Source organism: Marinobacter sp. 3-2, assembly GCF_003751355.1.
Lineage (GTDB): Bacteria > Pseudomonadota > Gammaproteobacteria > Pseudomonadales > Oleiphilaceae > Marinobacter > Marinobacter adhaerens.
This window is the reverse complement of sequence record NZ_RJUQ01000019.1, coordinates 115,343-170,385: the sequence shown is the minus strand read 5'-3', so window position 1 is coordinate 170,385 and position 55,043 is coordinate 115,343. Positions and strand designations below refer to the sequence as shown.

63 protein-coding genes (2 of these 63 running past the window's edge) are annotated in these 55,043 nt (G+C 56.5%); 57 read left to right on the top strand and 6 right to left on the bottom strand.

Features of this window, described 5'->3' with window-relative positions; all coding sequences use genetic code 11:
• The 32 genes from rpsL to rplQ form a co-directional block, all read left to right on the top strand.
• Window positions 1–214, top strand: the 3' portion of a protein-coding gene (gene rpsL / locus EDB94_RS19575) for a 30S ribosomal protein S12 (protein WP_008174844.1). 161 nt of this gene lie to the left of the window's left edge; 214 of the gene's 375 nt are visible here — the last part of the coding sequence; its start codon lies beyond the left edge, outside the window; its stop codon occupies window positions 212–214.
• 114 nt (window positions 215–328) lie between these two features.
• Window positions 329–799 carry a 30S ribosomal protein S7 gene (rpsG, locus tag EDB94_RS19570; RefSeq protein ID WP_008174847.1) on the top strand — a complete coding sequence of 157 codons (471 nt, stop codon included), beginning with the start codon at window positions 329–331 and terminating at the stop codon, window positions 797–799.
• A gap of 18 nt (window positions 800–817) precedes the next feature.
• The gene (gene fusA, locus EDB94_RS19565) at window positions 818–2,923 is read left to right on the top strand and encodes an elongation factor G (RefSeq protein ID WP_008174849.1); all 2,106 of its coding nucleotides are present in this window, start codon (window positions 818–820) and stop codon (window positions 2,921–2,923) included.
• Window positions 2,924–2,958: 35 nt separating this feature from the next.
• A complete protein-coding gene (gene tuf, locus EDB94_RS19560) occupies window positions 2,959–4,155 on the top strand; it encodes an elongation factor Tu (RefSeq protein WP_008174851.1) in 1,197 nt (398 codons plus the stop codon).
• Between the two features lie 186 nt (window positions 4,156–4,341).
• Window positions 4,342–4,653, top strand: coding sequence for a 30S ribosomal protein S10 (gene rpsJ / locus EDB94_RS19555; protein WP_004580743.1), 312 nt, complete (start codon window positions 4,342–4,344; stop codon window positions 4,651–4,653).
• A 76-nt stretch (window positions 4,654–4,729) separates the two neighbouring features.
• Window positions 4,730–5,368, top strand: a complete 639-nt coding sequence (rplC, locus tag EDB94_RS19550; protein WP_008174858.1) for a 50S ribosomal protein L3 — start codon at window positions 4,730–4,732, stop codon at window positions 5,366–5,368.
• Window positions 5,369–5,379: 11 nt separating this feature from the next.
• Window positions 5,380–5,985 carry a 50S ribosomal protein L4 gene (gene rplD / locus EDB94_RS19545; protein WP_008174860.1) on the top strand — a complete coding sequence of 202 codons (606 nt, stop codon included), beginning with the start codon at window positions 5,380–5,382 and terminating at the stop codon, window positions 5,983–5,985.
• Window positions 5,982–6,275 carry a 50S ribosomal protein L23 gene (gene rplW, locus EDB94_RS19540; protein ID WP_008174862.1) on the top strand — a complete coding sequence of 98 codons (294 nt, stop codon included), beginning with the start codon at window positions 5,982–5,984 and terminating at the stop codon, window positions 6,273–6,275. The genes rplD and rplW overlap by 4 nt, the downstream gene beginning before the upstream one ends.
• Before the next feature lie 17 nt (window positions 6,276–6,292).
• Window positions 6,293–7,120, top strand: coding sequence for a 50S ribosomal protein L2 (rplB, locus tag EDB94_RS19535; protein ID WP_008174864.1), 828 nt, complete (start codon window positions 6,293–6,295; stop codon window positions 7,118–7,120).
• 23 nt (window positions 7,121–7,143) lie between these two features.
• Window positions 7,144–7,419 carry a 30S ribosomal protein S19 gene (rpsS, locus tag EDB94_RS19530; protein WP_007154011.1) on the top strand — a complete coding sequence of 92 codons (276 nt, stop codon included), beginning with the start codon at window positions 7,144–7,146 and terminating at the stop codon, window positions 7,417–7,419.
• 16 nt (window positions 7,420–7,435) lie between these two features.
• Complete coding sequence (gene rplV / locus EDB94_RS19525; RefSeq protein WP_008174870.1) at window positions 7,436–7,768, top strand: 50S ribosomal protein L22; 333 nt, start codon at window positions 7,436–7,438, stop codon at window positions 7,766–7,768.
• An 11-nt stretch (window positions 7,769–7,779) separates the two neighbouring features.
• Entirely contained in the window at window positions 7,780–8,463 is a 684-nt protein-coding gene (gene rpsC, locus EDB94_RS19520) for a 30S ribosomal protein S3 (RefSeq protein WP_008174872.1), read from the top strand.
• Between the two features lie 12 nt (window positions 8,464–8,475).
• Window positions 8,476–8,889: a 50S ribosomal protein L16 gene (gene rplP, locus EDB94_RS19515; RefSeq protein WP_008174875.1), complete on the top strand. Its 414-nt coding sequence runs from the start codon at window positions 8,476–8,478 to the stop codon at window positions 8,887–8,889.
• On the top strand, window positions 8,889–9,080 hold the full coding sequence (gene rpmC, locus EDB94_RS19510; RefSeq protein ID WP_008174877.1) for a 50S ribosomal protein L29: 192 nt from the start codon (window positions 8,889–8,891) through the stop codon (window positions 9,078–9,080). Before rplP ends, rpmC begins: the two co-directional genes overlap by 1 nt.
• Before the next feature lies 1 nt (window position 9,081).
• Window positions 9,082–9,348 (top strand): 30S ribosomal protein S17, encoded by a 267-nt coding sequence (gene rpsQ / locus EDB94_RS19505; protein ID WP_008174879.1) that lies wholly within the window; start codon window positions 9,082–9,084, stop codon window positions 9,346–9,348.
• An 18-nt stretch (window positions 9,349–9,366) separates the two neighbouring features.
• The gene (gene rplN / locus EDB94_RS19500) at window positions 9,367–9,735 is read left to right on the top strand and encodes a 50S ribosomal protein L14 (protein WP_007154005.1); all 369 of its coding nucleotides are present in this window, start codon (window positions 9,367–9,369) and stop codon (window positions 9,733–9,735) included.
• A 17-nt stretch (window positions 9,736–9,752) separates the two neighbouring features.
• Window positions 9,753–10,073 (top strand): 50S ribosomal protein L24, encoded by a 321-nt coding sequence (gene rplX, locus EDB94_RS19495; protein ID WP_008174881.1) that lies wholly within the window; start codon window positions 9,753–9,755, stop codon window positions 10,071–10,073.
• Window positions 10,074–10,088: 15 nt separating this feature from the next.
• Window positions 10,089–10,628, top strand: a complete 540-nt coding sequence (rplE, locus tag EDB94_RS19490; protein ID WP_008174883.1) for a 50S ribosomal protein L5 — start codon at window positions 10,089–10,091, stop codon at window positions 10,626–10,628.
• 12 nt (window positions 10,629–10,640) lie between these two features.
• On the top strand, window positions 10,641–10,946 hold the full coding sequence (rpsN, locus tag EDB94_RS19485; RefSeq protein WP_008174884.1) for a 30S ribosomal protein S14: 306 nt from the start codon (window positions 10,641–10,643) through the stop codon (window positions 10,944–10,946).
• Window positions 10,947–11,034: 88 nt separating this feature from the next.
• The gene (gene rpsH, locus EDB94_RS19480) at window positions 11,035–11,427 is read left to right on the top strand and encodes a 30S ribosomal protein S8 (RefSeq protein WP_008174886.1); all 393 of its coding nucleotides are present in this window, start codon (window positions 11,035–11,037) and stop codon (window positions 11,425–11,427) included.
• Window positions 11,428–11,436: 9 nt separating this feature from the next.
• Window positions 11,437–11,970 (top strand): 50S ribosomal protein L6, encoded by a 534-nt coding sequence (gene rplF, locus EDB94_RS19475; protein ID WP_008174888.1) that lies wholly within the window; start codon window positions 11,437–11,439, stop codon window positions 11,968–11,970.
• 9 nt (window positions 11,971–11,979) lie between these two features.
• Window positions 11,980–12,327, top strand: a complete 348-nt coding sequence (gene rplR, locus EDB94_RS19470; protein ID WP_041644927.1) for a 50S ribosomal protein L18 — start codon at window positions 11,980–11,982, stop codon at window positions 12,325–12,327.
• 12 nt (window positions 12,328–12,339) lie between these two features.
• Window positions 12,340–12,840, top strand: coding sequence for a 30S ribosomal protein S5 (gene rpsE / locus EDB94_RS19465; protein ID WP_008174892.1), 501 nt, complete (start codon window positions 12,340–12,342; stop codon window positions 12,838–12,840).
• A 4-nt stretch (window positions 12,841–12,844) separates the two neighbouring features.
• Window positions 12,845–13,033 carry a 50S ribosomal protein L30 gene (gene rpmD / locus EDB94_RS19460; RefSeq protein ID WP_012139786.1) on the top strand — a complete coding sequence of 63 codons (189 nt, stop codon included), beginning with the start codon at window positions 12,845–12,847 and terminating at the stop codon, window positions 13,031–13,033.
• A gap of 1 nt (window position 13,034) precedes the next feature.
• Window positions 13,035–13,469 (top strand): 50S ribosomal protein L15, encoded by a 435-nt coding sequence (rplO, locus tag EDB94_RS19455; protein WP_014575962.1) that lies wholly within the window; start codon window positions 13,035–13,037, stop codon window positions 13,467–13,469.
• A gap of 17 nt (window positions 13,470–13,486) precedes the next feature.
• Window positions 13,487–14,809, top strand: coding sequence for a preprotein translocase subunit SecY (secY, locus tag EDB94_RS19450; protein ID WP_008174899.1), 1,323 nt, complete (start codon window positions 13,487–13,489; stop codon window positions 14,807–14,809).
• Window positions 14,810–14,839: 30 nt separating this feature from the next.
• Window positions 14,840–14,953: a 50S ribosomal protein L36 gene (gene rpmJ / locus EDB94_RS19445; protein WP_008174902.1), complete on the top strand. Its 114-nt coding sequence runs from the start codon at window positions 14,840–14,842 to the stop codon at window positions 14,951–14,953.
• A gap of 140 nt (window positions 14,954–15,093) precedes the next feature.
• Window positions 15,094–15,450 carry a 30S ribosomal protein S13 gene (gene rpsM, locus EDB94_RS19440; RefSeq protein WP_014575963.1) on the top strand — a complete coding sequence of 119 codons (357 nt, stop codon included), beginning with the start codon at window positions 15,094–15,096 and terminating at the stop codon, window positions 15,448–15,450.
• A 13-nt stretch (window positions 15,451–15,463) separates the two neighbouring features.
• Window positions 15,464–15,853, top strand: coding sequence for a 30S ribosomal protein S11 (gene rpsK, locus EDB94_RS19435; RefSeq protein ID WP_007153992.1), 390 nt, complete (start codon window positions 15,464–15,466; stop codon window positions 15,851–15,853).
• A gap of 18 nt (window positions 15,854–15,871) precedes the next feature.
• A complete protein-coding gene (gene rpsD, locus EDB94_RS19430; protein WP_053114301.1) occupies window positions 15,872–16,492 on the top strand; it encodes a 30S ribosomal protein S4 in 621 nt (206 codons plus the stop codon).
• Window positions 16,493–16,527: 35 nt separating this feature from the next.
• Window positions 16,528–17,532: a DNA-directed RNA polymerase subunit alpha gene (locus tag EDB94_RS19425; protein ID WP_008174911.1), complete on the top strand. Its 1,005-nt coding sequence runs from the start codon at window positions 16,528–16,530 to the stop codon at window positions 17,530–17,532.
• Window positions 17,533–17,565: 33 nt separating this feature from the next.
• A complete protein-coding gene (rplQ, locus tag EDB94_RS19420) occupies window positions 17,566–17,964 on the top strand; it encodes a 50S ribosomal protein L17 (RefSeq protein ID WP_008174913.1) in 399 nt (132 codons plus the stop codon).
• 222 nt (window positions 17,965–18,186) lie between these two features.
• On the opposite strand, the gene uvrA is transcribed toward rplQ, so the two are convergent.
• Window positions 18,187–21,009 carry an excinuclease ABC subunit UvrA gene (gene uvrA / locus EDB94_RS19415; protein ID WP_108019288.1) on the bottom strand — a complete coding sequence of 941 codons (2,823 nt, stop codon included), beginning with the start codon at window positions 21,007–21,009 and terminating at the stop codon, window positions 18,187–18,189.
• 185 nt (window positions 21,010–21,194) lie between these two features.
• On the opposite strand from uvrA, the gene EDB94_RS19410 reads away from it, so the two are divergent.
• From EDB94_RS19410 to EDB94_RS19320, 19 genes are all read left to right on the top strand, one after another.
• Entirely contained in the window at window positions 21,195–22,565 is a 1,371-nt protein-coding gene (locus EDB94_RS19410) for an MFS transporter (RefSeq protein WP_108019287.1), read from the top strand.
• Between the two features lie 57 nt (window positions 22,566–22,622).
• Complete coding sequence (gene ssb, locus EDB94_RS19405) at window positions 22,623–23,147, top strand: single-stranded DNA-binding protein (RefSeq protein WP_008174919.1); 525 nt, start codon at window positions 22,623–22,625, stop codon at window positions 23,145–23,147.
• Between the two features lie 234 nt (window positions 23,148–23,381).
• Window positions 23,382–24,302, top strand: coding sequence for a biogenesis protein MshI (locus tag EDB94_RS19400; protein WP_260312632.1), 921 nt, complete (start codon window positions 23,382–23,384; stop codon window positions 24,300–24,302).
• Complete coding sequence (locus tag EDB94_RS19395) at window positions 24,299–24,904, top strand: PilN domain-containing protein (RefSeq protein ID WP_041644930.1); 606 nt, start codon at window positions 24,299–24,301, stop codon at window positions 24,902–24,904. The genes EDB94_RS19400 and EDB94_RS19395 overlap by 4 nt, the downstream gene beginning before the upstream one ends.
• Entirely contained in the window at window positions 24,904–25,593 is a 690-nt protein-coding gene (gspM, locus tag EDB94_RS19390; RefSeq protein WP_108019286.1) for a type II secretion system protein GspM, read from the top strand. Before EDB94_RS19395 ends, gspM begins: the two co-directional genes overlap by 1 nt.
• Window position 25,594: 1 nt before the next feature.
• Window positions 25,595–25,942, top strand: a complete 348-nt coding sequence (locus EDB94_RS19385; protein ID WP_108019285.1) for a hypothetical protein — start codon at window positions 25,595–25,597, stop codon at window positions 25,940–25,942.
• Between the two features lie 17 nt (window positions 25,943–25,959).
• Window positions 25,960–27,672: a pilus (MSHA type) biogenesis protein MshL gene (gene mshL, locus EDB94_RS19380; protein WP_108019297.1), complete on the top strand. Its 1,713-nt coding sequence runs from the start codon at window positions 25,960–25,962 to the stop codon at window positions 27,670–27,672.
• A 1-nt stretch (window position 27,673) separates the two neighbouring features.
• Window positions 27,674–28,513 (top strand): ExeA family protein, encoded by an 840-nt coding sequence (locus tag EDB94_RS19375; protein ID WP_062786621.1) that lies wholly within the window; start codon window positions 27,674–27,676, stop codon window positions 28,511–28,513.
• Window positions 28,510–29,652, top strand: a complete 1,143-nt coding sequence (locus tag EDB94_RS19370) for a bacterial transcriptional activator domain-containing protein (protein WP_108019284.1) — start codon at window positions 28,510–28,512, stop codon at window positions 29,650–29,652. Before EDB94_RS19375 ends, EDB94_RS19370 begins: the two co-directional genes overlap by 4 nt.
• Complete coding sequence (locus EDB94_RS19365) at window positions 29,652–31,421, top strand: GspE/PulE family protein (RefSeq protein WP_108019283.1); 1,770 nt, start codon at window positions 29,652–29,654, stop codon at window positions 31,419–31,421. Before EDB94_RS19370 ends, EDB94_RS19365 begins: the two co-directional genes overlap by 1 nt.
• Window positions 31,421–32,650, top strand: coding sequence for a type II secretion system F family protein (locus EDB94_RS19360; protein ID WP_108019282.1), 1,230 nt, complete (start codon window positions 31,421–31,423; stop codon window positions 32,648–32,650). The genes EDB94_RS19365 and EDB94_RS19360 overlap by 1 nt, the downstream gene beginning before the upstream one ends.
• Window positions 32,651–33,232, top strand: a complete 582-nt coding sequence (locus EDB94_RS19355; RefSeq protein ID WP_108019281.1) for a hypothetical protein — start codon at window positions 32,651–32,653, stop codon at window positions 33,230–33,232.
• A 36-nt stretch (window positions 33,233–33,268) separates the two neighbouring features.
• Entirely contained in the window at window positions 33,269–33,787 is a 519-nt protein-coding gene (locus EDB94_RS19350; RefSeq protein WP_014575980.1) for a type II secretion system protein, read from the top strand.
• A gap of 55 nt (window positions 33,788–33,842) precedes the next feature.
• Window positions 33,843–34,304, top strand: a complete 462-nt coding sequence (locus tag EDB94_RS19345; RefSeq protein WP_108019280.1) for a type II secretion system protein — start codon at window positions 33,843–33,845, stop codon at window positions 34,302–34,304.
• A gap of 115 nt (window positions 34,305–34,419) precedes the next feature.
• Entirely contained in the window at window positions 34,420–34,881 is a 462-nt protein-coding gene (locus EDB94_RS19340; RefSeq protein ID WP_108019279.1) for a type II secretion system protein, read from the top strand.
• Window positions 34,878–35,366 (top strand): prepilin-type N-terminal cleavage/methylation domain-containing protein, encoded by a 489-nt coding sequence (locus EDB94_RS19335; protein ID WP_108019278.1) that lies wholly within the window; start codon window positions 34,878–34,880, stop codon window positions 35,364–35,366. The genes EDB94_RS19340 and EDB94_RS19335 overlap by 4 nt, the downstream gene beginning before the upstream one ends.
• Entirely contained in the window at window positions 35,366–36,151 is a 786-nt protein-coding gene (locus tag EDB94_RS19330) for a type II secretion system protein J (protein ID WP_108019277.1), read from the top strand. Before EDB94_RS19335 ends, EDB94_RS19330 begins: the two co-directional genes overlap by 1 nt.
• The gene (locus EDB94_RS19325) at window positions 36,141–36,554 is read left to right on the top strand and encodes a hypothetical protein (protein ID WP_108019276.1); all 414 of its coding nucleotides are present in this window, start codon (window positions 36,141–36,143) and stop codon (window positions 36,552–36,554) included. The genes EDB94_RS19330 and EDB94_RS19325 overlap by 11 nt, the downstream gene beginning before the upstream one ends.
• A complete protein-coding gene (locus EDB94_RS19320) occupies window positions 36,551–40,975 on the top strand; it encodes a DUF2341 domain-containing protein (RefSeq protein WP_108019275.1) in 4,425 nt (1,474 codons plus the stop codon). Before EDB94_RS19325 ends, EDB94_RS19320 begins: the two co-directional genes overlap by 4 nt.
• 61 nt (window positions 40,976–41,036) lie before the next feature.
• On the opposite strand, the gene ntrC is transcribed toward EDB94_RS19320, so the two are convergent.
• The 4 genes from ntrC to glnA form a co-directional block, all read right to left on the bottom strand.
• A complete protein-coding gene (gene ntrC / locus EDB94_RS19315; protein ID WP_008170898.1) occupies window positions 41,037–42,464 on the bottom strand; it encodes a nitrogen regulation protein NR(I) in 1,428 nt (475 codons plus the stop codon).
• The gene (gene glnL, locus EDB94_RS19310; RefSeq protein ID WP_108019296.1) at window positions 42,461–43,555 is read right to left on the bottom strand and encodes a nitrogen regulation protein NR(II); all 1,095 of its coding nucleotides are present in this window, start codon (window positions 43,553–43,555) and stop codon (window positions 42,461–42,463) included. Before glnL ends, ntrC begins: the two co-directional genes overlap by 4 nt.
• A 254-nt stretch (window positions 43,556–43,809) precedes the next feature.
• On the bottom strand, window positions 43,810–44,334 hold the full coding sequence (locus EDB94_RS19305; protein WP_008170896.1) for a DUF4124 domain-containing protein: 525 nt from the start codon (window positions 44,332–44,334) through the stop codon (window positions 43,810–43,812).
• A gap of 173 nt (window positions 44,335–44,507) precedes the next feature.
• A complete protein-coding gene (glnA, locus tag EDB94_RS19300; RefSeq protein ID WP_108019274.1) occupies window positions 44,508–45,911 on the bottom strand; it encodes a glutamate--ammonia ligase in 1,404 nt (467 codons plus the stop codon).
• Between the two features lie 560 nt (window positions 45,912–46,471).
• On the opposite strand from glnA, the gene typA reads away from it, so the two are divergent.
• The 5 genes from typA (at window position 46,472) to EDB94_RS19275 (ending at window position 52,362) form a co-directional block, all read left to right on the top strand.
• The gene (gene typA / locus EDB94_RS19295; protein WP_062786592.1) at window positions 46,472–48,283 is read left to right on the top strand and encodes a translational GTPase TypA; all 1,812 of its coding nucleotides are present in this window, start codon (window positions 46,472–46,474) and stop codon (window positions 48,281–48,283) included.
• Window positions 48,284–48,395: 112 nt separating this feature from the next.
• Window positions 48,396–49,358, top strand: a complete 963-nt coding sequence (gene pip, locus EDB94_RS19290) for a prolyl aminopeptidase (RefSeq protein ID WP_014575991.1) — start codon at window positions 48,396–48,398, stop codon at window positions 49,356–49,358.
• Window positions 49,359–49,450: 92 nt separating this feature from the next.
• The gene (gene dtd / locus EDB94_RS19285; RefSeq protein WP_108019273.1) at window positions 49,451–49,909 is read left to right on the top strand and encodes a D-aminoacyl-tRNA deacylase; all 459 of its coding nucleotides are present in this window, start codon (window positions 49,451–49,453) and stop codon (window positions 49,907–49,909) included.
• Window positions 49,910–50,397: 488 nt separating this feature from the next.
• A complete protein-coding gene (locus tag EDB94_RS19280; protein WP_014575993.1) occupies window positions 50,398–51,405 on the top strand; it encodes a porin in 1,008 nt (335 codons plus the stop codon).
• Between the two features lie 93 nt (window positions 51,406–51,498).
• Complete coding sequence (locus EDB94_RS19275; protein WP_108019272.1) at window positions 51,499–52,362, top strand: CYTH domain-containing protein; 864 nt, start codon at window positions 51,499–51,501, stop codon at window positions 52,360–52,362.
• A 27-nt stretch (window positions 52,363–52,389) separates the two neighbouring features.
• Here EDB94_RS19275 and EDB94_RS19270 read toward each other — a convergent pair whose 3' ends face one another.
• Entirely contained in the window at window positions 52,390–53,571 is a 1,182-nt protein-coding gene (locus EDB94_RS19270; protein WP_014575995.1) for a potassium channel family protein, read from the bottom strand.
• A gap of 80 nt (window positions 53,572–53,651) precedes the next feature.
• Here EDB94_RS19270 and glnE point away from each other — a divergent pair, with 80 nt between their 5' ends.
• Window positions 53,652–55,043, top strand: partial view of a bifunctional [glutamate--ammonia ligase]-adenylyl-L-tyrosine phosphorylase/[glutamate--ammonia-ligase] adenylyltransferase gene (gene glnE, locus EDB94_RS19265; protein ID WP_108019271.1) — the 5' end (the start) only. Its footprint extends 1,515 nt past the window's final position; 1,392 of the gene's 2,907 nt are visible here — the first part of the coding sequence; it begins with the start codon at window positions 53,652–53,654; its stop codon lies beyond the right edge, outside the window.

Here is a 55,043-nt window from a genome sequence, read left to right as displayed (position 1 = left end):
TGTTCGTCTGACCAACGGCTACGAGGTTTCCTCATACATTGGTGGTGAAGGTCACAACCTTCAGGAGCACAGTGTTGTGCTTATCCGTGGCGGTCGAGTAAAAGACCTTCCGGGTGTGCGCTATCACACTGTTCGCGGAACGCTGGACACCCAGGGTGTACAGAACCGTAAGCAGGGCCGCTCCAAGTACGGTGCAAAACGACCCAAGTCCTGATGTCCCGAGCGGGTGTCTTTTATCGTTGCTTGTCAGAACGGTAAGAGTAAGGCTGAGTAGCATTTGCTATCTCAGGGGTTCCTGAAGACCTTTTAGATATATAAGGGCTTATCGATGCCTAGAAGAAGAGTTGCAGCTAAACGGGAAATTATCCCGGATCCGAAATTCGGCAGTGCACGTCTTGCCAAGTTCATCAACCACGTGATGGAAAGTGGCAAGAAGTCTACCGCAGAGCGCATTGTTTACGGCGCTCTGGACATTGTTGCCGAGAAATCCAAAGAAGAGCCGATCGACATGTTCGAGAAGGCCCTGGAGAACATCCAGCCGATGGTTGAGGTTAAGTCCCGTCGTGTTGGTGGTGCTACTTACCAGGTGCCTGTCGAAGTACGGCCTTCCCGTCAGAACGCGCTGGCAATGCGCTGGCTCGTAGAATATTCACGGAAGCGCGGTGAGAAGTCCATGGCTCAGCGTCTGGCTGGTGAAATCCTGGACGCCGCTGACAGCAAAGGCTCCGCTGTTAAGAAGCGTGAAGATGTTCACCGCATGGCAGAAGCCAACAAGGCGTTCTCTCACTTCCGTTTCTAATCAGCCGAGGTTTATACAGTGGCACGCAAGACTCCTATCAAGCGTTACAGAAACATTGGTATTTGTGCGCACGTTGATGCGGGCAAAACCACGACCACCGAGCGGGTACTGTTCTATACAGGTATTTCCCACAAGATCGGTGAAGTTCATGATGGTGCAGCTACCATGGACTGGATGGAGCAGGAGCAGGAGCGTGGTATTACCATCACCTCTGCTGCGACTACGACATTCTGGCAGGGTATGGACAAGCAGTACCCGGAGCACCGGATCAACATCATCGACACCCCGGGGCACGTTGACTTCACTATCGAAGTAGAGCGCTCCCTGCGCGTACTCGACGGTGCGGTTGTCGTGTTCTGTGGTTCCTCCGGTGTTGAGCCGCAGTCCGAGACTGTATGGCGTCAGGCCAACAAGTACGAAGTTCCCCGCATGGTGTTCGTCAACAAGATGGACCGTGCCGGTGCAAATTTCCTGCGCGTCGTCGAGCAGATCAAAAAGCGTCTCGGTGCGAACTGCGTTCCCATCCAGTTGCCGATCGGTGCTGAAGACAATTTCGCCGGTATCGTTGACCTGATCCGGAACAAGGCCATCTACTGGAACGAAGCTGACTCTGGCGCAACTTACGAGCAGAAAGACGTTCCCGCGGAAATGGAAGACGAAGTCGCCATGTACCGCGAGCAGATGGTTGAAGCTGCTGCAGAAGCCAACGAAGAGTTGATGGAAAAGTACCTCGAAGAGGGTGAGCTCTCCATCGACGATATCAAGAAGGGTCTGCGTATGCGTACCCTGGCGAACGAGATCGTTGTTGCTACCTGTGGTTCTGCGTTCAAGAACAAGGGTGTCCAGGCGGTTCTGGATTCCGTTATTGAGTTCCTGCCGGCGCCGGACGAAGTCAAGGCCATCCGTGGTGAAGTTGACGAAGACGGTACCGAGGAGCTTCGTGAGGCGGATGATGATGCGCCGTTCGCGGCACTGGCGTTCAAGATCGCCACAGACCCGTTTGTGGGCACGCTGACCTTCTTCCGGGTTTACTCCGGTAAGCTTGAGTCCGGTAATGCCGTCTACAACTCGGTCAAAGGCAAGAAAGAGCGCGTCGGTCGTATGGTTCAGATGCACTCCAAGGATCGTCAGGAAATCAAAGAAGTACTGGCGGGCGACATCGCTGCTGCGATCGGCCTGAAGAGCGTGACCACCGGTGACACCCTGTGCGACGAGAATCACAAGATCATTCTCGAGCGCATGGAATTCCCGGAGCCGGTAATCTCCGTTGCTGTTGAGCCGAAGTCCAAGGCGGACCAGGAAAAGATGGGCGTTGCCCTGGGTAAGCTGGCTCAGGAAGATCCGTCGTTCCGCGTTCGTACCGACGAGGAATCCGGTCAGACTATCATCTCTGGCATGGGTGAGCTTCACCTGGACATCATCGTTGACCGTATGCGTCGCGAGTTCAAGGTAGAGGCGAACATCGGCAAGCCGCAGGTGGCCTACCGTGAGCGCATTCGCAAGTCGGTAGACGTCGAAGGCAAATTCGTGCGTCAGTCTGGTGGTCGTGGTCAGTATGGTCACGTCAAGATCAAGCTTGAGCCGTTGCCGCTGGATGATGAAGATGGCGAAAACTTTATCTTCGTGAATGAGATTGTTGGTGGTGTTGTTCCCAAGGAATACATCCCGGCAGTTCAGCAGGGTATTGAAGAGCAGATGCAGAACGGCTGTCTGGCCGGTTATCCGCTGCTGCGTATCAAGGCAACCCTGTACGACGGTTCCTATCACGACGTCGACTCGAACGAGATGGCCTTCAAGGTCGCTGGTTCCATGGCAATGAAGAAGGGTGCCCTCGAGGCGAACCCGGCACTGCTCGAGCCGATCATGCGTGTTGAGGTTGTGACGCCGGAAGATTACATGGGTGATGTTGTAGGCGACCTGAACCGTCGTCGCGGCGTTATCCAGGGCATGGACGAAGGTCCTGCCGGTAAGGTCATCCGTGCAGAGGTTCCGTTGTCGGAAATGTTCGGTTACGCCACCGACCTGCGTTCTGCAACGCAAGGCCGGGCGTCCTATGCGATGGAGTTCTCTGGTTATTCAGAGGCACCTTCGAACATTGCCGAAGCGATCATTAAAAAGGGTTGATCCCCAGGACTTAAGAAACAGGAAGAGGTGTAACCGTGTCTAAATCTAAATTTGAGCGTAATAAGCCGCACTTGAACGTAGGCACCATTGGTCACGTTGACCATGGTAAAACCACTTTGACTGCTGCCCTGACCCGTGTATGTCACGAAGTTTGGGGTACAGGCTCTGCGAGTGCCTTCGACCAGATCGATAACGCACCGGAAGAGAAGGCGCGTGGTATTACCATTGCGACTTCCCACGTTGAGTACGATTCCCCGAATCGCCACTACGCTCACGTAGACTGCCCGGGCCACGCTGACTATGTGAAGAACATGATCACTGGTGCAGCGCAGATGGACGGCGCGATCCTGGTTTGCTCCGCAGCTGACGGCCCCATGCCGCAGACCCGTGAGCACATCCTGCTGTCCCGTCAGGTTGGCGTACCTTTCATCGTTGTGTTCCTGAACAAAGCGGACATGGTAGACGATGAAGAGCTGCTCGAGCTGGTTGAGATGGAAGTTCGTGATCTGCTGAGCCAGTACGACTTCCCGGGTGACGACACTCCGATCATCACCGGTTCTGCGCTGATGGCGCTGGAAGGCAAAGACGACAACGAGATGGGTACTACCGCTGTTAAGAAGCTGGTAGAAGCTCTGGATGACTACATCCCCGAGCCGGAGCGTGCGATCGATCAGCCGTTCCTGATGCCGATCGAGGACGTCTTCTCTATCTCTGGTCGTGGTACTGTTGTGACCGGCCGTGTTGAGCGTGGCGTTATCAAGACTGGTGACGAAGTGGAAATCGTTGGTATCAAGGATACCGTGAAGACCACTTGTACTGGTGTTGAGATGTTCCGCAAACTGCTGGACGAAGGTCGTGCCGGTGAGAACATTGGTGCGCTGCTGCGTGGCACCAAGCGTGACGACGTTGAGCGTGGTCAGGTTCTGGCGGTTCCGGGTTCCATCACTCCGCACACCAAGTTCGAGTGCGAAGTGTACGTACTGTCCAAAGAAGAAGGCGGCCGTCATACTCCGTTCTTCAAGGGCTACCGTCCGCAGTTCTACTTCCGTACCACCGACGTGACCGGTTCTTGCGAACTGCCGGAAGGTGTGGAAATGGTTATGCCGGGTGACAACGTCAAGATGAGTGTTACCCTGATTGCTCCGATCGCCATGGAAGATGGCCTGCGCTTCGCGATTCGTGAAGGCGGCCGTACCGTTGGTGCCGGCGTAGTCTCCAAGATCATCGAGTAATCTTCTCGTTTGATCAGGAAAAAAGGGGCTGATTCTTCAGCCCCTTTTTCTGTTTCAGCCGCAAAGCCAGCCTGACCCGGTCAACCAGTATTGCTGTTGACAGGGTTGGGTATTATGCATACAATGCGGCTCCTTTTTTTGAAGGTCGGCTAACTAGTAGCTGCTACGAGTGGAGTTTGGTGCATCATGCAAAGCCAAAAAATTCGAATCCGGTTGAAGGCGTTTGATTATCGCCTGATCGACCAGTCCACGCAGGAGATCGTCGATACCGCCAAGCGGACCGGCGCTCAGGTGCGTGGCCCTATCCCTCTGCCGACGCGGAAGGAAAAGTACACCGTATTGATCTCTCCGCACGTCAATAAGGACGCGCGCGATCAGTATGAAATTCGTACGCATAAGCGTTTGCTCGACATCGTTGAGCCGACGGAAAAGACAGTAGATGCTCTGATGAAACTGGACCTGGCAGCAGGTGTAGACGTTCAGATCAGCCTCGGCTAATACCGCCCGGTATTAGTCTGTGTAACTGTCATAAGGCCATAGAGGGTGAGAGCCCCGTACACTTAAGAGGTGAAACATGGCAATTGGTGTTGTCGGTCGTAAGGCCGGTATGACCCGTATTTTTACGGAAGATGGGCAGGCACTGCCCGTAACGGTAATTGAGGTTGAGCCCAACCGCATTACCCAACTGAAAACTCTTGAAAGCGATGGCTACCGCGCCGTTCAGGTGACTGTCGGTACTCGTCGTTCCTCTCGTGTTACCAAGAGCGAAGCGGGCCACTTTGCCAAGGCGGGTGTTGAAGCCGGTCGTGGTATGTGGGAATTCCGCCTTGCCGATGGCGAAGGTGAAGACCTGGCCGCCGGTGGCGAGATCACGGCTTCTGTATTCGAAGACGGTCAGGTGGTAGATGCCATCGGCCAGTCCAAGGGTAAGGGCTTCCAGGGCGGTGTTAAGCGCTGGAACTTCTCCATGCAGGATGCCACTCACGGTAACTCTCTGTCTCACCGTGCTCCGGGTTCCATTGGTCAGAACCAGACTCCGGGCAAGGTATTCAAGGGCAAAAAGATGGCGGGCCAGATGGGTAATGCTCAGGTAACTGTGCAGAACCTGAAAATTGTCCGTGTCGACGCCGAGCGCAACCTGCTGCTGGTAAGTGGTGCCGTTCCCGGCGCAACTGGCGGCGATGTTGTCATCAAGCCTGCAGTTAAAGCCTGAGGAGCGGTGCGATGGAATTGACTATTACAGGTAGCGGCAAGGGAATTTCTGTTTCCGACGCTGCATTCGCCAAAGATTTTAACGAGTCGCTGGTTCACCAGGTAGTGACTGCCTACATGGCAGGCGCCCGCCAGGGTACCAAGGCTCAGAAAACGCGTTCCGAAGTAAGCGGTGGCGGTAAGAAGCCATGGCGTCAGAAGGGCACCGGTCGTGCCCGTGCCGGTACTATCCGTAGTCCGATCTGGCGCTCCGGTGGCGTTACCTTTGCAGCCAAGCCTCGCGGCTTTGAGCAGAAGGTAAACCGCAAAATGTACCGCGCAGCGATGCGCTCCATTTTTTCCGAGCTGGTTCGCCAGGAGCGTCTGGTTGTTGTTGACGACATGAACGTTGACAGCCCGAAGACCAAGGCATTCAACGCCAAGCTGAAGGATATCGGTGTGACCAATGCGCTGATTCTGTCCGACAACGTCGAACAGAACCTGCATCTGGCCTCACGCAACATTCCGCACGTTGACGTGCGTGATATTGCTGGTCTGGATCCGGTTAGCCTGGTTGCCTTCGAGAAGGTCGTTGTGACCGTTCCCGCTCTGAAGAAGATCGAGGAGATGCTGGGATGAATCAGGAACGTATTTACAAGGTCCTGCTTGGGCCGCACGTATCGGAAAAAGCGTCTCTGGCAGCAGAGCGTGGTCAGGTAGTGTTTCGTGTAGCACCTGATGCCACCAAGCCCGAGATCAAAAAAGCCGTTGAGCAGCTGTTCAACGTCACCGTAGAAGGTGTTCAGGTTCTGAACCGTAAGGGTAAGCTCAAGCGCACTATCCGCGGGTTCGGCAAGCGTAATGACATTCGTAAGGCTTACGTAAAGCTGGCAGAAGGTCAGGACATCGATTTTCTGGATGTGGAATAAGGTAAAGGGGTCGTAATATGCCGATCGTCAAAACCAAACCAACATCTGCCGGACGCCGTCACGTTGTAAAGCTTTACAACCCGGATCTGCACACTGGGCGCCCCTACGAGCCGTTGGTAGAAAGAAAGAACAAGACGGGTGGTCGTAACAATGTAGGCCGCATCACAACCCGTCACACGGGTGGTGGCCACAAGAAGCACTACCGTGTCATCGATTTCAAGCGGACCAAAGATGGTATCCCGGCGACTATTGAGCGCCTGGAATACGATCCGAACCGCTCTGCGCACATTGCACTGCTGAAGTATGCCGATGGCGAGCGTCGTTACATCATCGCTCCCAAGGGTATGCAGATCGGTGATCCTGTGCGCTCCGGTATCGACGCGCCAATCAAGGTGGGTAGCACGCTGCCGCTCCGGAATATTCCGGTCGGTTCTGTGATCCACTGCGTCGAACTCAAGCCTGGCAAAGGTGCACAGCTGGCTCGCTCTGCGGGCGCATCCGTACAGCTGGTTGCCCGGGAAGGTGCTTATGCCACCATCCGCCTGCGCTCAGGTGAAATGCGTAAGGTGCTTGTTGACTGTCGCGCAACGTTGGGTGAAGTATCCAACAGCGAACACAGCCTCAAGCAGCTTGGTAAAGCGGGTGCATCACGTTGGCGCGGCAAACGGCCAACAGTACGTGGTGTTGCTATGAACCCAGTTGACCACCCGCATGGTGGTGGTGAAGGGCGTACCTCTGGCGGGCGTCACCCGGTTACTCCGTGGGGTGTTCCGACCAAAGGGCATAAGACTCGTAAGAACAAGCGTACTGACAAAATGATAGTACGTCGTCGTTCGGCCAAGTAAACGACTACATAGAGGTAATTGCTGTGCCACGTTCTTTGAAGAAAGGTCCTTTTATAGACCTGCATCTGTTGAAGAAGGTCGAGGCAGCTCTGGAAGCTAACGACAAGCGGCCGATCAAAACCTGGTCCCGCCGGTCGACAGTCTTTCCGGAGATGGTAGGCCTGACCATTGCAGTCCACAACGGCAAGCAGCACGTGCCGGTTTATGTCACCGAAGATATGGTTGGACATAAGCTGGGTGAGTTCGCGGCAACGCGTACTTATCGTGGTCATGCGGCCGACAAGAAAGCTAAACGCTGATTCTGAGGTAATCAAAATGGAAGTAGCAGCCAAGTATAAGGGCGCTAACCTCTCAGCTCAGAAAGCACGTCTTGTCGCTGACCAAGTACGTGGCAAGGCTGTTGAGGATGCCCTGAACATTCTGACTTTCAGCCCGAAGAAGGCGGCGGTCGTGATCAAGAAAGCTCTTGAGTCCGCCATCGCCAACGCTGAGCATAACGAAGGTCTGGACGTTGACGAACTGCGGGTTTCCACCGTGATGGTGGATGAGGGTCCGACGCTCAAGCGAATCAAAGCTCGAGCCAAGGGGCGCGCTGACCGTATTTTCAAGCGCACCTGCCATATCACCGTCAAGGTCGCCGACAAGTAGGAGATGCTCAGATGGGTCATAAAGTAAATCCAACCGGCATTCGCCTGGGTGTGATCAAAGAGCACAACTCAGTCTGGTATGCCGACAAAAAGGAATACTCCAAGAACCTGCTTAATGATATTCAGGTTCGCGAGTTCCTCGACAAGCGTCTGGTTAAGGCGTCTGTCAGCAAGATTGTGATCGAGCGCCCTGCTCAGAACGCCCGTATCACGATCCATACTGCCCGTCCCGGTATTGTTATCGGTAAGAAGGGTGAAGATGTTGATCGTCTGCGTCGCGAAGTCAGCGACATGATGGGTGTGCCTGTGCACATCAACATCGAAGAAGTCCGCAAGCCGGACCTCGATGCCCGCCTGGTAGCGCAAAACGTTGCCGGCCAGCTGGAGCGTCGTGTGATGTTCCGTCGCGCTATGAAGCGTGCGGTCCAGAACGCCATGCGCCAGGGTGCCAAGGGTATCAAGATCCAGGTTGGCGGTCGTCTCGGGGGTGCTGAAATCGCGCGTTCCGAGTGGTATCGCGAAGGTCGTGTTCCGCTGCACACACTGCGTGCAGATATTGATTACGCAACCTACGAAGCGCATACCACTTACGGCGTAATCGGCGTCAAGGTATGGATCTTCAAAGGTGAGATTCTTGGTGGTATGGAGCAGGTCCGTGCTGACAAGAAAGCCTCTGGGAAGAAAGGTTCTAAGTAAAGGGGCACTCTTATGCTGCAACCAAAACGCACCAAATTCCGCAAGGTAATGAAAGGCCGTAACACCGGTCTTGCTCACCGCGCCAACAAGGTGAGCTTCGGTGAATACGGATTGAAGGCTACGAGCCGTGGGCGTATAACTGCGCGCCAGATTGAGGCAGCGCGTCGTACCATGACTCGTCGCATCAAGCGGGGCGGTAAGATCTGGATTCGGGTATTCCCGGACAAGCCGATCACCGGTAAGCCGCTTGAAGTTCGAATGGGTAAAGGTAAGGGTTCTGTCGAGTATTGGGTGGCTGAAATCCAGCCTGGCCGCATGCTCTACGAGATGGAAGGTGTTTCCGAGGAAATCGCTCGTGACGCATTCACTCTCGCGGCGGCCAAACTGCCGGTACAGACCACCTTTGTAACGAGGACGGTGATGTGATGAAAGCAACAGAGCTGCGTGAAAAGTCAGTCGAGGAGCTGAACAAAGAGCTGATCGACCTCCTGAAGGAGCAGTTCAACCTGCGCATGCGTAAGGCGACAGGTCAGCTGAATCAGTCTCACCTTCTCGGCAAGGTGAAGCGCGACATCGCTCGCGTGAAAACAGTATTGAACGAAAAGGCAGGACAGTGACATGACCGAAGCTACCCAAACTGCCAGAACTCTGAGCGGCAAGGTCGTGAGCAACAAGATGGAGAAGTCCATCGTGGTGCTGGTCGAGCGTCAGGTGAAACACCCGCTGTACGGTAAGTACATGAAGCGTTCAACCAAGATCCACGCTCACGATGAGAGCAATCAGTGCAACATCGGTGACACTGTGACCATTCAGGAAACCCGTCCGGTCTCCAAGACCAAGAGCTGGGCCCTGGTGGAAGTCACTGAACGTGCATCCAAGGTGTAATTCGCCCGGAGAACAACCATGATTCAGACTCAAACAATGCTTGAAGTCGCGGATAACAGCGGTGCGCGTCAGGTGATGTGCATCAAGGTCCTGGGCGGTTCACATCGGCGTTATGCCAGCGTAGGGGATATCATCAAGGTGACCGTCAAGGAAGCCATCCCCCGCGGTAAAGTGAAGAAAGGCCAGGTCCTGAAAGCTGTCGTGGTACGCACCCGCAAGGGTGTTCGCCGTCCCGACGGTTCGCTGATCCGTTTCGACGGAAACGCGGCGGTACTTCTGAACAATCAGGACGCACCGATTGGTACCCGTATCTTCGGACCGGTTACCCGTGAACTGCGTAATGAAAAGTTCATGAAGATTATCTCACTGGCACCCGAAGTACTTTAAAGGACCAGAGGCCGGTTATGAAAAAGATCAAACGAGATGACGAAGTAATCGTCACCACGGGGAAAGATAAAGGCAAACGTGGTAAAGTCCTGAAGGTTCAGGACGATGGCCGCATGGTGGTTTCTGGGATCAATATGATCAAGAAGCACACCAAGCCGAACCCGATGCTGGGCTCCCCAGGTGGCATCGTCGAAAAAGAAGCACCTATCCAGGCTTCCAACGTGGCTATTTTTAATCCGCAGACCGGCAAAGCCGATCGTGTAGGCTTCCAGATCAAGGAAGACGGCGCGAAAGTGCGGATCTTCAAGTCCACGAATGAAGCTGTCGATAACCAGTAAGCGGTGGTGGTTACGATGCTTAACATGAAAGAGCAGTACAGTAAGGAAGTGGTACCCGCCCTGCAGAAAGAGTTCAGCTACAAGAACATCATGCAGGTGCCGCGTATCGAAAAGATCACCCTTAACATGGGTGTCGGCGAAGCGGTTGGTGACAAGAAGCTGATTGAGAATGCTGTGGCGGATCTCGAGCGCCTGGCAGGTCAGAAAGCGGTTGTTACCAAGGCTCGTAAATCCGTCGCGGGTTTCAAAATCCGTGAAGGTTGGCCTATCGGTTGTAAAGTTACCCTGCGCGGCGAGCGTATGTGGGACTTCTTTGATCGTCTGGTTCACATTGCGGTTCCCCGCATTCGTGACTTCCGCGGTCTGAATCCCAAATCGTTCGACGGTCGCGGTAACTACAGCATGGGTGTGCGTGAGCAGATCATTTTCCCCGAGATCGAGTACGACAAAGTCGACAAGATCCGTGGTCTGGATATCACCATTACCACCACTGCCGGTACCGACGATGAAGGTCGCGAACTGTTGAAAGCCTTTGGCTTTCCGTTCAAGAAATAAGGAACGAGTGTAATGGCTAAGGTTTCCATGAAAAACCGTGAGCTCAAGCGCGAAAAGACCGTTGCGAAGTTTGCAGCGAAGCGTGCCGAGCTCAAGGCGATTATCAAGAACCCGAATACCAGCGATGATGACCGTTGGGACGCACAGATGAAGCTTCAGCAGCTTCCTCGCGATGCTTCTCCTTCGCGTCTTCGTAATCGTTGCCAGGTGACTGGTCGTCCCCACGGCGTTCTGCGCAAGTTTGAGCTGTCACGGATCAAACTCCGTGAATACGGCATGCGCGGTGACGTTCCGGGCCTGACCAAGGCAAGCTGGTAAGATAGGCACCCTGACCTCGGTCGGGTGCCTGTTGGTAAGCGGTGCGGCAAGCCGCTGCACAACTAAAAAGATCAGGAGCCTCATACCAATGAGTATGCAAGACACGCTTGCGGATATGTTTACCCGTATCCGTAATGCACAGATGGCATCGAAAGCAGACGTTACGATGCCGTCTTCAAAAATGAAGATCTCCGTAGCCCAGGTCCTCAAGGACGAAGGTTACGTCGACGATTTCTCCGTTTCAGCCGACGCGAAGCCCGAGCTGACGATTACTCTGAAATACTTCGGTGGCAAGCCGGTTATTGAAGAGATCAAGCGGGTCAGCCGTCCGAGTCTGCGCCAGTACAACGGCGCTGGGGAACTGCCGAAAGTATCCGGTGGTCTGGGAGTCGCGATTGTCTCAACGTCCAAGGGCGTTATGACAGACCGCGCCGCACGAGCTGCTGGCGTGGGTGGCGAAGTCATCTGCACCGTATTCTAGGAGATACACATGTCCAGGGTTGCCAATAATCCTGTCGTGCTGCCTTCCGGTGTTGAGGTTAAGCTGAACGGACAGGAAATTAGTGTGAAGGGCTCCAAGGGAGCGCTTCAAATCACCATTCACCAGGCGGTTGAAGTAAAGCAGGAAGAAAATGTTCTGCGCTTTGCGGCCCGCGATGGTGCTACCAAGTCCCGCGCTCTTGCTGGTACTACTCGTGCACTGGTCAACAACATGGTGACCGGTGTTTCCACAGGCTGGGAACGTAAACTCCAGCTGACGGGCGTAGGTTACCGTGCCCAGGCGCAAGGTAAGAAGCTCAATCTGACTCTGGGTTTCTCACACCCGGTCGAGTATGAGCTGCCCGAGGGGATTACCGCAGAAACTCCGTCCAATACGGAAGTTGTGATTCGCGGTATCGACAAGCAACAGGTTGGCCAGGTCGCTGCGGAAGTCCGCGCGTTCCGTCCGCCCGAGCCTTATAAGGGCAAGGGTGTTCGTTATGCGGATGAGCAGGTCAGACGCAAAGAAGCCAAGAAGAAATAAGGCGGGACTATGAGCGCGAATACTGAAAGATTGCGTCGCGCACGCAAAGTGCGCATGAAGATCCGTGAACTGGGTACCAATCGTCTGTGCGTTCACCGCACACCGCGTCACATGTACGCCCAGGTCACAACTGCAGACGGCAGCAAGGTGCTGGCTTCTGCCTCCACGTTGGATAAGGAACTGCGCCAGGGTGCAACCGGTAACGTGGACGCTGCCAAAAAGGTCGGTCAGCTGATCGCTGAGCGTGCCAAGGCAGCAGGTGTAGAGCAGGTTGCTTTTGACCGCTCCGGTTACCGTTATCACGGCCGTATTCAGGCTCTGGCCGACGCAGCCCGTGAAGCTGGCTTGCAATTCTAAGAGGTGGAGAAGATGAGCGTTAACGAACAGAAGGCGCCTGAGCTCCAGGAAAAGCTGGTTCAGGTCAATCGTGTCGCCAAGGTTGTTAAAGGTGGCCGTATTTTCGCCTTCACCGCACTGACTGTAGTGGGTGATGGTAAAGGTCGCGTTGGTTTCGGTCGTGGCAAGGCGCGTGAAGTGCCGGTTGCCATCCAGAAGGCCATGGAAGCTGCACGCAAGAACATGGTAGAAGTTCCGCTTGACGGTACTACCCTGCAATACCCGGTCAAGGCTCAGCATGGCGGCTCCAAGGTCTACATGCAGCCTGCGTCCGAAGGTACTGGTATCATCGCCGGCGGTGCGATGCGCGCAGTACTGGAAGTGGCGGGTGTTCAGAACGTACTGTCCAAGTGTTACGGGTCTACCAACCCGGTGAACGTGGTACGTTCCACCATCAAGGGTCTCCAGGCAACTCAAGCGCCTGAAGATATTGCAGCCAAGCGCGGTAAGACCGTGGAAGAGATTCTGGGTTGAAGTCATGGCGAACGCAAAAACGATCAAAGTAACTCTGACCCGCAGCCCCATCGGCTGCCAGCCCAAGCACAAGTTGTGTGTGAAGGGCCTGGGTCTTCGTAAAATCGGTCACACCGTGGAAGTGGAAGATACCCCTTCCATCCGCGGCATGATCAACCGGGTTGATTACCTGGTTCGGGTTGAGGAGAACTAAGATGCGTCTGAACGAACTTAGTCCGGAACCCGGTTCACGCCAGGCCCCCAAGCGGGTCGGTCGTGGTATCGGTAGCGGTCTCGGTAAAACCGGCGGTCGTGGTCACAAGGGCCTGAAAGCCCGCTCCGGCGGCAGTGTAGCGCCCGGTTTCGAGGGTGGTCAGCAGCCGTTGGCCCGTCGTCTGCCGAAGTTTGGCTTCACCTCCCGTCAGCAGCGCTACGTTGCTGAAATTCGCCTGAACGAGTTGGCGAAGGTTGAAGGCGATGTGGTGGATCTGGAAGCCCTGAAAAAGGCAGACATTATTCGCGGAGAGATTCGCGAAGCCAAGGTTATCATGTCCGGCGAACTGAGCCGCGCGGTAACTGTCAAGGGACTTCGGGTAACCAAAGGCGCGCGCGAGGCAATTTCTGCCGCGGGTGGTAAAGTCGAAGACTAAGGCGAGTCGAGGACTAAATGGCCAAGAACGCATCATTGCCTGCGGGCGCGGGTAAAGGACTGGCAGAGCTGCGATCGCGGCTCTGGTTTGTCTTCCTGGCATTGCTGGTGTACCGGATTGGTGCCCACATTCCGGTGCCGGGTATCAACCCCGACCGTCTGGCGGCACTGTTTGAACAGAACCAGGGCACAATCCTGAGCATGTTCAACATGTTTTCCGGTGGTGCGCTTGAGCGCATGAGTATCTTCGCTCTCGGTATCATGCCGTACATTTCGGCCTCTATCATCATGCAGCTCATGACTGCGGTTAGTCCGCAGCTTGAGCAGCTGAAGAAAGAAGGTGAGGCTGGCCGTCGAAAGATCAGCCAGTACACACGGTATGGTACGGTTATCCTGGCCCTGGTTCAGGGTTTTGGTATTTCTGTCGGTCTGGCATCTCAGGGTGTCACTTTCAATGACAGCTTCAGCTTCCACTTTGTGGCGGTTGTGTCATTCGTGAGTGGTGCCGTGTTCATGATGTGGCTTGGCGAGCAGATCACCGAGCGGGGTGTTGGTAACGGCATCTCCCTGCTGATCTTCGCCGGTATCGTCGCCGGGCTTCCCGGTGCGATCGGTCAGACGCTCGAGCAGGCCCGAAATGGTGAGATGAGCCTGCTGGTCGTGCTCGGTATTGGTGTTCTTGCGGTTGCTGTTATCGGCTTCGTGGTCTTCATGGAGCGCGGGCAGCGCAGGCTGACAATCAATTACGCCAAGCGGCAACAGGGTCGCCGGGTGTTCGCCCAGCAGTCCAGTCACCTTCCCCTGAAGGTAAATATGGCCGGTGTTATTCCGCCCATCTTTGCGTCTTCCATTCTGCTCTTCCCGGCATCGCTGGGGCAGTGGTTTGGTCAGGGTGAGGGTATGGAATGGCTGAGCGATGTATCCCAGGCTCTGGCGCCGAGCCAGCCGTTGTACATTATCCTGTTTGCAGCAGCAGTGGTTTTCTTCTGCTTCTTCTATACAGCCCTGATGTACAACCCGAAGGAAGTTGCGGATAACCTCAAGCGCTCTGGAGCGTTTATTCCGGGCATTCGTCCTGGTGATCAGACTGCCAAGTATATCGATGGTGTTCTGACCCGTCTGACGCTGTTCGGTGCAATGTACATTGCAGCAGTTTCCCTGTTCCCTCAGTTCCTGATGGTGGCCGGGAATGTACCGTTCTATCTGGGTGGTACCTCTCTGCTGATTGTTGTAGTCGTGGTGATGGATTTCATGGCGCAGGTTCAGTCGCACCTGATGTCCCATCAGTATGAATCACTGATGAAGAAGTCCAATCTCAAGGGCTATGGTCGGAACGGTTAATCCCGTTCCCCTTGAAAACTGGAGTCGACAATGAAAGTACGCGCTTCGGTAAAGAAAATTTGCCGTAACTGCAAAGTAATTCGTCGCAATGGCTCGGTACGAGTCATTTGCTCGGAGCCTCGTCACAAGCAACGCCAGGGTTGATTCCGAGAGGAATCGTTCCTGACATTGTAGGGTTTCGGAATGATGGCGCTTGACTCCATGCGGGGTCAGGCGCTATTATTTCGCGCCCTTTTTGTGGCGGAAAATTCACACAGCAAAGCTTTGAACGCGGAGTAATTTGGATGGCACGTATAGCCGGTGTCAATATACCCGATCACAAACATGCTGTTGTCTCGCTGACCTACATCTTTGGTGTTGGCAAGACCACAGCCCAGAAGCTTTGCGATGCAACCGGCGTCAAGCCGGACGTCAAGGTCAAAGACCTTAGCGACGAGCAGCTTGAAGCACTTCGTACTGAAGTGGGCAAGGTGTCTGTCGAAGGCGATCTGCGTCGTGAAGTACAGATGAACATCAAGCGTTTGAAGGATCTCGGATGCCACCGTGGTCTGCGTCATCGTCATGGCCTTCCGGTCCGTGGCCAGCGCACCAAGACCAACGCACGCACCCGTAAAGGTCCACGCAAACCTATTCGTAAGTAACAGGTAGGCAAACATGGCAAAGCCAGGTACACGTACCCGTAAAAAGGTGAAAAAGACGGTTGTTGATGGCGTCGCGCACATTCACGCGTCCTTCAACAACACTATCGTGACCATTTCTGACCGTCAGGGCAACGTCCTGTCCTGGGCCACTTCTGGTGGTTCCGGTTTCCGTGGGTCACGCAAGAGTACACCTTTTGCTGCGCAGGTAGCAGCTGAAAGAGCCGGTAATGCGGCTGCTGAATACGGCCTTAAAAACCTGGACGTAGAGGTTAAGGGTCCTGGGCCCGGACGTGAATCTGCAGTTCGCGCGCTGAATGCGTGTGGCTACAAGATCACCAACATCACAGATGTGACGCCGATTCCCCACAACGGCTGTCGTCCGCCCAAGAAGCGCCGCGTCTAACACAGGAGACAGTGAATTATGGCTCGTTATATAGGCCCGAAGTGCAAGCTGTCTCGTCGTGAAGGGACAGATCTTTTTCTGAAGAGCGGTGTTCGCGCGCTCGATTCCAAGTGCAACATCGAGACTCCGCCGGGTATGCACGGCGCGCGTCGCGGTCGTCTGTCCGAGTACGGCGTACAGCTTCGTGAGAAACAGAAAGTTCGTCGTATCTACGGCGTTCTCGAGAAGCAGTTCCGCAACTATTACAAAGAGGCCGCCCGAGGCAAAGGTGCAACTGGTGAAAACCTGCTGCAACTGCTGGAAGGTCGTCTCGATAACGTTGTATACCGCATGGGCTTTGGTTCTACCCGTGCAGAAGCCCGTCAGCTCGTCTCTCACAAGGCGATCCTGGTCAACGACAAGACGGTTAATATTCCGTCCTACCAGGTCCGTCCGGGTGATGTTGTGAGCGTGCGTGAAAAGGCGAAGAACCAGCTGCGTGTTAAAGGCGCACTGGATCTGTCTGCAAGCCGTGCACCGGTGAGCTGGGTAGAGGTCGACGCCAACAAGATGTCCGGCGTTTACAAGTCAGTGCCCGAGCGTACTGAACTGCCGGCCGACATCAACGAGAACCTCATCGTCGAGCTTTACTCCAAGTAAAGCCCAGTTAGCAACGATAGCAGATAGGGGCGTCTATGCAGCGTTCAGTACATGAGTTATTGACACCTCGTACCATTGACGTGAAGGAATCAAGCGCCACACGTGCCAAGGTTACGCTTGAGCCTCTGGAAAGGGGCTTTGGCCATACCCTGGGCAGTGCACTGCGCCGGATTCTCTTGTCTTCGATGCCGGGCTGCGCCGTGACTGAAGCGCAGATTGACGGTGTCCTGCACGAGTACAGCGCCATTGAGGGTGTCCAGGAAGACGTCATTGAGATTCTTCTGAATCTCAAAGGCGTTGCCGTAAAAATGAACGGTCGGGACGATGCCGAGCTTACGCTCAGCAAGAAAGGCCCGGGCGTTGTGACAGCCGGGGATATCAAGCTGGATCATGACGTCGAGATTGCCAACCCGGAGCACGTGATCTGTCACCTTAGCGAGAATGGTGAAGTGAACATGCGTCTCCGTGTTGCACGCGGTCGCGGCTATGAGCCGGCGGACCAGCGCGGTCTTGACGAGGACGAAACTCGCGCCATCGGACGCCTGCAGCTGGATGCAACATTCAGCCCGGTTCGTCGTGTGGCTTACGCCGTGGAAAGTGCACGGGTAGAGCAGCGGACCGATCTGGACAAGCTGGTTATCGACCTGGAGACCAATGGCACCATCGACCCGGAAGAAGCAATTCGCCGGGCGGCCACCATCCTCCAGCAGCAACTGGCGGTGTTTGTCGATTTCGATCATGAGAAAGAGCCCGAGCGCGTTGAGGAAGAGGAAGAAATTGATCCGATCCTGTTGCGTCCGGTTGATGATCTGGAATTGACAGTGCGTTCAGCTAACTGCTTGAAGGCTGAGAACATTTACTACATCGGCGATCTTATCCAGCGCACAGAAGTTGAGCTGTTGAAGACGCCTAACCTTGGTAAAAAGTCGCTGACCGAGATCAAGGACGTTCTGGCGTCCCGTGGTCTGTCACTGGGCATGCGTCTTGATAACTGGCCGCCGGCTAGCCTTCGTGGCGACGACCGGGTTCTGGGCGGTTAATCGCCGATTAGTTTAAGGTAAGGAATCAGAGCAATGCGTCATCGTAAGAGTGGTCGTAAGTTCAGCAGGACCAGTGCGCATCGCAAGGCCATGTTCCGTAACATGACTGCGTCACTGGTTGAACACGAGCTGATCAAAACAACGCTGCCGAAAGCCAAAGAGCTTCGTCGGGTAGCTGAGCCTTTGATCACGCTTTCCAAGAATGATTCGGTCGCGAATCGTCGTCTGGCGTTCTCACGCCTGCGTGACGATGCAGCGGTTGCCAAGCTGTTTGACGAGCTTGGTCCTCGCTACAACGAGCGTCCGGGTGGATACCTTCGTATCCTGAAGTGTGGCTTCCGTGCCGGCGACAATGCCCCTATGGCATTCGTTGAGCTGGTCGGTCGTCCGCTGGATATCGAAGCGGAAGAGGTGGACGAAGACGAGGATTAATTCCCTCGGCTTTGGCCAACCACAAAAAAACCGGGTTCCGCGAGGTTCCCGGTTTTTTTGTGCCTGAAGGGTAGGAGTTTAGTAGTCTGGAGGCTTGGGTGGCTGGCATGGGGGTGGGCATTTATTTTCTTTGGGAAAACAACTCGCTTCGCTCAGGCATCTTTTCCCGGCAGAAAATAAACGCCCACCCCCTTGCCGACAGAACTCGTTATTGCCCGCCGATTACTTCTCTAGCATGGGCTTCAAGTAGCGACCGGTGTGGGAAGCAGGGTTCTTGGCAACCTCCTCCGGCGTTCCCTCTGCAATGATCTGGCCGCCGCCGGAGCCGCCTTCCGGGCCCAGATCGACAATCCAGTCTGCGGTTTTGATGACATCCAAGTTGTGCTCGATCACGACGATGGTATTACCGTGATCACGTAGGCGCTCCAGTACATTCAACAGCTGCTGAATGTCGTAGAAGTGCAGGCCGGTTGTGGGCTCGTCCAGGATGTAGAGGGTTTTGCCAGTATCCCGTTTGGACAATTCTTTGGCGAGCTTTACCCGCTGGGCTTCGCCGCCCGAGAGCGTCACTGCGCTTTGCCCCAGACGGATGTAGGAGAGGCCCACATCCATCAGGGTCTGGAGCTTACGGGCCAGGAAAGGCACGGCGTCGAAGAACTCCCGGCCTTCCTCAACAGTCATCTCCAGCACTTCGTTGATGTTTTTGCCCTTGTAGCGCACTTCCAGGGTTTCCCGGTTGTAGCGCTTGCCCTTGCAGACGTCGCAGGGCACGTAGACATCCGGCAGGAAATGCATCTCTACCTTGATTACGCCGTCGCCCTGGCATGCCTCGCAGCGGCCGCCTTTCACGTTGAAAGAGAATCGGCCAGGTTTGTAACCCCGGGAACGTGCCTCCTGTGTTCCGGCAAAGAGTTCACGGATGGGAGTGAACAGGCCGGTGTAGGTGGCGGGATTCGAGCGGGGGGTGCGGCCGATGGGGCTCTGGTCAATGTCGATGACCTTGTCCAGGTGGTCCAGTCCTTTGAGCGACTGGTAGGGGGCATGGTTGAGGCTGGTGGCTTTGTTGAGTTTGGCGGCAGCTACCGGATACAGGGTGCTGTTGATCAGCGTGGACTTGCCAGACCCGGATACACCAGTGACGCAGGTCATGATGCCCAGGGGCAAATTGAGCGTAACGTCTTTCAGGTTGTTGCCAGTAGCACCTGACAGGGTCAGTGTTTTTCCGCTGCCTTTGTTGCGCTGTTTCGGGATGGCGATTTCCCGGGTGCCGTTGAGGTATTGCCCGGTAAGCGAATCGGGGTTGTCGATGATCTGTTGCGGTGTGCCCTGGCCGATAACCTTGCCGCCATGAACGCCAGCGCCCGGTCCGATATCAATGACATGATCTGCAGCGCGGATCGCATCCTCGTCGTGTTCGACAACAATCACGGTATTGCCCAGATCCCGGAGATGGGTGAGGGTGGCCAAAAGCCGGTCATTGTCCCGTTGATGCAAGCCGATGGAGGGTTCGTCAAGAATGTACATGACGCCTACCAGCCCGGCGCCGATCTGGCTTGCCAGGCGAATACGCTGCGCCTCACCCCCGGAGAGTGTATCGGCACTTCGTTCAAGCGTGAGGTATTCCAGCCCGACGTTCACCAGGAACTGAAGGCGCTGCCGCACTTCCTTCAGAATTTTTTCGGCTATCTCACCTTTTCGACCCGGTAGCGCGAGGGTTTCGAAGTAATCATGTGCGTCACCCACCGGGAGATGGGTGACATCGGAAATATTGTGCTCTTCGATAAAGACGTGGCGGGCGCTGCGGCGCAGTCGTGAGCCGCCGCATTCTTTGCACGGCTGGGTGCTCAGATTGCGGGCGAGCTCCTCTCGCATGCTCTGTGAATCGGTCTCGCGGTAGCGCCGTTCAAGGTTCGGCAGAATGCCCTCGAATGGATGTGCCTTCTCCATGATATGGCCACGTGAATTCACATAACGGAATGGGATATCCTCATCGCCCGAGCCGAACAGCAGCACGTTGCGAAAATCCTCGGGGAGATCCGCCCAGGGCGTTTCCAGATCGATGCCGTAGTGATCTGCCACGCTGCCCAGCATCTGGAAGTAATAGACGGCCCGGCGATCCCAGCCCTTGATGGCGCCGGATGCCAAAGTGGCTTCCGGGTGCTGGACAATTTTTTCGGGATCAAAGAACTGTTTAACACCCAGTCCGTCGCAGGTAGGGCAGGCACCCGCCGGGTTGTTAAAGGAAAACAGTTTCGGCTCGAGCTCGCTCAGGGCATAGCCGCACTGGGTGCAGGCATAACGGGCGGAGAAGGTCTGTTCTTCCCCCTCACCACTCATGGGCGCCACAAGGGCAATCCCGTCAGCCAGGTCCAGGGCGGTTTCGAAACTCTCGGCAAGCCGCTGCTCCAGGCCTGGCTTGACCTTGAACCGATCGACGACCACATCAATCTGATGTTTGCGTTTTTTGTCCAGGGCCGGCACATCGTCGATGTCATAAACCGTGCCGTCCACCCGAAGGCGGATAAAGCCCTGGCTGCGCATGGTTTCGATAACTTGAAGATGTTCGCCTTTCCGATCCCGGATGACCGGTGCCAGAATCATCAGTTTGCTGTCCTCTGGCATGGCCACCACCTGGTCTACCATCTGGCTGATGGTCTGCGCTTCCAGAGGTTGGCCATGGTCGGGGCACCGGGGCTCCCCGGCGCGGGCGAAGAGCAGGCGCAGGTAATCGTAGATTTCCGTGATGGTGCCAACGGTGGAGCGAGGGTTGTGGGAAGTGGACTTCTGCTCGATGGATATCGCTGGCGACAGCCCTTCGATATGGTCCACATCCGGCTTCTCCATCATCGAGAGAAACTGGCGGGCATAGGTAGACAGCGACTCCACATAACGTCGCTGCCCTTCAGCATAGAGCGTATCGAACGCTAGGGACGATTTACCGGAACCGGAGAGGCCGGTAATCACGATCAGTTTGTCCCTTGGCATATCCAGGTCGATGTTCTTCAGGTTGTGGGTTCGTGCCCCTTTGATCTGGATATGGTCCATAACACCTCGCTCGGATAAAAACGAAAATTATACCGCGTTGGGCCCGCTGCGGCGAAAATGATACCGGGACCAGCATCACGCGGGTTGTCCCCCGTCAGCGCCCCTTCTGTTACAATGCGCCGCCTGCGATGGGTATCTGCCCTCAATCTGACCGCTTTCAACCCCGGCTGAGGTACGTAATTGCCATGAATGCGCTGGAAAAACGCTCCGTATTCGCCCTGGCGTCTGTTTACGCCATGCGCATGCTCGGACTGTTCATGGTGCTGCCGGTATTCATGTTGCTGGGCGAAGATCTCAAGGATGCAACGCCCGCACTGCTGGGTTTCGCTATAGGCGCCTACGGACTCAGTCAGGCCCTGTTGCAGATTCCCTTCGGCATGCTGTCTGATCGGGTTGGCCGAAAGCGCATGATCTATATCGGGCTGGTACTTTTTGCCGCAGGCAGTTTGCTGGCCGGAGCCACGGACTCCATATACGTTGTAATTGCCGGTCGGATTCTTCAGGGCGCCGGTGCGATCGCCAGTGTGCTGATGGCGCTGCTCAGTGACCTGACTCGCGAGGAAGAGCGGACCAAGGCCATGGCAACGGTGGGGATCACCATCGGCCTGTCGTTTTCGGTATCGCTGGTTCTTGGGCCCCTTCTTGGAGCCTGGTGGGGACTGTCCGGGATCTTCTACGCCACGGCAGCACTGGCCGTGGTGGCTTTGGTGATCGTCAACCGCGCGGTTCCGACGCCCCATCAGCACAAGACCAGCCCCGACACGCATCCTGCCCGGGAGATGTTGGGGCGGGTGCTTTCAGACGGTCGTCTCCTCCGCTTGGATTTCGGTATCTTCGCGCTGCATCTGGTGCTGACCGCTCTGTTTCTTGTGTTTCCCTCCATGCTTCAGGAGCAGTTTGGCCTTGCCAGCAGGTCACACTGGTGGTTTTACCTGAGCGTGATGGTCACGTCTTTCTTCGCCATGGTGCCGTTCATCATCATTGGCGAGAAAAAACGCAGGATGAAACCGGTGCTTTGTGGGGCAATTGCCTTGCTGACATTGGCTACTGCCGGGTTTACCGGTGTTTCCAGCAGCCTGGTTGCGGCCTGGGCTGTGCTGTTTTTCTTCTTCATGGCCTTCAACCTGCTCGAGGCCAGCCTGCCGTCATTGATCAGTAAGGAGGCGCCGGCTGCAAGCAAAGGCACAGCAATGGGGGTGTACTCCACCTCCCAGTTCATGGGCGCGTTTCTGGGGGGCGCATTCGGCGGCTACCTCCTGGAGGTAGCCGGGCTGCAGGGCGTGCTCTGGTTCATGGTGGTAGTGCTGGGCCTCTGGCTGCTGATAGCGCTCACCATGCCCGCGCCCGGTCACACCACAAGTTTCGTGGTACAGTTGCAGCAGGTAATGAACGACCAGTACGACGACATCGATGACAATCTCCGCCGCCTTCCGGGCGTTCAGGATGTGGTGATTGTGGAAGACGCTGCCACCGCCTATCTTAAGGTGGATCGTCAGCAATTTGATGAAGCGTTACTTGCGGACTTTTCCTTTGTCCGGCAGGCTAACCATTCTTGAAATCCGGAGGCTCGCACGGAACGCGGGCGTCCCTGAAAACAGAGTCAGGAGCAGAACATGGCACGAGGCGTAAACAAGGTAATCCTAATCGGTAATCTGGGGCAGGACCCGGATACCCGCTACACCCCCAACGGCAATGCCGTAGTAAACCTGAACCTTGCAACAGACGAAAGCTACAAGGATCGTCAGACCGGTCAGCTGGTGCCGAAAACCGAATGGCACCGGGTTGTCATGTTCGGCAAGATCGCCGAAGTTGCGGGACAGTACCTGCGAAAGGGCTCGAAGGTTTATATTGAGGGCAAGCTTCAGACCCGCAAATGGCAGAACAAGGAAGGGCAGGATGTCTATACCACCGAGGTTGTGGTGGATATCAATGGCCAGATGCAGATGCTGGACAGCCGTGGCGGCGAAGGCGGAATGAGCCAGGGCGCGCCGGCAGGACGGCCTCAGCAGTCCGGCTACAACGCGCCGGCTGGACAGCAGAACAATCCGCCACCGCAATCCGGTGGCTACAGCAACCAGCCTTCGCAGGGCAGCATGCCCGAACCGGTTGACGACTTTGATGATGACATTCCGTTCTGACTCTCCCCACGAGACAAACGGGATTTGAGCATCCGAACTCTATAAAGCCTCCGCATTGCGGGGGCTTTATTGTTACTGACTTGCAAAAACGGTGTGAAATCAGCCAAAAAAACGTGGAGTTACGTTCGCTTTCTCATCTATTATGTAATCCATTGCGAAAAATGCCGGTTTTTTGGGCAATACAATAGTCACGCGAGGCTGGCGAGTGGCCTTCGGATCCTTTTTGCGGACCCCATGACAAAGACACCGATATTACGAAAATTGACCGGCCTATTCAGGCACTCCGGGGCACGTCTGCGGGTATGTCTTGAGATTCGTCCGGACGGCATTGCCTGGGCGGAATCAGCAGGACGATCAGGCTTCAGTGATTGTCTGCCTGCCAGGCGTCTGGAAACCCTCGCCGCATTGGTGGAAAGTGAAGGTTGGTCCGGCGCAGCGACGACGCTTGTCCTGCCTCTGGACCAGTATCAGGTGTTCCAGATGGATCGCCCGGAAGGCATCGAGGAATCGGAACTGGGCGATGCTCTCAAGTGGAAGTTGAAGGATTTTCTGGACTTCAGTCCGTCCGAAGCCGTTTCCGATGTGTTTCCCTTTCCCCGGGACGCATCCCGTGGGCGAGGTGAGCTGGTTAATGTAGTCGCGGCCAGGAAAGTTCTGGTCTCGGAACTGGTTCGGCTGGTTCAGGAGTCGGGCCTGGAGCTTGAGCGCATTGATATCGCCGAGCTGGCATTGCGAAACCTGGTGTGCCGGCTGGATGAGAATCGACGCGGGGCAGCACTGGTTCATCTGAAAGACAATTACGGCCAGATGGTGATCTGCAGAGACAATACCCTGTATCTGTCGCGCAAACTGGATGTGACCTCCGAAGACCTGCGTGATGCGGCCCGTCAGGAATCGGCCGTTCAGTCGTTGGCTCTGGAAATGCAGCGTTCCCTCGATTACTACGAAAGCCAGCTGGGCCAGGTTCCGCCGGCGATGATCCGTCTTGTCGCCCGCGACAGTGTCCTGCCACTTGCCTCCATGTTGTCCTCGTATGTAGCCGCTGGTATCGAAACCCTCGACTGGAACGCCCTGGGCCTTCAGGCCGATCTGGACAGTCGTTGCCTGCCTGCCTGGAGCGCATGCTTGCCAATGCCGGAGGACGGTCGCCCATGATCCAGCAGGTCAATCTGTATACAGACGAGCTTCGCCCGCATAAGGAGAGGCTACAGGCGGGGACGGCGGTTGGTGTTCTGCTAGTGGGGTTGCTGCTGGTGGCGTTCGTGGCCGGTTTCCTGATTTACGAGAACTCCGTGATGGCCAACAAGGCCTCGCGCTTGGACCGGCAGAATCAGCAGCTTGAGCAAGCCGTGGCGGAGCTTTCAGCGGCGGTTCAAGCTCGCCAGCCGGATGCGGAAGTGGAGGAGGCTCTGAACCGTGTAACCCAGACCCTCGCTCGTCGCCAGCGTTTGCTGGAACGGGTAGAGAGTCTCGTGCTCTCGGAAGGCCGCAATTTTTCGCCGCAATTGTCAGCTCTGGCCCGGCAGATCCCGAAAGACGTCTGGCTAACTGACGTTATTCTCGAGTCGGCCCCGGACAAAGTCACCATTGAGGGGCGTAGCCGTGATGGCGCTCTGGTGCCTCGATACCTTGAAAATCTGGGCGACGAGGCGGCTTTTGCCGGAAAAACTTTTGGTGCGTTCCGGTTGTCACGGTCGGACGAGGGCCGGTGGATCGATTTTCATGTGTCCAGTAAACGCGACGGGGAGACCAACTGATGGCGGATGCGTCCAACACCTCCCTGGCACGAGTGGCGCAGTGGTATAACCTGCGCCCGATTCGCGAGCGGGCACTGATTCTGCTGACGGCGCTGGTGCTTTTCCTGGTTGTCGTCTGGGAGCTTGCGGTTACGCCGTTGCAGCAACGGCATCAGAACCTGGAGAATCGCCTCCAGATGCTGTCCAGCAGTCGGGATGACCTGCTTGCGCAGCAACAGACGCTTAACGCACAGCTCGCGACCGATCCCTCCCGGGAGTTGCGCAATCAGCTAAACGCCCGGCAACAGAGATTGGAACGGCTCGATCAGCAGATCGCGGATACCACAGGGCAACTGATCGCGCCCACAGCGATGGTGGCACTGCTCAGGAATATTCTGGCGGCCCAGGAATCGCTGGAATTACAGGCACTCGAGCTACAAACTCCAACCCCGGTTTTCGCACCGGATGCACCGGAGCAGTCGCCTCGGGAGCCGCAGGCTGCGCCTGAGCCACTGCTGTATGCCCACGATGTCGAGCTCCGGATCAAAGGGAGCTACCTCGATGTACTGAATTACCTGCAGCGGCTGGAGGCAATGGATGAGCGCCTCGGCTGGATCAGGCTGGAATACAGCGCGGGAGACTGGCCTTCGGGAGAGGCGGTCATCAGGGTGCAAACACTGAGCCTGGATCAGGCCTGGCTGGGGGTATGAGATGAGCAGACGCCTGAATAAGACAGCAAGTTGGTGGTTTGGCATGGCGCTCGGCTCTATGTTTTTTTGTGCGGGCCCGGCCCATGCACTGCAGGATCCGACCCGCCCGCCCGGTCCGCAGGCCACAGTTGCCCGGCCGGCGCCAGAGCGGTCACTGGCTCTGGATTCCATTCTTTTCAGCAAGGACAGGCGAGTCGCCGTAATCGAAGGTGAGGCCCTCAGGGAAGGCCAGGGTTTTGACAACGTGCGGGTTATCCGGATCTACGCCAATCGGGTTCTGGTCACGGATAACGGCCGCGAACGGGTGTTGTACCTGGAGAGACTTCCGCAGGTTCGGGGAACTCAATGACAGACAATCGGATACTCATGACAACCATTAAAATCACAGGTGCACTGGCGTTGAGTCTGGTGTTGACGGCGTGCAGCAACAATCCGTTGATGCGGTCGGCAACGGCTACCTCAACCGATGCTGCGGACGCTATTGACCAAAGCCTTGAAGAGGCCACGCAACCAGAACCGGCGGCGCCAGCATCCACCGAGGCCTCAGCACCTTTACCTGCGGACGTAAGCGCAGCATTGCTGCCGTCACTGTCCGGCGGCGCGGATCTGGACGAACGTTTTGACGTCAATGCCCGGGGAGTGCCTGCTGCAAGCTTTTTTGAATCGCTGGTCGAGGGGACCCGCTACAACGTGGTGGTCCATCCCGATGTCACTACCAGCATCGATCTCCGGTTGGGTGATGTCACCGTACCGGAAGTTATGGATATAGCCGGTGACCTGTATGGCCTGGATATCCGCCGCAATGGCCGGCTGTTCCGTGTTCAGGCGGATCGCGTCCAGACGCGGATGTTCCCAATTGATTACCTGCATTTCAAACGCAAGGGCGGCTCCGAGACCCGCGTAAGTTCCGGGCAGGTGACGGGCGCGCGCAGTGGCAGTTCCGGTAACTCCAATAGCAATGGCGACAGCACTGGTTCCGGCGAGACCCGCAACCTGGTGGGAACCACCATTTCCACGGAAACGGCGTCGGATTTCTGGAAAGACATTCAAAGCGCCCTGAACATGATTGTCGGTGGCGGTGATGGCCAACAGGTGATTGTCAATCCGGGTGCCGGCCTGGTTATGGTCCGGGCCGGTTCCGAAGATTTGCGCATGGTTGAGGAGTACCTTCGCCGCACTGAGCTGATTATGCAGCGTCAGGTGATCCTGGAAGCCAAGATTCTGGAGATCGCGCTTAACGAGGGCTACCAGCAGGGCATCAACTGGTCGGATATTCAGAGCGCGTCCAGCATTACCGCCTCGGATGGTTTGCCGGAGGATTTCACCGCGCAGGCTTTGGCGGGCCAGGTTATTCAGACATCCGATATCGGAGGCCTGTTTTCTGCCAGCGTGCGCGCCGGCGATTTTACCGGCCTGATCGAGCTGCTCGGGAAACAGGGCAATGTGCAGATTCTCTCCAGCCCACGGATTTCAACGGTGAATAACCAGAAGGCGGTCATCAAAGTCGGTACCGACGAGTTTTTTGTCACCGATATTGATTTCGATGACAACAACTCCGCCGTTACAGCCACAGATTCAACATCAACCTCCGTGGAGTTGACCCCGTTCTTCTCGGGCATCTCGCTGGATGTCACTCCCCAGATTTCTGAAAGCGGCGTGATCACCTTGCATGTACACCCCTCTGTGAGTGAGGTGACCGATCAGGAAAAGGTGATCACCATTGGCGAGCGGGACGTCACGCTGCCCCTGGCCAGCAGCACCGTTCGTGAAACCGACAGCGTGATCCGCGCCGAGAGTGGCCAGATCGTTGTGATCGGTGGTCTGATCCAGAACTCCAGTGAGGACAACAATTCCGCGGTTCCCTTCTTCAGCGAGATCCCGCTGGTGGGCGAATTGTTCAAGCAGCGGAGATTCCAGTCGCGCAAGAGTGAGCTGGTCATCCTTCTGCGACCGGTTGTGGCCGGAACGCCGGAGATGAACGCGGACGTGTCCGCCAGCCGGGAGCGCATGAATGTGCTGCGCGAGTTGCTGCAGTCATCTGAATCCGTCACACCGGAACCGGAGAAAGCCGTTCGATAGCATGTACGAATCCCATTTCGGACTGCAGGAAGCACCGTTCGCATTGACGCCCAATACCCGCTATTTTCTGCGGGCGCCCAGCCATGGCGATGCGCTGGAACTGTTGTTGGTGGCTCTGAAAGAGCGTGAGGGCTTCATCAAGATCTCCGGAGAAGTCGGCACTGGCAAAACCTTGCTGTGTCGGCTGCTGCTTAACGAACTCGAGTCTATTGCCCACACTGCGTATATCCCCAACCCGCAGCTTACCCCGGATACCCTTTACGAGGCGGTAGCCGAAGAACTGGGTGTGGATATGTCCGGATGCGCCAATGCCCACCAGGTACTCAAGGCCATCAACGAAAAGTTGATCAGCCATGCCATGGAGCAGAAGCCGGTCGTGTTGGTGATTGACGAGGCCCAGGCCATGCCGGAGGAAACCATCGAGGCGTTGCGTCTGTTAACGAACCTGGAAACCGAGAGTGTCCGGCTGCTTCAGGTGGTTCTGTTTGGCCAGCCGGAACTTGATGTACTGCTAAAAAAGCAAAGCCTGCGCCAACTGAATCAACGCATCACCTTTCACTATCGCCTGACGCCACTGGACCGGAACTCGGTTGCCCAGTATCTGCGGCATCGCCTGGCGCAGGCCGGCTATAACGGCGCTGATCTTTTTGCGCCGGGTGCGCTTCGTCTGATTACCCGGGCTTCCGGTGGTATTCCGAGGCTGGTTAATATTCTTGCCCACAAGTCCATGTTGGCGGCCTGGGGCCGGGGCGACCGCCTCATCGAGCGGGGCCATGCCATGCAGGCCATTCGCGACACCGAAAGCGTGCGGGTGCCGGGCCTGATCGGGAGGTGGTTATGAGCCTCCTCAACGATGCTCTGCGTGCTGCAGAACAACGTCAGAACCGACCGGAGGTGGCCGCGGCCTATGCCGGGCAGTCGCAATCCCGGGGTCGCCCGCGTTCCGGATTGTGGGCCGTCGTATTGCTCTTCGCCGCGGGTTTGGTTGGCGCGTTTGTCTTCTGGTTCATGACTCGGACCGGCAGTGAAGAGATGCCTGTTGAGGTGATCGCGTCGCCAGCGCCGAAAACCATCATGGCACCGCCAATTGATCAGGATGCCGGAACCGAAAAGAGTTCAATTGATTCTCAGTCTGTGGGTGGTGAGCAAGATACCATCGAGCAAGCTGTGTCCGGGATCGAGAATGAGCCGGTCAGCCAGCTGCCACCAGCTCCTGAGCTCCCTGCCGAGGTACAGCCTGAACCGAAAGCCATGGAAGCAGCCGAGACGGTCGTGTCAGAGCCAACGCCCGAACCGGTTAGACGCCAGACTTCCAATCCTGAAGACGCTGTCAGTGAGCCCGTGGTGGCAGAGAGCAAGCCTGCCCAGGAGACAGAAGCACCAACGTCGTCGGTGAAGCAGGTCCGTGAGACGCCCGAAGCTATCGATCGCCGGGTTAGCCGCGAACTGGCCTCTTTACTCAGAGGCGGGGATGCCCGGGAAGCCGAGCAAAAATTGCAGGAACTGGCCGCGACTCAGGCGGCGATTGCCAGCCGGGAAGTATTCGCGCGTCAGATGTTGGTTCAGGAAATGCCGGACAGGGCACTGGCATGGCTTCCGGAATCGGTGACGAACGGTGATGCCGGTCTGCGGCTTCTCAGGGCCCGGGCGCTTCACGCCAAGGGCAGGTTGCCTGACGCAATCACTGCCCTTGAGCTCAGTGTGCCCGCTGTGCGCCAGAACGTGGAATATCGGGTAACCCTGGCAACCTTGCTGCAGCAGGCAGGCCGCAATACCGAGGCAGCCCGACACTGGTCGGCCCTGATTGCCGAGGACGACAGCCGCGCGGCCTGGTGGGTGGGCCTTGCGATTGCCCTCGAGACGGGCGGCGAGATCAATAGTGCGGTTCGGGCCTACAGCCAGGCCGCCCAGTTACCCGGGCTTTCGCCTTCCCTGGCGGATTATGTTCGTGAACGACTGAAATCTTTGCAGGCGGGATGATGACGACAGAGCCAAAAAAGAAAGTCCGGTTAGGCGACCTGCTGGTTCAGAATGACGTTATCACTGAGCAGCAGCTGATGACGGCCCTGCGCGAGCAGAAGAGTACCGGTCGCAAGCTTGGCAAGACGCTGACGGATCTTGGCTATGTGGACGAAGACAGCCTGCTCAATATCCTGTCCCGTCAGCTCGATGTACCTTTTGTTCAGCTGCGTCACTACCAGTTCAACAATGAGCTGGTAAAGAAACTTCCGGAAGCCATGGCCCGTCGGTTCCGCAGTATCGTGCTGGCGGAGCATAGTGGCGAATTGCTCGTGGGCATGGCCGATCCTCTGGACATCTTTGCCTACGATGAGCTGGTCCGCATTCTGAAGCAGCCCATCAAACAGGCCGTGGTGCGGGAAAGCGAGCTGCTGAACACTCTGGACCTGGTGTACCGGCGTACCGATGAGATTGCGTCGCTGGCGGAAGAGCTGGAAGACGAACTGGGCGACGATGCCTTCGACCTGGCGGACCTTTCCGCCGAATCCGAAAGCGCTGAAGCGCCGGTGGTCAAACTGCTGCAAACGCTGTTCGAGGATGCTGTTCAAGCGCGCAGTTCGGACATCCACATCGAGCCGGACGAGACTGTGGTCCGCATCCGGCAGCGGGTGGATGGTGTGCTGCAGGAACAGGTGATGAAGGAAAAGCGGGTTAATGCCGCGCTGGTATTGCGCCTGAAGCTGATGGCAGGCCTGAACATCTCCGAGAAGCGGATGCCCCAGGACGGGCGCTTCAACGTGCGAGTGAAGGGCCGCAGTATCGACGTGCGGGTCTCCACCATGCCCGTTCAGTACGGCGAATCCGTGGTGATGCGTTTGCTGGACCAGAGCCAGGGCATGTTGAACCTCGACGGAACGGGGATGCCAGCTCAGTTGCTGGAACGGTTCCGCCGGATGATCAAAAAACCCCATGGCATGATCCTGGTGACCGGTCCCACCGGTAGCGGCAAAACGACGACGCTCTATGGTGCTTTGACCGAGCTCAACCGCCCGGAAGTGAAGATCATCACTGCTGAGGATCCGGTGGAATACCGTCTGCCCCGGATTACACAGGTACAGGTGAACCCGAAGATCGGTCTGGAGTTCTCCAATGTACTTCGGGCCGCCCTGCGACAGGACCCGGACGTGATCCTGGTGGGCGAGATGCGGGATCGCGAGACCGTGGAAATCGGCCTGCGGGCGGCCATGACTGGCCACCTGGTGCTCTCCACCCTGCACACCAACGACTCCATCAGCAGTGCCATGCGGCTGATTGATATGGGCGCAGAGCCTTTCCTTGTGGCCAGCTCCCTGCTCGGTGTTGTCGCCCAGCGCTTGGTGCGGCGGGTCTGTGACAACTGTGCCGAGGCCTACACGCCCACGGAACAGGAGCTGGTCTGGCTGCGCAGCTTTGATCTGGATCCCCTGGATATGGAAGCCGGATTCGTTCATGGCCGTGGTTGCTACCAGTGCAGCAACACCGGCTATAAGGGTCGGATTGGCGTTTACGAGATGCTGGAAATGAACGAGGCGATGCTGGATGCTCTTCGACGCCAGGATGTCTCGGAGTTCACCAAAGCGGCCCGCCTGAGCCCCCTGTACCGGCCCCTGGGGCAGTGCGCCATGGACTTTGCATTGCAGGGCACGACGACACTGGAAGAGGTGGCGCGGGTGGCCGCTACATCCGAGGGCGAGTTCTCGCCCGAGGATGACATTCCCCTGCCGGATGAACCGATCGGGGGAGGTGCCTGATGCAGTTCAGCTACCGGGGCAAGGATGATCGTGGCGGTGTCCAGCAGGGTTTGCTGGGCGCTCCGAATGCCGATGCCGCAGCCACCGAACTGATGCGACGGGGTATAACTCCGCTCGTCATCCGGGAGGTGCAGGAAACGGAATCGGTCATTGATCGATTGAATCGTCTGCCGATCTTCCGGAAGAAGGTCACCCTCGATGAGCTGATTGTGTTCTGCCGCCAGATGCATGCGCTGACCAAGGCTGGCATCCCCCTGATCCGAACCATGCGTGGCCTGGCAGAGACCACGCGCTCGCCGGTGCTGGCGGAAGTGCTTGAGGATGTGACCACACGTCTTGAAGGCGGCACCACCATGGCGACGGCCATGCAGGCGCATCCCAAAGTCTTCTCGGAGCTGTTCATTGCCATGATCCACGTAGGCGAGAACACCGGGATGCTGGACGACGCTTTCCGGCGCCTGTCGGAAATTCTCGAGCTGGAGCGGGATACCAAGCGGCGCCTGAAGCAGGCGATGCGTTATCCGATGTTTGTCATCATTGCCCTGTTATCGGCTCTGATGATCGTGAACTTTCTGGTTATCCCCAAATTCGCATCGGTGTTCAACAAGCTGGGGGCAGACTTGCCGTTCCTGACCCAGGTACTGGTTGGCACCTCCAATTTTCTCCTGGCCTACTGGTACGTGATGCTGTTTGCGGTTGCTGCTGGCGGACTGTTGCTGCGGCAGTGGAAACAAACGGAACAGGGACGGCTGACCTGGGATCGTTACAAACTCAAGTTACCGATTATCGGACCGCTGCTGGAACTGATAACACTCAGCCGATTTTCGAGGAACTTTGCCACCATGTTGTCCGCGGGTATGCCCGTGACAACCGCATTAACCGTGGTGGCAGACACAACCGATAACGCGTGGATCTCGAGTCACATCAAGGATATGCGGGCCGGCATCGAGCGAGGCGAAAGCCTGCTCCGAACCGCCCGGCACAGTGAAATGTTCACGCCGCTGATTCTTCAGATGATTGCCGTGGGTGAGGAAACCGGTTCTGTGGACGACATGCTCAACAACGTGGCGGATTTTTACGATGAGGATGTCGACTATGGCCTGAAGCGGCTGGCGGAGTCGATTGAACCGATATTGATTGTGGCCATGGGCATTCTGGTTTTGATTCTGGCACTGGGTGTGTTTCTCCCGATCTGGGACCTGGGGGCCGCCGCCATGGGGCGGGGCTGAGTGCCAGCGGCAAAACAGGCGGACGCCAGCGGGTACGCGCTTTCCCGCAAGTTTCGTCTGGCAGTCGTGGTCATCGTGCTGGGCGTTCTGTGGTGGTTTCTGCTCGGTGTGCTGGAACGGGAAGCACGAAACGCCGAGGAACGGGCCGCCAATATGGTGATCAGCCAACTGAGATCGGCGCTGGTCATCAAGGGTGCAGAAGTGATGCTGAGCCGCGGCGAGCGGCTTGCGGAGCACCGGGGCATCAACCCGTTTGAGCTGGTGGAACACCAGTGGGGCAATTACAAAGGGCAGTGCCAGGCCGAACAACTGGCACCGGCCACCTGGTGCTTCCGGGCCAGAGAACAAAAAGAAACAGAAAACGGGCCCAAAGGCTGGTTAATTTATAAACCAGGGCAGCCAATAACCATAGATGGTCGGCACGCCAATGAAGAACAGCCTCTGGCCTGGGCAGTGACAACGGAATTTGCAGACCGCAACGGGAATGGTGCGCGGGAGCAGGAAGAGCGGCTGACGGGGTTAAAACTGGCCCCGGTGTCGTTGACAGAAGAAGCAGCGCAAACGCAGGATGCGCAACGCTGACCAGACGCACAGACACAATCTGAAAGAGGTCGACGAATGATGCAGTACGACAGGAAGCGAAAACAGAAAGGTTTTACTTTGATTGAGCTGGTGGTAGTGATTGCCATCTTGGGGATTTTGGCAGCTTTTGCATTGCCACGATTTGCTCAGCTTTCGGAGCAGGCGCATCAGTCAAGTATTAAGGGAACCGCCGGAGCGCTGAGTGCGGGAGTTGCACTCGTTAAAGCTCAGTGGGTGTCGAATGGCCAAACCGCAGCCGCGGCAACAGTTGATGGTTTTGGCGATGACGACGTGGCGGTCAACGACGAAGGTTGGGCGACCTCGACCAACGGAAATACCGGTGCCCCGAATGAAAACCGTTGTATACAGGTGTGGCAGGGATTGCTGCAGGCTAACGCCCCGACGATCTCAACCGCTACCGCCGCCAATGCGGACGCCGACTATTGGGCGGCTGTGGTTGGCACTGCTTGCGAATACGAATACCAATTGGATGGTCAGGGCAGCACCATTACCTATGACACCGCAGATGGCTCTGTGGTCACCAATATTAATTAAGACGAACACGGCAGTTTCACTTAGAACTTCACGACAAACGTAAGAGGTAACGACAATGAAGAATATGATTCCTGCGAGAAATCAGAAGGGTTTCACCCTGATTGAACTGGTTATGGTAATTGTGATCCTAGGCATTCTGGCGGCGTTTGCTTTGCCGCGGTTTGCGGATTTTGGGACTGAGGCAAAAGTGGCAACGCTTAATGGCGCTGCTGGATCGGTAAAATCTGCAGCCGCGATTGCTCATGCACGTTGGGTTGCAGACGGAAGTACGGCGAGTGCGTCCGTTAACTTGGATGGCGCTACCGGAATAACGATGTCTGCAGCAGGTTATCCAACCTCAGATGCGGCGGGAATTGGCACTGCTGCGCAGCTTAGCGATGAATTCACAATCACTGACGGAACAGATGTAAGCACTGATGCAGCGACGATTTCTCTGGATGCAAGCTCTGGAACTTGTGAGTTTGATTATGACCCGACCACCGGCAATACGACGCTTAACTCAAGTAATAATTGCTAAGTCTTTGGGGATTGGGTTGTTTAGCGAAGCGCGTCTCTGTAGCCGCGTTGTACGAAAATGTGCTCGCAATTTGCTTCGCTAATCCCAGCTAATTTCCGGGAGTTTTGGAGGGGCTATGAGAAGAAAAAGTGCCCCGAATGAATCGGGCTTCACTCTGGTAGAACTGGTAACGGTCCTCATCCTGATCGGAGTCCTCTCCGCTCTGGGCGTTGGCCTGTTCGCCAGCCGCTCGGCCTTCTCCCCCTTGCTGGCCACCCAGCAACTTGCCTCCGCCACGCTGCTTGCCCAGCAGGCAGCGCTGGCGGGGAATCCCGCCAACACCCTGACCATCGAGCAGGGTGGGGATACTTTTCGATTCATTGTGGGGGCTGGTTCCGGCAATGCGCGTACCTTCGAAATAGCCCGGGAAGGCACCAGTCTGTCAGCTCCGGGCGGGTTGCCATTGACTCTGACCTTCGACAACAAAGGGGCGCCTTCAGCCGGCACCAACCTGCAATTTACCTTTTCAGGTGACAGTACCTTCCAGACCTGCCTCAGCTCTCTGGGTGCAGTATATGCCGGGAGTTGCCAGTCATGAGGTCTACCCAAACTGGCGCAACCCTGGTGGAGCTGGTGATCACGATCGTGATTATCAGTGTGGCCATTGCCGGCGTTGTCGGTGCGTTTTCGCTGATCGCAGGTCGAAGTGCGGACCCGTTGAATCAGACCCGCGCTGTAAAGCTTGCTCAGCTCTACATGGATGAGATTCTTACCCAGAAATACGATGATCAAACGCCCCAGGGCGGGTTCCCCAAGTTTTCGGGGCCCTGTTCAATTGGCCCAGACGGTGAAGGACGAACGACGTTTGACGATGTCGATGACTATGACGGTCTCAGCGGGGCACCGTCGACAGCCACCGGATCCGCGTTGACTGGCTATTCCGGTTTCGCCATTTCGATCGCTGTTACCTGCGCCGGAACGGAAGTTGGCTTGCCCGCGGAAGAAGCCAAACGGATTGATCTCGATATTACCGCCCCCGGTAACCAGACCTTTTCATTCACCGCATACCGGGCCAACTTCTGATGCATCGGTATCGCGGTTTTACCCTCGTTGAACTTGTCATTGTGATCGTCTTGCTGGCCATCGTCGCCACGATTTCGGTCCGCTTTGTCAGTCTGTCCACGCAGGGTGCACTGGATGTCAGCTCCCGGCAACAGCGTTCCCTGGCGGGTGTGGTGATCAGCGAGCAGATAAGTCGCGAGGTTCGGGAGGCACTGCCAACATCAATCAGAACCAATCCAAGTGGCAACTGCCTTGAGTGGATGCCAATCCTGGCCGCCTCCAACTATCTCGATCTTCCCCGGGGTGCAAATCCGGATTCATTTCAGGCTGTGCCACTGCCAGGCGGCGCATCCGCCTCTGGACGAGTGGTGGTGTATGGCTATGGCTCAGACGTTTACAGCCCGGGCAGTCCCGGTCCGATCTCGCCACCGGCGACGATGCCCTCCGGTGCTTCGCCAGTGACCGTTACCTTCGATTCAGGGGCAACACACCGTTTTTCGGCGCAGTCGCCGGAGCGCCGATTTTATATTGTGGGCGAGCCGGTTTCTGTGTGTCAGGTAGGGGTGTATCTATATCGATACCGGAACTACGGCATCAACACCTCACCCGCATCGGGCCTGCCGTCGAGCTATCCGGATCGGGAAGTCATGGCCACGACACTGGCCAACAACTCGCTGAATTTCCAGGTAACACCGCCAAGCCTGCAGCGAGGCGCGGTGGTTTCGTTCGGCTTTGTGCTGGCGGATCCGGATTCCGGTGAGACTACCGATATCAGCCAGGAGGTTCAGATTCGCAATGTACCCTGAACCTCGTAATCTGGTTAATCAGGGCGGCGCAGGTCTGCCCGTTGCGTTATTCATTATCACCGTCCTGGCTCTCCTGGTGATTGGCATGGCTCAACTGCAGCAGGCCAGCGGTGACTCTGTCAGCCTGCAGATTCAGTCCCAGAGGGCGTTCTATGCAGCTGAGAGTGGCGCGCAGGTGGCCGTGAGGGATGTGCTTGAGGCGGGTAATTGCAGCGCTTTGACAACGCCTTTGTCCTTCTCCGCATCAGCGCTCAGCGGTTGCAGCGCTGCGCTGACCTGTGAATCCGTTACAGAAAACATCAGTGGCCCCGGTGGTGACACGGTTTTTTCGATCGCCAGTACGGGGCAGTGTGGCAGCGGACCTGATCGGGCTGTCCGGACAATCGAGGTGCGTGTCAGATGAAGTGGACCAGAACCAACCGCCCGATATCCGGTTTGCTATCTGTACTGGTTTTAATGGCCTGGGCCGGATTTTCTGAGGCCGCATGGTTTGATCCTGACTGGAACTACCGCAAGGCGATCCAGATCCAGGCCAGCCAGGTGGTGGGTGATCAGTCAGATTTCACCGTTATGTTCAGGGCAATAGACTCAGATCTGGCCAGCTCCGCACAAGCAGACGGCGATGACATTGTTTTCGCCCTTGAGGATGGAACCCAGCTTGACCATGAGCTGGAGCGCTATGATGGAAATACCGGTGAGCTGGTGGCGTGGATCCGGATTCCAACCCTGCCAGCATCCGCCAATTCCAGTCTCTACCTTTATTACGGCAACCCATCGGCGGGAAACCAGGAGAGTCCGGCAGGCACCTGGGACAACGACTTTCAGATGGTTCACCACCTGGAAGAGTCAGGGGACCGGCAAACCACGTTGGAAGATTCGACCGCCAACCTGAATAATGGAGATCTGCTAGGGCAGGGCAACAACTACCCGACGTATCTCAACAATGGCATTGTCGCCGGTGCAAGAGCGCATCCGGGGCAGTTCGCTAACGGACAATCTGAAGATCCGGCGGTGCGATTTTTCGATTTCGGTGACCCGGGGCTGACAACGAGCTTCACTGCCGAAGCCTGGGCAAGGATATCCGGCAACCAGTCAGGAAGCGATCATCACCCGATTCTCTGGAAAGGCAATGTTATTGGCTGGGGAGCCAACTACTTTTTTCGAATTGCCGTCAGGCAGAACAACGGCATCACCTGGGGGGTAACCTGCGGCAACACGGAGGCATGGTTCGATGGCGGCAGTGCCAGTTCCGGGTGGGCCCACTACGCCATCAGTTTCGACGGCACCACTACCCGTGCTTACATTAACGGGCAACAGGTTGCATCCGATAATGACTGTGCAGGTAGAACGCTCAACATAACCGCACAGCCCTTCAGATCTGGCCATGGCATCGTGCAGGGCAATGGTGAAACCATCTTGAATGGTGACGTTGATGAAGTCCGCATCTCTTCCCGTGCCCGCTCTGGTGGCTGGCTGAGAACCCACTACAACAACCTCTCTGATCCCGCGGCCTTCTTCGTAATTGGTAATGAGGAAACCGGCGGGTTCTGCAGCACATTGACGGCGCTTTTCTGCGACGATTTCGAACGCAATTCGCTTGGGCCGGATTGGTCTGTTGTGACAGCGTCCGGCGGCGATGCCGGTATCAGTTCGCAAACCAGCAAGAGCCCCACGCGTTCTCTTTATACCTCAAGCGGCTTCGCCGGGGTCACACTTGCGCCTCTTGATCTTTCAGGGCTGACATCGGGCACCGTTGCCTACTGGTGGAGGCGAGGCGATGATGCGTTCAGTGAAGACCCTGATGGCGGGGAAGACCTTCGAGTCGAGTACCTTGATGACGCAGGCAACTGGGATCTGATTGATCGATACCCCGGTAACGGGACCAACGGTGAATCCGGCGACGTCGTCTTCACACTGCCGCCCGATGCATTTCACGGTGATTTCCAGATGCGGTTCGTTCAGGAATCGGGCAATAGTGGTAACTTCGATTTCTGGCACATCGATGATGTTGTGATTGACGGCAACTCCTCTCCACTGACTTGCGCAGGCGACACCTTTGGTACGGCCACCCTGTCACCGGATGACTGGATCACCAATGTTTCAAGCGGCAGCTTTACACCAGGTATTGTAAACGGCCGCCTCCGTATGACAGAGGCCTCAGGGAACCAGGCGACAGCGGCAACGTTCCAGAACCTGATTCCGGGAGCGGACAACTATGTGAGACTTGAGTTCGACTATTTTGCATACGGTGGCAATGGTGCTGATGGTCTGACAGTTGTGCTTTCGGATGCCTCGGTTACCCCTCAGCCTGGCAGTTTCGGGGGCTCCCTTGGATACGCACAGCGCAACAACGGCGATCCCGGTTTCGCGGGCGGTTGGCTCGGGATTGGTCTGGACGAATTCGGCAACTTTTCCAACGCTACTGAAGGGCGCGTTGGCGGTACCGGATTTGTTCGGGACGCCGTCGCCATCCGTGGTGCCGCCCAGAGCAACTACCAATACCTCGGGGGAACCGGCTCACTGAACCCGGGGATCGACCAGCCTGGAAACAATCCGACGCCCCACCGCTACCGAATTATTGTGGACTCAAGAGGGGGGATCGGTCCGATTGTCTCCGTCGAGAGGGATGTTTCCGGAGCAGGCAACAACTTCCAACAACTTGTTCAACTGGACCTGAGCAGTTTTCCGAATCAACCGGCGACTCCTCAGAATTTCTATCTCTCGTTGACTGGCTCAACGGGTGGTTCGACCAACATCCACGAGCTCGACAATTTACAGCTTTGCGCAGAAAAGCTGAATCCAGTCGGGAAGTTGGTTGATCACTTCGAGTTTGTGCATGATGGCACAGCACTGACCTGTCAGCCGGAAACAGTAACGGTCAGGGCCTGTGAAAATGCCGATTGCAGTGTGCTTTTCACCGACCCGGTGGACGTGACATTGAGCCCTTCGGGATGGGTTGGTGGTGACAGTTTTGCATTCAGTGGCGGCCAGGCTAGCCGCCAACTGCAGATCACGACGGCGGGAACGGCGAGGCTGGCCATTGCATCCTCAAGTCCTTCAACGAAGGCCTTTACCCAGACGCTCTGTGATAATGGAGGCGGCAGCGTTTCCGCCGCCGCTTGCGATCTCCCTTTCCTTGATGCGGGGCTGGCCTTCGATATACCAGACCTGATTTCTCACCAACCAGCGACCTCAATCCAGATAAGCGCCGTGCGCCGGGATAACCAGACTGGCGCCTGCGTTCCGGCTTTTGAAAATGTGCAGCGGGAGGTGAATTTCTGGTCGACCTATGTTGATCCGGGATCGACCGGTCGCCCCGAGAGCCGTCCGGTGTTCGTTGACAATACGGCGGTTGGCGCCGGCCAGTCGAACGCCACGCCGATCAGCCTTCAGTTCGGTGCCGGCGGTATTGCAGAGGTGGATATTCTCTACCCCGATGCAGGCCTGATAAATCTCGACGCCCTCTATCTCGGTTCAGCAGCAACCAACGATGACGGTTTGCAAATGCCGGGAGCTGACAGTTTTGTCAGTGTTCCAGCTGGCTTCTGTGTGACATCGGCGGGTGATTGTCCGGCCGGAGACTCGACCTGTCCTGCATTCAGGAAAGCCGGACAGTCGTTTGATCTCTCGATTACCGCTGTAGGCTGGGAGCAGAATGGTGATGGTGACCTGTGCCAGGGTAATCCGGTCACGCCGAACTTCCGATTACTCGATATCCCGTTGTCCACTACGCTGGTTCAACCAGATGGCGGGGCATCCGGCTCCGTTTCGCCGGTCAGCTATTCCCATACAAGGTCTTCATCGGCGGAAGAAATTGTGGGAGCTGAGGTCTCGGAGGTCGGTGTTTTCCGTTTTGAGGCTTCTCCCCTGCCAGGAAGCTATCTGGGGCGAGATGTTCCCAGTGGGAGTAGTCTGCCGATCGGACGCTTTTATCCTGATCGTTTTCAGGTATCCGTCGACCCCGGCGAGTTTGAAGCGCAGTGCTCGACCGGCTCTCCTTTTGCTTACACCGGAGAAGCCTTTGACTGGCTGGTCACGCCGTCGTTGACCATTGAGCCGCTGTCTGTGCAGGGAACTCGCACCCTGAACTACACATTCACTGGCTTTCAGAAGCTTGTGGCATCTGATATCAACCGCTTGTATCCAAGCTCCGACTCTGCAGCCGTCGACAGGGTTGGCGCTTTTATGGCGCTCTCTCCAACCGAGTTTGGCGGCAGCCTCACAGCTCCGGTGTCTTCTCTGGGCTCGGGATTGATGCGTTATGATTTCTCTGCGTCTGACAGCTTCGCGTATAACAAAACTACCGATGCCCAGATTGCGCCATTCGCTCCCCAGCTTGAATTTTCTGTGACCAGCCTGGTTGACTCCGATGGTGTCGCGGCCGCCGCTGCTCCCTACTCGTTCACGCCGGTGGCCGCGTTCGATATCCGTTATGGCCGGTTCTCCCTGGAAAATGTCTACGGTCCTGAAAACATTGGATCGCTCCCAATGCCGTTCAGACTTGAATACTGGGACGGATCCCGTTTCATGACCCACATGGATGATAGCTGCACAACCTGGAATACGGCTGATTTGACCAATTCGGCAAACCATCATTCGCTCAGTGCCGGTGCGCCTCCGAGTGACACCTTCTCAATGGGCGAGGCTCCGCCGCTGGAACTCGTGCCGAACGGAACCCGTGGAACCGATTCGTTGGTCTGGAATGTTGATGCCTGGTTGGAGTTTGATTGGAATGATGATGGCACTCTCGAAGATCCGGTTGGGCTGGCAACCTTCGGCGTCTATCGGGGCCACGACAGAGTGATCTACTGGCAGGAACGATAAAAAAGGGCAGGACCTGAGTCCTGCCCCAAAACATCAACGAACCCCGGCGGCTCGCCAATCGTCAGTCGTCTTCGTGTTCCGGATGATCCATCCCCAGTTCGTTGATCTTCCGGGTCAGCGTATTCCGTCCCCAGCCCAGCAGTATTGACGCATCACGGCGTCTGCCGCCGGTGTGCTTCAGGGCAGTCTCGATCATTATTTTCTCGAACTCGGGCACGGCCGTATCGAGAATGCCTTTCTTGCCCCGCTTGAGTTCCTGTTCGGCCCAGTTTTTCAGGCCCTCTTGCCAGGTTGTGCCGGTGGTTGGAGCCTCTGCCTGGTGCAGCAATTCCGGGGGCAGGTCATCGATATGGATCTCGCGACCGCTGGCCATGACGGTCAGCCAGCGGCAGGTGTTCTCCAGCTGGCGGACGTTGCCCGGCCAGGGCAGGGTGGTCAGGTATTCTTCCGCTTCTTCACGCAGGATCTTCGGCTCTACGGCCAGCTCTTTTGCGGCCCGTTTCAGGAAGTGCTGCATCAGGCGGGGGATGTCTTCCCTCCGCTCGGCCAGCTTGGGCAGATGCACGCGAATAACGTTCAGGCGGTGGAAGAGGTCTTCACGGAAGGTGCCCGCCTGGACCAGCTTTTCCAGATCCTGGTGCGTTGCCGCGATGATGCGCACATCCACCTTTATCGGGGTGGTGCCACCGACGCGGTAGAACTCGCCATCGGCCAGAACCCGCAATAGTCGGGTCTGGGTGTCCGCGGGCATGTCGCCGATTTCATCGAGGAAAAGGGTGCCGCCGTTCGCCTGTTCAAAACGACCCTGGCGGGCGGCGCCGGCACCGGTAAAGGCACCTTTTTCGTGGCCAAACAGTTCGGATTCAATCAGATCTTTGGGGATGGCGGCCATGTTCAGGGCAATGAACGGGTGGTTGGCCCTGGGGCTGTGGTTATGCAGTGCCTGGGCCACCAGCTCCTTGCCTGTGCCGCTCTCGCCGTTGATCAGCACGGTAATATTGGAGTGGGACAGCCTGCCAATGGCGCGGAAAACTTCCTGCATGGCCGGTGCTTCACCAATAATTTCGGCGTTTCGCTGGGCCATCTCGGCCTGAGGCTCACCACTGGCCCGCTTCTCGTGGCTATGGGCCACAGCGCGTTTGACCAGCGCCACGGCGTCATCCACATCGAAGGGCTTGGGAAGGTATTCAAACGCGCCGGTCTGGTAGCTGGTTACCGCACTCTCGAGGTCCGAGTGGGCGGTCATTATGATCACGGGCACGTCCGGGTGAACGTCCACAATCTGGGAAAGCAGGGTGATGCCGTCAACGCCGGGCATGCGGATATCGCTGACGATGGCATCCGGCTGTTCGTGCTCCAGCCGCATCATGATGCTTTCACCACTGTCAAAAACTCGGGGCTGCATACCGGCCTGGTTAAGGGCGCGCTCCAGCACCCAGCGAATACTGCGGTCGTCGTCTATGATCCAGACGTTCGCCGGTTGGCTCATGGGGTGTCCTCCAGAGGCAGGAAGATGATGAAGTCGGTTCGGCCTGGTTCGCTTTCGCATTCAACCAGTCCGCGGTGTTGACCGATGATGCTCTGGGTGATGGAGAGCCCCAGACCGGTGCCACTGGCACGGCCACTGATCATCGGATAGAAAATGTTCTGCACCAGCTCCGGCGGAATTCCGGGTCCGTTGTCGATCACGTCGACCCGACACACCAGTTTGTGGCGGCGGTTGCCAATGGTGAACTGACGCAGGGTGCGGGTGCGGAAGGTAATGGTCGGAGGCTCTTCAGAGCTGTGACCGCCCTGGTTTTCAAAAGCCGCCTCCATGGCGTTCCGGGCAATATTCAGGAACGCCTGAATGAGTTGTTCCTTGTCGCCCTTGAACTCGGGAATGCTGGGGTCGTAATCCCGTTCGAAATTCAGTCGCCCTTTGCTTTCCGCCTCGAGCAGGGTGCCCACTCTTTCCAGGATTTCATGGATGTTGGTCGGCGCCAGCTTCAGTGCCTTGTTGGGGCCCAGCATCCGGTCAACAAGGCTTCTGAGGCGGTCCGCCTCGTCAATGATGACCCGCGTGTATTCCCGCTGGTCTTCACCGCTGAGTTCCCGGTCAAGCAGCTGGGCTGCGCCCCGGATGCCGCCCAGCGGATTCTTGATCTCGTGGGCCATGCCCCGCACCAGGATACGGGTGGTCTCCTGCTGGGAGATGATGTCTTCCTCACGGCTGATTCGCATCAGCCTGTCCCTGGGCTGGATTTCGATCAGCAATTCCGTCGGCTCCAGGCTAATAGGCGTTACGGAATAATCCACCGTAAGCCGTGAACCGCTCGTGAGCAGAAACTCAGCTTCTCTACGAGTGTAGGATTGCCCATTCCGAACGGCGGCGAAAAGGGTTTTCAGGGCGTCTTCGGATTCGACCAGAATATCCTGGAAAGGTTGGCCCTGGCTGCGGGTCATGCTGGTTTCAAACAGGCTTTCTGCGGCCGGGTTGAGGTACTGGATAGCCAGGCTATCCTCGAGCACCAGAACAGCCGTGGTGAGGCTGTCGAGAATGCTCTTGTATCCCGTTGGATGGGCCGAGGGCAGTGCCATGCGTGAATCCCGTTGGTTCGACATAAAGTGACTTCCGGAGTTTTGCAAAAAGCGAACCACTTTGAGCCAGGTTCACAAATGAGTGGGCAAAGTGCGGGCAGAGGGGCTTATTGGCGCTGAAAAGTGCCGTAAGCTGGTGCAAATCGGGAGCATGCCTCTGAACAGCCCGGTATATTCGCCCCGTTGCTGATCAGAGTATGGCTTTTTTATGGTGCGCGCGCACCACAATAGTGCGCGCAGCCGGGGTGGCAGGGTCAGTTCAAAGCGGAAGGGCGGTGAACAGTAAATGTGATTGGAGAACCGGTTTTCACCTGAACCCCGTTTTCATCCACGATGTGTGCGCGAGCTTCATGGGTTCCACGGAACACGTTGTTGACGGTAATTGAGCCGGAGGAGCTCTGACCGACAGGCTGGCCGTCGAGGGTCACCTCGTATTTGTGGCCTGGCTGCAGGCCAGGGGTGCTGCGAACCTCGAACTGAACATCGCCGCTGCCGCTGTGGAACGCCTGGTTGTTATCCGGATAGGCGAAAGAAACGCTTTCGTAGGCAGCGCCTTCCCGCTGAACTTCTTCCCGGAGTTTGTCGGTTTCCTGGACCACCTCTGGCTTGGGCAGGGTGATTGTGGTGACCGGCTTGACCTCTACCGTTTCAGAGCCTTCGCTGGGCTCGTCAGAGTAGGTCACGTTGCCGTAGGAATCGACATTGCGGTAAACCTCGGCAAAGACCGGAGTTACCAGAAAAAACAGAAGGCCGGCACACAATCCAGACTTTGGATTCATAAGCTCACCTGTTATTGGGTTTCCCCGATTATCGGCGGGGCCCGGGGCGTTTTCAACGCCTGTCGCCCGGATGTTGGTTACATATCGTTAAGGGCTGCAGGCACTGTGCTTTCGCTCACAAAAAAGCCCCGCACGGGGCGGGGCTTGTCTGCTGGACCTCTGGGAAGAGGTTATTAGCAGGAGTAGTACAGATCGAACTCGATCGGGTGGGTCGTCATGTTCAGCTTCTCGACTTCACCACGCTTCAGGCCAACGTAGCCTGCGATCATGTCTTCGGTGAATACGCCGCCGCGAGTCAGGAACTCATGGTCTGCTTCCAGGCAGTCCAGAGCTTCGGACAGAGTCTCGGCAACCGTCGGGATGCTCAGGGCCTCTTCCTTCGGCAGGTCGTACAGATCCTTGTCCATGGCGTCGCCAGGGTGGATCTTGTTCTGGATGCCGTCCAGGCCGGCCATCATCAGTGCTGCGAAGGCCAGGTACGGGTTGGCAGACGGGTCAGGGAAGCGAACTTCGATACGACGCGCCTTCGGGCTGTTCACGTACGGGATCCGGATAGACGCTGAGCGGTTACGGGCAGAGTAGGCCAGCATAACCGGCGCTTCGAAGCCCGGAACCAGCCGCTTGTATGAGTTGGTGGAGCTGTTGGTGAAGGCGTTGATGGCCTTGGCGTGCTTGATAACACCACCAATGTAGTACAGAGCGGTTTCGCTCAGGCCGGCATAGCTGTCGCCAGCGAACAGGTTCTTGCCGTCTTTGCTCAGAGACATGTGAACGTGCATACCGGAACCGTTGTCACCGACAACCGGCTTGGGCATAAAGGTCGCTGTCTTGCCATAGGCATGCGCTACGTTGTGTACGCAGTACTTGAGGATCTGAACTTCGTCAGCCTTTTTGGTCAGCGTGTTGGCGCCAACACCGATTTCACACTGGCCGGCGGTGCCGACTTCGTGGTGGTGTACTTCGATGTCCAGGCCCATGGATTCCATGGCGGCACACATGGCGCCACGCAGGTCGTGCAGGCTATCAACCGGGGGAACCGGGAAGTAGCCGCCTTTCACGCCCGGGCGGTGACCGATGTTGTTGCGGTCGAAATCTTCGCCGGAAACCCAGGCAGCTTCTTCAGAGTGGATGTGGTACATCGCGCCCTGCATGTCTACGTTCCATTTTACGGAGTCAAACACGAAGAATTCCGGCTCCGGGCCGAACAGGGCGCCGTCGGCGATGCCGGTGGACTTGAGGTATTCTTCTGCACGACGGGCAACAGAGCGCGGGTCACGCTCGTAACCCTGCATGGTAGAAGGCTCTACGATGTTGCAGGTGATGTTCACGGTGGTTTCTTCGGTGAACGGATCGAGTACAGAGGTCTCGTCGTCCGGCATCAGAATCATGTCGGATTCGTTGATGCCTTTCCAGCCCGCGATGGAGGAGCCGTCAAACATTTTGCCGTCTGCGAAAAAGTCTTCATCTACTTCGGTGGCAGGCAGTGTTACGTGCTGCTCTTTACCGCGGCTGTCAGTGAAGCGCAGGTCAACCCATTTGACTTCGTGTTCTTTGATCAAATCAACTGTCTTGGACATTGTGCATGCTCCGTAAGTTATACCGCACAGGCGGCTGTATTCATGTTCGTGGCGCCGGATCGCCCGGGCTAACGGGTTCCGATCTGTTTCTCAGGTTCGCGCAGCTTAGCAAATGCTGTTGCGTCTTACCTGTAAATTTCGGCTGATTTCGATAAAGCAAGGCGCTTGCCAATTTTTAGGGCATGCTCCAGAACAGCGCAACTGCAAGGGTTTGGGGCATATTGGGAGGAAAATGCTCGCCCTATGGCGAAAACCTGCACTCAAATGGTGCACCTTGTTGGTGCGTTTATTGGGTTTTTGCCCTGATCAGGTGCATCCGTTCCGAATATAGAATAGGCGTTTTTCTTCATATTAACGACACCGACTTTTCGCTATACTGCGCGCCGCTTCATTTTTTACCCTGTCATTTCCTGATCATGGATCGGAAAGCACCATGCAGGGTGCCGGGCAGCCAGCTCCGGTGAATGAGTTCATTTTACGGATTTGAGACGGCATGTGCTGGGATTCCCCCTGCGATCGACCTTCTCAGGTCATTGAGTGCATGCCGCAGGAATATTTTTGTGATTGAAAAACTTCGTAATATCGCCATCATCGCCCACGTTGACCATGGTAAGACTACCCTCGTAGACCAGCTCTTGCGCCAATCCGGCACCCTGGATCGGAAGGAGCTCGATAGCGAGCGGGTCATGGATTCCAACGATCAGGAAAAGGAACGGGGCATTACCATTCTGGCGAAAAACACCGCCCTGAAATGGAATGGCTACGACATTAACATTGTCGACACCCCGGGCCACGCTGATTTTGGTGGTGAAGTTGAGCGTGTCATGAGTATGGTGGACTGTGTGCTGCTGGTGGTCGACTCCATCGACGGCCCCATGCCTCAGACCCGTTTCGTTACCCAGAAAGCATTTGCCGCGGGGCTTCGCCCGATTGTGGTGGTAAACAAGATTGACCGCCCGGGTGCGCGCCCGGATTGGGTGGTGGATCAGGTGTTCGACCTGTTCGACAACCTCGGTGCCACCGATGAGCAGCTGGACTTTCCGATTGTGTTTGCCAGTGCGTTGAACGGCATTGCCGGAATGGATCACGAGAATCTGGATGACAACATGGATGCCGTGTTCCAGGCGATCGTTGATCACGTACCTGCTCCGAATGTTGATCCGGACGGCCCGTTCCAGATGCAGATCTCCCAGTTGGACTACAACAGCTTTCTGGGTGTCATCGGCATTGGCCGCATCATGCGCGGCAAGGTGAAGACCAATTCGCCGGTGACCGCCATCGGCGCCAACGGCAAGAAGCGTAACGGTCGTATTCTGAAGATTATGGGCCACTCCGGTCTTCAGCGTGTTGAAGTCGACGAAGCCCAGGCTGGCGATATTGTCTGTGTCAGCGGCATGGACGAGCTGTTCATCTCCGACACCCTCTGTGACCAGGCCAACGTTGAAGCGCTTCCGCCGCTGACCGTGGATCAGCCGACAGTATCCATGACGTTCCAGGTGAACGATTCGCCCTTCGCCGGAAAGGAAGGCAAATACGTTACCAGCCGGAATATCAAGGAACGTCTGGAAAAGGAGTTGCTGCATAACGTTGCGCTGCGCGTTGAAGAAGGCGATTCGGCTGACAAGTTCAAGGTGTCCGGTCGTGGGGAGCTGCACCTGTCAGTGCTGATCGAAAACATGCGCCGCGAGAATTTCGAGCTGGCCGTAGGGCGGCCTGAAGTTGTGATCCGCGAGATTGACGGTGTCAAGCAGGAGCCGTACGAGAGCGTCATCGTTGATATTGAGGAGCAGCACCAGGGGCCGATCATGGAGCAGATGGGCTTGCGCCGGGGCGATCTGACCAATATGGTGCCGGATGGAAAGGGGCGTATGCGTCTTGAGTACACCATTCCCGCCCGAGGCCTCATCGGTTTCCGGAACACTTTCCTGACCATGACCTCGGGTACTGGCATCCTGACCTCTACCTTCAGCCATTACGGCCCGATCAAGGTGGGCGATGTCACCAGCCGCCAGAACGGTGTCATCGTGTCTATGGCCACAGGTACCGCACTGACCTACTCGCTGGAAACCCTGCAGAGCCGGGGCAAGCTCTTCCTCGATCCGGGGCAGGAAATCTATGAGGGGCAGTTGTGTGGCATCCACAGCCGTGACAACGACCTGGTGGTTAACCCCACCAAGGGCAAAAAGCTGGATAACATGCGTGCCTCTGGCAAGGATGAAGTGATCGGGCTCGTGCCGCCGATCAAATTTACACTCGAGCAGGCGCTTGAGTTTATCGATGACGACGAGCTGGTTGAGGTAACCCCGAAGTCCATCCGGCTGCGCAAGAAGCTTCTGACCGAAAACGAGCGCAAGCGCGCCAACAAGAAGTAATCCCCCGGCTCTTATCGAGCATGGGTAACAAGGGCTGGATGAATGTTTCATCTGGCCCTTTTTTTGTGGTGTTAAGCTAAACTCCGGTTAAATCCTTCACGCGGAGCGTTTCATGCTCACCCTCTACCCGGAAATCAAGCCCAATGCCCAGCATCGCATAGCCGTTGATCCTCCCCATGAACTCTACGTTGAGGAAAGCGGGAACCCGGACGGGATACCTGTTCTGGTGGTCCACGGCGGCCCCGGTGGCGGCTGTGAAGACTACCACCGGCGCTTTTTCGACGCCGAGAGATTCCGGATCATTCTGATGGATCAGCGCGGTGCCGGGCGGTCCAGCCCCCTGGCAGAGCTCGAAGGCAACAGCACGGACAAGCTGGTTGAAGACATGGAAGTGGTGCGTTCGTTTCTCGGTATCGACAAGTGGCTTCTGTTTGGTGGCAGTTGGGGATCGACTCTCAGCCTGGTATACGCCCAGGCCCATCCGGAAAGGGTGTCGGGACTGGTTCTTCGTGGGATTTTTCTCTGTCGGCCGCGGGATATTCACTGGTTTTATCAGGAGGGGGCGAGCCGGGTGTTTCCGGATTACTGGTCTGACTTCGAGGCGCAGATTCCGGAAGCCGAACGGGCTAACATGGTTTCGGCCTACTATCGCAAGCTCACCAGTTCCAACGAGCTGGAGCAGATCCAGGCGGCCAAGGCCTGGTCGGTCTGGGAGGGCAGGTGTGCGACGCTGCACCCGAACCCCAGGGTGGTTGAGCACTTTGGCCATCCCCACGTGGCCATCGCCCTGGCCCGCATTGAATGCCACTATTTCATGAATTCCGCTTTTCTCGAGCCGGACCAGATCATCCGCGATGCAGGCCGCCTGGTGGACATCCCGGGGATTATTATTCACGGACGGTACGATATGGTCTGCCCGTTGGATAATGCCCTGGCGCTCAGTGAAGCCTGGCCCGAGGCAGAGTTCCAGATTATTCGGGATGCGGGCCACTCCGCTTCCGAGCCCGCCATTGTCGATGCTCTGATTCGGGGTGTTGAGTCGGTTGTGGCGAAAACTGATAAAAGTGCCGGTTGAATCCCGTTTTCAGGGTTGCGGCCCGTAACCGCCATGGATACACTCTTGCTCGATCTTAATGTTTGCCTGTTCAATCGTCCCCAAGGCAGTTGATGAAAGGATTGATCCAGCGAGTGTCGCAAGCCAGTGTTGCCGTGGACGGTGAGCAGATAGCCTCGATTGGCCCTGGCGTTCTGTTGTTGCTGGGCGTTGAAAAGAAAGATGGAGAGCGCGAGGCAAGGGAACTCTGCCGAAAAATCCTCACTTACCGTGTGTTTCCCGATGACGCAGGCCGGATGAATCGCAGCCTGTCGGATATCGGTGGTTCCCTCCTTGTTGTTCCACAGTTTACGTTGGCGGCAGATACGTCATCCGGGTCCAGGCCGGGCTTTTCGCTTGCTGCTGAACCGGATCTTGCCATCAAGCTGTACCAATCGTTTCTGACGGCTGCGCGATCACAGCTAGGGCCGGACAAGGTGTGTGAGGGCAAGTTTGGCGCGGACATGAAGGTTGGTCTGATCAATGACGGCCCTGTCACGTTCCTGCTTGAGAGCAGAAAAAAGCGTGCGTAAGTACTTGCACTAGTATTGTGCGAAGGCCGTCATGCGGGCCTTTTATGGTGCAGAATTAGAGTGCGAGTCCTTTTCAGGTTTGAGCGCGGATAATCTAACGTTATGTTTATAAAGCGTTAATGTGAATCTGGCCTCGGATTTGAAACGCAACTGTAACGCAGCTCATGAGTGCGAATTAGCATAAATACTTGCTTTTCTGCTGCCAAAAGAGCTAAAAATGCACCGCAGTTAATTTGCAAAATGAGAATTATTGTATTAAAACAGTTTCATCATTCAGAGCTTTAAGAAAGTTCTGTAAGTGTTTGAGCTGTATAGATCTGGAATTCTCCGGATTTATTCGAAAAAGAAGAAAAGTTACTTCTCTGTCATCAAACTGACATGGGGGTAATGCAGAATCGGCCTCATCCAGCCTGACTGGTGAAGCCTTACAAAATCGGGATAAGAACCCGTCGCTAAAACCTGAGTTAACTCAAAAAGGAAGACGCAACATGAAAAAAACGCTCATCGCATCTGCTATTGCAGCCGCCACCTTCTCTGGCAGTGTTTTCGCACAGTCTGAAATGTCTGCTTCCGAACTGGCCGCCAAGATGGATTCCATGCCGTCTGTATACGGTAACATCCAGTACGTTCTGACCCACACAAACGTTGATGGCGCCGGCTCTACTGTTGAGCACGCTGATAACGGCTCTACCCTGGGCGTGAAGCACGACCATGAAATTGCACCGGGCATCACCGGCTTCTTCAAGCTTGAGCTCGAAGGCATCAACGCCGATGATAAATCAAGCAGCAACGGCATCGACGCCCTGGACGAAGCGTACATCGGTGTTAAGGGCGACAGCTTTGGTCAGGTTTGGGTTGGTTCTGACGACTCCGTATACGAGAGCGCCATCGTTAAGATCGGTAACTTCCACGAAGTTGGCTCCGACATCTTTGGTAACTACTCCACTGGTGAAGGCGATCTGGTCCAGTACATGTCCCCGTCTTTCGGCGGTCTGACTGTTGCTGCCGCTGTTCAGGTTAACGGCGACAACGACACCAAGGGTGGTGCAGACAAGTCCTATCCTTACCAGTTGGTTGCGACTTACGCTGTAGACGCTCTTGAAGTGTCTTTTGGTATGGACTCTAACGACGGCGGCGCTGCAGCCGACAACAACGAAAACAGCTACGGTCTGACTGCAACCTACAGCGCTGGCGACTTCAGCGTTATCGGTGAATACCAGACTCGTAAAGACGTGAACGACATCGTTGGCGTGATGGGTGTTTACACCATGGGCGCTAACCAGTTCGCTCTGTCTTACCAGATGCTGGACGACGATGCCTCTGGCGACAAGAAAGACACCGTTATCCTGCAGGCTCTGCACAACGTGTCTGACCACATGTATGTTTACTTCGAAGGCTACCTGTCTGGTGCCGACGCAGCTAACGAGTACAGCCTGGAAGGCGCGTCCGGCGACGAGCAGTCCATCGCAGCTCTCGGTGCTGTTTACTACTTCTGATCAGCCAATCGGCTAATCCTGTAGTATGAAAACCGGCGACCCTTGGGTCGCCGGTTTTTGCATTTATGAATTGCGAAAAACAGGTCCGTTGAAATGGCTACCGAACTGGAAATCAAGCTCAGTGTTTCGGACGAGGCACAGTCGCGAGCAGTGGAATGGTTATCAGCTCGCCCCGAAGTGCAGCCCGGCAAGACCAAATCCCTGGTCAATCGCTATTTTGATACGCCCAATGCCGACCTGAATCAGGCCAGAGCTGCCCTTAGGGTCCGCAAAGCCGGCAATGATTACATCCAGACCCTGAAAACCCGTGGCGAGTTCGTTGATGGCGCTCACCGTCGTGAAGAATGGGAGTGGCCGGTTTCCGGTCCGGGGCTGGATTTGTCATTATTGAAAGAAACCCCGCTGAAGTCCGAGCTGGATCTAAGCCGTCTTCAGGTGGCATTCGAGACCAACTTTCAGCGCCAGGAGCTGTGGCTGGAAGATGGCAAGACTTTGATTGAGGTGGCCGTGGATTCCGGCACTGTTGCCGGCAATGAAGCGAGCTGGCCGCTGCACGAAGTGGAGTTTGAGTTAAAGAAAGGAGACGGCTCAAGGCTGGTGGCGTGGGCACTCGAGCTGGCCCGGGAAGTGCCGGTTTTCCTGAACCTTGTGAGCAAGGCCGAACAGGGCTATTTTCTTGCTGGTCTTTATCGCCCTGAGTTGCCCAGTAGCAATGATCCTCTGACAGTCACAGCCTTTCTCAAGGCGTTGGGCGCCTGCTGGCTGCTGGATAGGCCGTTTCCTATAGACCAGTATGATTTGTCGCCTGTAGCGAAAGCAGTCGGTAGCGCGGGGTGCGTTGCGATCTGGGAGCATGTGATTGGACAGTTGGCAGAGGGGTGCTCTATCCGTCAGCTCGCCGCGGACTCGACGGAGCTCGGCGTTCTCCAATTGCGGCTGGCCACTGCCGAGCACTAACGATTGGGTCGCAAAGTCAGGCGGCCTTTAACGGGTTGAGTTGTTCTTTGCCGGCTCCTCCGCTTCGCCGGTTTCCCGGGCAGCGGCATGAGCGCGCCACTGCTTCAGGAATACCCGGTATCGCTCCAGCGCTTCCTCCACCACAGAGACCTCTGGCGTTTCGGCGGATTTGACCAACACGATCAATCCCTTGCCTTCAATTTCCTCGTTAGTCGGCGGGTGGCAGATGACTTCATTGTCGTTGTCAATGTAGGCGAGCGCCGTCCCGATGCCATGCCTGACCAGGGCGCTCACTATGTCGGCCCAGTTGAGATCGTCCAGCGTCAGGTCATAGCGATGGGGATGGTCATGTTCGTAGTTGAACAGATCTTCCAGCACTTTCTCTGAGCCGGGCGCTACAACCGAGCGCACCATTATTTCGGGGTAAGTCCGGACCGGACGGATGGTTGTGCGCACGCCGAGCGCCTTGAAGCGTCCCCTGTTTTCGTCGTTGACGCACTCCACGATTGTGTGGTTCCCGAGATTCAGTTCGGTAAGCCGATGCGCAATATCGAAGGTAAGGCTGTCGGAAGAGGCATCGGCTTCATCGGCTGCAAGCACGATGATATGACGCGCACTGCCGGCGTGAACGGCTTTCAGTGCTTCCGGATCAAAGCCTGCACCGTGGTAGTGCACAACTCCGATGTCCGAAAGTTCGGTGGGCAGTCCCATCGGAAACTGGCGAGTCAGGATCATGATGGGAATGGTTTGGTAGCCCGGAATAGCACGAATCTGGGAGGCGAACCTCATGAAGTACTGGTCGCCGCCATGTTGGGGGGTGTTAATAATGATGATGTGGTCATTCATTTTATAGGTCCACCTTCCTGACAAAATGCGTTCCCGGCGGTAGAACCGGTATTCGATATAGTCGCTGACGATCAGTGTCAGCAAGGTAATTGAAGTGATAAACATCAGCACAATGGTGCTGAAACGCCCGATCATGGTCTGGGGCGCATAATCGCCGTAGCCAACGGTCACCAGCGTGGTCATGGTCAGCCAGGCGGCCTCGAATAGTTCCAGATCCTCGACCGCCCAGATGATCAGGACCTGCACCAATAACAGCCCGCCCAGAATCGCAAAGAGGCGCTTCATCCGTCTCCGAATCATCCCGCCCATGGGCAAGTGAGTTTCCTGGTGCTCCGGATTCAGTGGGCGGCGGTTTCGTTGCATCCGTGTCTGCGGCCTGTTCAGTTGCGGGTAAGTTCGTTATACAGTACCCGAAATATAACAGAGAGACAGGGGTTTGCATTATGTCCGAGCCATGGCACAGCCTTCCGAAACCGCTGGCGGATGATGTCGCCGGGTGCTGGGAATCAGTGTTCCCGGAAGGGGTTCCGGCGTGGTTGACCTCACCGGAGGGTATGGATGACACCGCAGTGGCTACGGCGATCTCCCGCAGTTTGTTCCTTCGCCAGACTCTGGAACGCCATGCCGATCAGGTAGAGGCATTGATGGCTTCTCGTTCGTTGTCTGAGCCAACCACTCCGGACTATCTGGAAAGTCGATGGCAGGAGTACCTCTCTGAAGTTGACGGTGAGCCTGGCCTGCATTCGGCCCTCAGACAATTCCGCATGGAGACCCAGTTCCGGATTATATGGCGGGATCTGATGCGATGGGCGGACCTTGCTGAGACCATGGCGGCGACGAGTGTATTTGCCGATATCTGTATTGATGGAGCGCTCAGCTGGCTATACCAGGACGCCTGCGAGCAATACGGTACGCCTCGAGGGGCCGACCCGGTAACCGGACAGGAAACCGACCAGAAAATGGTGGTGCTGGGTATGGGTAAGCTGGGTGGTCGGGAGCTGAACGTCTCCTCGGACATTGATCTTATCTTTGCCTTTCCGAGCAAGGGGGAAACCGTTGGCGGGCGGCGCTCACTGGATAATCAGCAGTTCTTCGTTCGCCTTGGCCAGCGGCTGATTCAGGCTCTGGACCAGATTACGGCAGACGGTTTTGTGTTCCGGGTGGACATGCGTCTCCGGCCTTATGGCCAGAGTGGCGCGCTGGCGCTGAGTTTTGCTGCTCTGGAAACCTACTATCAGGACCAGGGGCGGGATTGGGAGCGGTACGCCATGGTCAAGGCCCGGGTGGTGGCGGGCGATCAAAGGGCGGGTCAGGTGCTCATGGAGACGCTGCGCCCCTTCGTGTACCGCAAGTACATCGATTTCAGCGCGTTCGAGTCCCTGCGCAGCATGAAGGCCATGATTGGCCGGGAGGTGCGCCGAAAGGGTCTCGAAAACAACATCAAGCTGGGTAGCGGCGGTATCCGAGAGATCGAGTTTGTGGTTCAGGCATTCCAGCTCATTCGCGGTGGCCGGGACAGGGAGCTTCAGCAGCGGGAGCTGCTGGTCATCCTGAAAGAGCTGGAAGAGCTCGAGCTGTTGCCGTCGCCGGTGGTTGGTGAGCTTCGCGACGCCTATGTGTTTCTGAGAAACCTGGAGCATGCGCTCCAGGGTATGGAAGACAAGCAAACTCAGTTGCTGCCGGAAGATGAGCTGTCCCGGGCACGGGTCGCCACAATTATGGATTTCGAGAACTGGCAGGCCTGCGAACAGTGCCTCAGAGAACACCGGGAGCGGGTCGCCACGCATTTTTCCAACATTATTACCACGGAAGATGACGAAGATGAGGGGCAGGGG

What these genes read in the sequence shown, in the direction of transcription:
- rpsG (WP_008174847.1), top strand. Translation starts at nt 329, where the DNA reads ATGCCTAGAAGAAGAGTTGCAGCTAAACGGGAAATTATCCCGGATCCG.
- rpsJ (WP_004580743.1), top strand. Translation starts at nt 4,342, where the DNA reads ATGCAAAGCCAAAAAATTCGAATCCGGTTGAAGGCGTTTGATTATCGC.
- rplC (WP_008174858.1), top strand. Translation starts at nt 4,730, where the DNA reads ATGGCAATTGGTGTTGTCGGTCGTAAGGCCGGTATGACCCGTATTTTT.
- rplD (WP_008174860.1), top strand. Translation starts at nt 5,380, where the DNA reads ATGGAATTGACTATTACAGGTAGCGGCAAGGGAATTTCTGTTTCCGAC.
- rplW (WP_008174862.1), top strand. Translation starts at nt 5,982, where the DNA reads ATGAATCAGGAACGTATTTACAAGGTCCTGCTTGGGCCGCACGTATCG.
- rplB (WP_008174864.1), top strand. Translation starts at nt 6,293, where the DNA reads ATGCCGATCGTCAAAACCAAACCAACATCTGCCGGACGCCGTCACGTT.
- rplV (WP_008174870.1), top strand. Translation starts at nt 7,436, where the DNA reads ATGGAAGTAGCAGCCAAGTATAAGGGCGCTAACCTCTCAGCTCAGAAA.
- rpsC (WP_008174872.1), top strand. Translation starts at nt 7,780, where the DNA reads ATGGGTCATAAAGTAAATCCAACCGGCATTCGCCTGGGTGTGATCAAA.
- rplP (WP_008174875.1), top strand. Translation starts at nt 8,476, where the DNA reads ATGCTGCAACCAAAACGCACCAAATTCCGCAAGGTAATGAAAGGCCGT.
- rpmC (WP_008174877.1), top strand. Translation starts at nt 8,889, where the DNA reads ATGAAAGCAACAGAGCTGCGTGAAAAGTCAGTCGAGGAGCTGAACAAA.
- rpsQ (WP_008174879.1), top strand. Translation starts at nt 9,082, where the DNA reads ATGACCGAAGCTACCCAAACTGCCAGAACTCTGAGCGGCAAGGTCGTG.
- rplN (WP_007154005.1), top strand. Translation starts at nt 9,367, where the DNA reads ATGATTCAGACTCAAACAATGCTTGAAGTCGCGGATAACAGCGGTGCG.
- rplX (WP_008174881.1), top strand. Translation starts at nt 9,753, where the DNA reads ATGAAAAAGATCAAACGAGATGACGAAGTAATCGTCACCACGGGGAAA.
- rplE (WP_008174883.1), top strand. Translation starts at nt 10,089, where the DNA reads ATGCTTAACATGAAAGAGCAGTACAGTAAGGAAGTGGTACCCGCCCTG.
- rpsN (WP_008174884.1), top strand. Translation starts at nt 10,641, where the DNA reads ATGGCTAAGGTTTCCATGAAAAACCGTGAGCTCAAGCGCGAAAAGACC.
- rpsH (WP_008174886.1), top strand. Translation starts at nt 11,035, where the DNA reads ATGAGTATGCAAGACACGCTTGCGGATATGTTTACCCGTATCCGTAAT.
- rplF (WP_008174888.1), top strand. Translation starts at nt 11,437, where the DNA reads ATGTCCAGGGTTGCCAATAATCCTGTCGTGCTGCCTTCCGGTGTTGAG.
- rplR (WP_041644927.1), top strand. Translation starts at nt 11,980, where the DNA reads ATGAGCGCGAATACTGAAAGATTGCGTCGCGCACGCAAAGTGCGCATG.
- rpsE (WP_008174892.1), top strand. Translation starts at nt 12,340, where the DNA reads ATGAGCGTTAACGAACAGAAGGCGCCTGAGCTCCAGGAAAAGCTGGTT.
- rpmD (WP_012139786.1), top strand. Translation starts at nt 12,845, where the DNA reads ATGGCGAACGCAAAAACGATCAAAGTAACTCTGACCCGCAGCCCCATC.
- rplO (WP_014575962.1), top strand. Translation starts at nt 13,035, where the DNA reads ATGCGTCTGAACGAACTTAGTCCGGAACCCGGTTCACGCCAGGCCCCC.
- secY (WP_008174899.1), top strand. Translation starts at nt 13,487, where the DNA reads ATGGCCAAGAACGCATCATTGCCTGCGGGCGCGGGTAAAGGACTGGCA.
- rpmJ (WP_008174902.1), top strand. Translation starts at nt 14,840, where the DNA reads ATGAAAGTACGCGCTTCGGTAAAGAAAATTTGCCGTAACTGCAAAGTA.
- rpsM (WP_014575963.1), top strand. Translation starts at nt 15,094, where the DNA reads ATGGCACGTATAGCCGGTGTCAATATACCCGATCACAAACATGCTGTT.
- rpsK (WP_007153992.1), top strand. Translation starts at nt 15,464, where the DNA reads ATGGCAAAGCCAGGTACACGTACCCGTAAAAAGGTGAAAAAGACGGTT.
- rpsD (WP_053114301.1), top strand. Translation starts at nt 15,872, where the DNA reads ATGGCTCGTTATATAGGCCCGAAGTGCAAGCTGTCTCGTCGTGAAGGG.
- EDB94_RS19425 (WP_008174911.1), top strand. Translation starts at nt 16,528, where the DNA reads ATGCAGCGTTCAGTACATGAGTTATTGACACCTCGTACCATTGACGTG.
- rplQ (WP_008174913.1), top strand. Translation starts at nt 17,566, where the DNA reads ATGCGTCATCGTAAGAGTGGTCGTAAGTTCAGCAGGACCAGTGCGCAT.
- uvrA (WP_108019288.1), bottom strand. Translation starts at nt 21,009, where the DNA reads ATGGACCATATCCAGATCAAAGGGGCACGAACCCACAACCTGAAGAAC.
- EDB94_RS19410 (WP_108019287.1), top strand. Translation starts at nt 21,195, where the DNA reads ATGAATGCGCTGGAAAAACGCTCCGTATTCGCCCTGGCGTCTGTTTAC.
- ssb (WP_008174919.1), top strand. Translation starts at nt 22,623, where the DNA reads ATGGCACGAGGCGTAAACAAGGTAATCCTAATCGGTAATCTGGGGCAG.
- EDB94_RS19400 (WP_260312632.1), top strand. Translation starts at nt 23,382, where the DNA reads ATGACAAAGACACCGATATTACGAAAATTGACCGGCCTATTCAGGCAC.
- EDB94_RS19395 (WP_041644930.1), top strand. Translation starts at nt 24,299, where the DNA reads ATGATCCAGCAGGTCAATCTGTATACAGACGAGCTTCGCCCGCATAAG.
- gspM (WP_108019286.1), top strand. Translation starts at nt 24,904, where the DNA reads ATGGCGGATGCGTCCAACACCTCCCTGGCACGAGTGGCGCAGTGGTAT.
- EDB94_RS19385 (WP_108019285.1), top strand. Translation starts at nt 25,595, where the DNA reads ATGAGCAGACGCCTGAATAAGACAGCAAGTTGGTGGTTTGGCATGGCG.
- mshL (WP_108019297.1), top strand. Translation starts at nt 25,960, where the DNA reads ATGACAACCATTAAAATCACAGGTGCACTGGCGTTGAGTCTGGTGTTG.
- EDB94_RS19375 (WP_062786621.1), top strand. Translation starts at nt 27,674, where the DNA reads ATGTACGAATCCCATTTCGGACTGCAGGAAGCACCGTTCGCATTGACG.
- EDB94_RS19370 (WP_108019284.1), top strand. Translation starts at nt 28,510, where the DNA reads ATGAGCCTCCTCAACGATGCTCTGCGTGCTGCAGAACAACGTCAGAAC.
- EDB94_RS19365 (WP_108019283.1), top strand. Translation starts at nt 29,652, where the DNA reads ATGACGACAGAGCCAAAAAAGAAAGTCCGGTTAGGCGACCTGCTGGTT.
- EDB94_RS19360 (WP_108019282.1), top strand. Translation starts at nt 31,421, where the DNA reads ATGCAGTTCAGCTACCGGGGCAAGGATGATCGTGGCGGTGTCCAGCAG.
- EDB94_RS19350 (WP_014575980.1), top strand. Translation starts at nt 33,269, where the DNA reads ATGATGCAGTACGACAGGAAGCGAAAACAGAAAGGTTTTACTTTGATT.
- EDB94_RS19345 (WP_108019280.1), top strand. Translation starts at nt 33,843, where the DNA reads ATGAAGAATATGATTCCTGCGAGAAATCAGAAGGGTTTCACCCTGATT.
- EDB94_RS19340 (WP_108019279.1), top strand. Translation starts at nt 34,420, where the DNA reads ATGAGAAGAAAAAGTGCCCCGAATGAATCGGGCTTCACTCTGGTAGAA.
- EDB94_RS19335 (WP_108019278.1), top strand. Translation starts at nt 34,878, where the DNA reads ATGAGGTCTACCCAAACTGGCGCAACCCTGGTGGAGCTGGTGATCACG.
- EDB94_RS19330 (WP_108019277.1), top strand. Translation starts at nt 35,366, where the DNA reads ATGCATCGGTATCGCGGTTTTACCCTCGTTGAACTTGTCATTGTGATC.
- EDB94_RS19325 (WP_108019276.1), top strand. Translation starts at nt 36,141, where the DNA reads ATGTACCCTGAACCTCGTAATCTGGTTAATCAGGGCGGCGCAGGTCTG.
- EDB94_RS19320 (WP_108019275.1), top strand. Translation starts at nt 36,551, where the DNA reads ATGAAGTGGACCAGAACCAACCGCCCGATATCCGGTTTGCTATCTGTA.
- ntrC (WP_008170898.1), bottom strand. Translation starts at nt 42,464, where the DNA reads ATGAGCCAACCGGCGAACGTCTGGATCATAGACGACGACCGCAGTATT.
- glnL (WP_108019296.1), bottom strand. Translation starts at nt 43,555, where the DNA reads ATGGCACTGCCCTCGGCCCATCCAACGGGATACAAGAGCATTCTCGAC.
- EDB94_RS19305 (WP_008170896.1), bottom strand. Translation starts at nt 44,334, where the DNA reads ATGAATCCAAAGTCTGGATTGTGTGCCGGCCTTCTGTTTTTTCTGGTA.
- glnA (WP_108019274.1), bottom strand. Translation starts at nt 45,911, where the DNA reads ATGTCCAAGACAGTTGATTTGATCAAAGAACACGAAGTCAAATGGGTT.
- pip (WP_014575991.1), top strand. Translation starts at nt 48,396, where the DNA reads ATGCTCACCCTCTACCCGGAAATCAAGCCCAATGCCCAGCATCGCATA.
- dtd (WP_108019273.1), top strand. Translation starts at nt 49,451, where the DNA reads ATGAAAGGATTGATCCAGCGAGTGTCGCAAGCCAGTGTTGCCGTGGAC.
- EDB94_RS19280 (WP_014575993.1), top strand. Translation starts at nt 50,398, where the DNA reads ATGAAAAAAACGCTCATCGCATCTGCTATTGCAGCCGCCACCTTCTCT.
- EDB94_RS19275 (WP_108019272.1), top strand. Translation starts at nt 51,499, where the DNA reads ATGGCTACCGAACTGGAAATCAAGCTCAGTGTTTCGGACGAGGCACAG.
- EDB94_RS19270 (WP_014575995.1), bottom strand. Translation starts at nt 53,571, where the DNA reads ATGCAACGAAACCGCCGCCCACTGAATCCGGAGCACCAGGAAACTCAC.